Below are 53,074 nucleotides of genomic sequence, written 5' to 3' on the forward strand. Positions count from 1 at the left end.
ACGGCGGTGTCGGCGATCCTCGGCGTGCTGCCGATCGCTTTCGGCCTCGGTCTCGAAATCTTCCATCACGAGACGACAATCAACGCGCCGTCGACGCAATGGTGGATTTCACTGTCCTCGGCGATCGTCTTCGGCCTGTCCTTCGCCACCTTGCTGACTCTGGTGGTGACACCGTCGATGCTGATGGTGTTCACGCGCAGCAAGAACAGCCGCTTCTATGCATTCTTCCGTCGGGTGTTCCGGCGCGGGACGCCAGCCGATGCGACAATGGAGACCTCCGCAGGGCCGGGCTTGCTCGACGAGCCGGCGATTGACTTCCCGAAGGCCGCCGAATAGGTCGCTCCCTTCAGCCCAGGTAGAAAAGGCCGCCGGGAACAACCCAGCGGCCTTTTGCATTGTCCTGTCATGGAATGCCTCAAAGCGGGGAGTTTCTCATGACGCTCAGCACCATTCTCATCATCATTCTGATCCTCATTCTGATCGGCGCGGTGCCGGCATGGCCTCATTCGCGTTCCTGGGGTTATGGTCCCTCCGGCATCGTCGGCGTCATCCTGATCGTGCTGCTGGTGTTGCTGCTGATGGGCAGGATTTGACCCGGAGATTGGTGCGGACGAAAGCTACAGCGCTGCGCGTCCTTTTGGACTCACAGCGCTGTAGCATTTGATCTTTGGCATGGTCCTTTGCGATCGCGACAACTCTCGGCCATGCACCGCGACGTGCGCACCAGCGTGCGCATCCGCCGTGTCGCGGATTTCCTCTATGAGGAGTTGAAGCGCTATTCGGCCGGGGCCGCGTCATGCGCGAATTCGGCGCGGTGAGCGAGCCCGGCCATCAAGAATACGACGACCAGCAGTCCCGACAAAGCGACGAAGATCGGACCGAAGCTTGAATGCTCGGCGATGAAGCCGATTGCCGACGGCGCCACCAGAATGCCGGAATAGCCCATTGTGGTGACGACGCTCATGCCGGTGCCGGACGACATGCCTTCCTGGTTGCCGCCGGCCGAAAACAGGATCGGCACCATATTGGCGATGCCGAAGCCGCAAAAGGCAAAAGCTGAGATGGCGAGCCAGGGCGAGGGCGCCAGACCCGCCACCAGCATGCCGGCAGCGGCGACAAGCGCCGAAACGCGCAGTGTCGTCACGGCGCCGAAACGGTTGCGGACCCCGTCGCCAACGAAGCGCATGACGGCCATGACGCCGGAAAAGGCGGCGTAGGCCAAACCAGCTACGGCGAGGTCGGTGCCGAGTTCCTGTTGCAGGTAAAGCGCTGCCCAGTCGAGCACCGCACCCTCGGAGATCATCGTCATCAGCGCCATCAGCCCGACCAGATAGACCAGCGGATTTCCAGGCAGCGCAAATTTGCGATGCCCGATTACCCCCGAGGATGCTTTGACTGCCTTGTCCTCGGCGATCAGGTAGCGGACTGCCACTGCAACCACGGCGAAAGCGAGAGCCGTCACCACCGTCGCATGGGCGAGATGACCGTAATTCTGGATGGCGAGGCCACCGAAAGCGCCGCCGGCGAAACCGCCAAGACTCCAGAAGCCGTGCGAGGACGACATGATGGCCCGGGACAAGCGCCGTTCCACCGTGACCGCATTGGCGTTCATGGCGACATCCATGCCGCCGATCGAACCGCCGAAGATGAACATGGCGATGGCCGCCAGCGGCACGTTGGGAGCCAGCGCCACAACCAGCAGGCCGAAGCTGCCGATGAGACCGAACCAGCGCAGCACGGTGCGCGACCCATGCCTGGAGATCAGGTGGCCGCACCAGGTCATCGCTGTGACCGCGCCGGCGCCGAACAGCAGGATCAGCAGGCCAAGCGTGAACTTGCTGATATCCAGCCGGGTCAGCACCACCGGGATTTGCGGCGCCCAGGCGCCGGTCAGAAAGCCATTGGCCAGGAAGATGGCCGCCACGGCCCATCGTCCACGAATGGCGGCCTGCATGCGGTTTAGCGTGTCCATAATGTAGAATCCGGTCCGAAAATGGCTTCGCGTGGCAAATTAGATCGATTCAATTTGCAGTCAAGCGCTCGTTCTTGAAAAATGCTTGGGCCAAACGGCTCGCTTGAACCCAGGTTGATGAAGCCGATCTGGTCGGGCTTTGTTCGACCACGATCTTACCCGAAAACCGGTTTCCACTTTTCGGGATCGTCGTCTCAGTGATCCCTGGGGCGTCTTGCCTCGAACTCGGCCTTCTTGGCATTGGAGGCGTCGGTCTGGTTGAGCGCCTGCCATTCGGCATAGGGCATGCCGTAGATGATCTCGCGCGACTGGTCCTTGCTGAGATCGACACCCTCGGCCTCGGCGGCATCGCGATACCAATTGGAGAGGCAGTTGCGGCAGAAGCCGGCGAGGTTCATCAGGTCGATGTTCTGCACGTCCGTGCGTTCGCGCAGATGCGCGACCAGTCGGCGGAAGGCAGCGGCTTCGAAATCGCGTTTCTGCTCGTCGCTGAGTTCGGTCATGTGTTCTTGGCCTCCTTGGGCCTCCTTAGAGCGGCCCGGTGCGCGAGCCGAATCGTTTGACCCGATGTATATCGGGACGGCGATTGATCGCGTCAACGATCGGCGCCAGCCGTTCGGCCCAGGCGACCGCATCCTGCCGATCGGCGATTAGGTCCTGACGGATTTCGATCAGCGCATGGGCAAATCCGTTGACGATGGCATGTCTGAACATTGTGTCGCCGCGCAGCGCGCCGTCGTAGGGCTCATTGTCGCCGACGATGAGGCTTTTGTCCTTCGCAAGCATGTCGATCAGCGGTCGCGCCACCCGGTCGTCGCGATCCCACAAGATGCCAACACGCCAAGGGCGCACGAACCCCTGCATGAACGGGGTGAAGGAATGCACCGAAAGGATAAAGGGAGCGTTTGCGCAAGCCTGCGCCACCGAGGCGATCATCGCGCCGACCGCATCGTGATAGGGTCGATAGAAGCGGTCGAGCCGCCTTTCACGTTCTTTCACAGTAAGTGGATAATTCCCCGAAATGACGGTGCCGTCATAGAGTTGGCGGATCAGTGTCGGATCGTCTTCGCCGCGATTGGGATCGATCAGAAGCCGCGAAAAATTGGCGAGTACCGCCGGCACGCCGAGCAAAGCGGCCAGTTCACGCGTCACCGTCTCGACACCGATGTCGTAAGCGATATGGCGGTCGAATTCCGCCGCCGGCAGGCCGAGGCTGCCATACTCTTCCGGCAGGTCGCGACGGGCGTGATCGGCCAGGAGCACGATGCCTCGCTTGCGATCGCCTTCGACCACGTCGAAAGGCGCGAAAACTGTGGATCGGGTCATCGGCGGGAAATGGTCTGTTCGCTGGCTTCGGGGGAGGATGGTATCCTCATTCCACGAAGGGGACGATTACGCAATGCCGTCGTTTGGCCACGGTTTCTGCGGAAATCTGGCAGAAGGCGACTGACCGTGCGCTAGAGGCCTTTCTAAATCGATTGGAATTGAGCAAAAGGGCGCGTTGACATGCGCCCGGACTTTTCCGAAAAGGGGCGTTGAGAGATGCAAATGTGGTTCTTGAGAGGTTTCAGGATGGGTTCCGCCGGCAGGCCGCGTGTGCGCTATGCCTTCGCCATGCCGTTCCTGACCTTCGCTGTGGGCCTCGCCGCGATGGTTGCTGCCTCGCCGGCGCGCGCCGATTTCCGTGTCTGCAACGCCACGCAGAACCTGGTCGGCGTCGGCATCGGCTATCGCGCCAAGGCCGGCTGGATCACCGAAGGCTGGTGGCACATCGAGGGATCGAGCTGCAAGACGTTGATCGAAGGGCCGCTGTCATCAAGATTTTACTATCTTTATGCAGAAGACGCCGAGCGCGGCGGGCGCTGGGATGGTCCGATCAACATGTGCGTGGCCGAAAAAGAGTTCAAGATCGCCGGCGTTAGCGATTGCGTCGCCCGGGGCTTCCAGCGCGCCGGATTCCAGGAATATGACACGGGCGAGCAGGCAAGCTGGATGGTCCAGCTGACCGATGACCCCGCAACGGGGGGCGTTCCAGCCGCTCCGGGAACAAACAGTCAATGAGACGCAGCCGCAAGGTCAAGATACTCGCCACCATCGGTCCGGCCTCCTCCTCCGAGGACATGCTGAAGAAGCTTTTCGAAGCCGGCGCCGACGTGTTTCGCATCAATATGAGCCACACCGATCATGAATTGATGCGCACACTTGTCGGTCGCATCCGCACCGTCGAGAAAGCGGTCGGCCGGCCGATCGGCATTCTCGCCGACCTGCAGGGACCCAAGCTTCGGGTCGGCAAGTTTGCCAACGGCAAGGAGACGCTGACACTCGGCCAGACCTTCACGCTCGACGACAATCCCGAGCCCGGCAACTCGACCAGGGTCTATCTGCCCCATCCGGAAATCCTGAGATCGGTCGAGGCCGGTCACCGTCTTTTGATCGACGACGGCAAGCTCGAGCTGAAGGCGGTTGAGAGCGACGGACAGGCGATCGTCTGCACCGTCGTCGCCGGCACCAGCATCTCCGACAAGAAGGGCGTCAGCCTGCCCGACACCGACCTGCCGGTCGGCGCGCTGACCGAAAAGGACCGCAGCGATCTCGATGCTGTGCTGGCCACCGGCGTCGACTGGGTGGCGCTGTCGTTCGTGCAGCGGCCGGAGGATCTGGCGGAAGCGCGCAAGATCGCGCGCGGCCGGGCGCTGATCATGGCCAAGATCGAAAAGCCGCAAGCCGTCGCCAGGCTGGCCGAGATCATCGAACTTTCGGACGCACTGATGGTTGCCCGCGGCGATCTCGGCGTCGAAATGCCGCTCGAAGCCGTGCCCGGCATCCAGAAGCAGATCACCCGCGCCGCGCGCCGCGCCGGCAAGCCGGTGGTGATCGCCACGCAGATGCTGGAATCGATGATCACCGCGCCGGTGCCGACCCGCGCCGAAGTGTCGGACGTCTCGATCGCCGTGTTCGAAGGCGCCGACGCCATCATGCTCTCGGCCGAATCCGCGGCCGGCGCCTACCCGGTCGAGGCGGTGGCGATGATGAACCGCATCGCCAGCAAGGTCGAAACCGACCCGACCTATGCCGGCATCATCAATGCGCAGCGCTCGGAGCCGGAAGCGACCGGCGCCGACGCCATTTCGCTTGCCGCCCGCGAAATCGCCGAGACGCTGAAACTGTCGGCGATCATCAGCTATACGGCGTCCGGCACGACCGGCCTGCGCGCCGCGCGCGAGCGGCCGCAGGTGCCGATCGTCGCCCTGTCGCCGATCGTCAACACGGCGCGGCGGCTATCGCTTTTGTGGGGCACGCATTGCGTCGTCTCGCCCGACGCCATCGACCTCGACGACATGGTCGACCGCGCCTGCCGCATCGCTTTGGACGAGGGGTTCGGCAAGCCCGGCGACCGGGTCATCATCACCGCCGGCGTGCCGTTGAGGACGCCCGGCTCCACCAACATGCTGCGCATCGCCTATGTCGGATCGGACGTGCAGGCCCGCCGCTAGGCTTGGCCGTCGCTTCGAATGATTTCGGTTGCTCTAAATTGGCGCGAGTTCGGCTTCCGGGGCTTTGATGTCGGCGCATTTGCCGGCACCGTAGGTGTCGCCGGCAATCCTGGTTTCCACGGCCTTCGCCATTGCCTGAAGGTCCACGTCCCTGCCGGCGACCTTTTCGATCGCGCCGACAACGAGATCGGGTGCTATCCAGTCTGGCTTGTGGCCGAGATTGCGGACCCAGACCAGTTCGGCCCCGGCGATATCGCGGACGAGGCCGACCGAATGGATCGTTGCATAGACCACCTTGTCGCGGTCGCCCGAGATGACCACGGTCGGCGCCTTGATATCGCGGTAGTGCGGTGCGGCATCGAGCGTGTAGCGATAAAGCCCGGCAACATCGGTGGCGTTGGCACGAAAGGCGTTCGGCCGAAGCACCAGCGGGATCGCGACCTCGGCGACATAGAAGTCCGGCACCTTGTTGGGGGCAAAGACGCAGGCGGTGGCGGCATTCATCTGCAGCGTTCCCGACGGATAGGTCAGCGTTTCGGAAAAAAGCCGGCCGACGATCGGAATGGTCGTCAAATTGTAGTACCAAGCGGTCGCGCCGCCCGGCCAGGGATGGGTGGCAGGCGCCATGAACACCAGGCCGAGCGTCTTGTCGGGATGCTCGCGGCCGAAGGCGGTGGTCACCGAGCCGCCGAAGGAATGGCCGGCGATGATGGCTTTCCTGATGCCGAGATGGTCCATCAGCGCTGCGATGGTGCTGGCCTGTGCCGATGGGGTCTCGTTGTTGCCGGGGCCGCGCGCCGACCAGCCTGCACCCGGGCGGTCGAAGAACAGCATCTCGGCACGGCTTTCCAGCAAGGGCCTCAACGGCAGCATCTGATCCCTGAGATTGGCGCTGGCGCCGTGGATAAAGACGATCGGCGGCAGTTCGGCGTTTTCCCCGGCCGGAATGTGAACGTAGTGGATGCGGGCACCGTTTATATCCGCGAAGTCGCCGATCGGCGGATTGCGGCGCTCGATCAGCCATGAACCGGCGCGGGTGACACCTGCAAGGGTGAACACAAGCGCCAGGAGGAAGGCGAGCGCGACGTAGATCGGGTTCATGGAGAGAGGTACGGACCGGAGCGAAATTAGTTCACAGTCTAGCTAAAAAGACTTTCACTCAAGTGGAATTGTCCGCCAACCTCATATCCCTTCGCCGGCAAGTTCTTCGGAAAGCGTGCCGACCTGATCCTGGGCACTGCGCATCATCGGATAGATGCTGAGCACGCGCTGCCAGGCTTCCAGCGCCGACTGCTTGTGGCCGGTTACCGCCATGATCTGCGCCAGGCCGGACAGCGCGCCAAAATGGCGCGGCTCGATCTGCAGCGTGCGGTCGATGTCCGCCATTGATTTCCCAAAGTTATTCATCATGAAATGTACGGTGGCGCGCCGGTTCCAGCCTTCGGCATAGGCCGGTTGCAACGTCACCACCTGGTCGAGGAAGTCGAGCGCCACGTCGAACTTCTTGTCTTCGGCCGCCTTTTGCGACCATTGCATCATCAGGTCGATCGAGGCGCTGCCGGATTGCGACCACTCGTGCGAGATGCGCGCCGCGATGCGCTCGGCGGCTTTTTCATTGCGCTCGCGCTTCAGGTCGACAAACAGCTGGTCGAGCCTTTCCTCCCTGGTCGCGGCAACCGGAGGGGTGACCGGGTCTTCCACCTGAGCCGGAAGCGGGGCGACACCGAAAAGAAAAAGCGCCGCGAAGAATGCAAAATGAATCCGCATGACCGGAATCTAACCCCGGACAGCGGATCGTCAAACTGAATTTAGCGTGAAAGGGCCGGCAGGCCGGTATTAGAGCGCCACGCGTCCTTTTGGACGCGTAAAGGACGCTCCAGCATTTTGAACTCCTCGCATCGTGTTTTCCGAAAATCGATTCCGATTTTTGGGTCGATGCGGTACATCATGCAGGCGCTGAGGCAGGCCGCCCCAACGCGAAAAGGCTCAGCCCTGGCGCGCCTTGTAGCGCGGAGCGGTCTTGTTGATGATGTACACGCGGCCCTTGCGGCGAACCAGCTGGTTGTCGCGGTGACGCGCCTTGAGCGCCTTGAGCGAATTCTTGATCTTCATGGTCTTGCCCGTCGGTCTGCGCCCGCTTGGGCCGAATTATTAAGGCGCGCTCGGAAAGCGCGCCTCTCAACTTGTGCGTGGCTCATAAACGAGGAGCCTTGCCCGTGTCAACCAAGCATGTGGCGGAGTTTGAGTTTCTGCCCTATCGACGGCATTAATGCATGTCGCATAAAAGTGCGCAGCGGTCTTGCGATAACGACATGCATAAAACAACAACCTAAAGCGCGTCGCGTAAGGCCGGTCAAATGCGACGCGCATTAGAGCGGCGCGTCGAATAGCCTCAACGGTAGCGGCTCATTCGCGTAAAATGGCCCATCTTGCGGCCGGGACGCGCATCGGCCTTGCCGTAGAGATGCAGCATCAGATCGGGCTCGGCGAGCAGGGCCGGGACACGCAGGATATCGTCGCCGATCAGGTTTTCCGTGACGCAGTCGAAATGGCGGCCGGGATTTCCCAGCGGTAGACCGGCGACGGCGCGAATGTGCTGCTCAAACTGCGAGACGATGCAGGCGGCTTCCGTCCAGTGGCCGGAATTGTGAACGCGCGGCGCGATCTCATTGGCCAGCAGCGCGCCGTCGGCAAGGACAAAGAACTCGATGCCGATGACGCCGACATAGTCGAGCGCGGCAAGTATCTCTGCTGCCGCCGCTCGCGCTGCAGCGGCGGTTTCGGACCCTATCCTGGCCGGCAGGGTCGAGCTGTGCAGGATGCCGCTGCGGTGGACGTTTTCTGCCGGATCGTAGGCGGCGAGCGAACCGTCCATGCCGCGCGCCGCGATCACCGAAATCTCGCGTTCGAAGGCGACGAAGGATTCGAGGATCAGCGGCACGTTGCCCATCGCCTCGCAGGTGCTGGCAAAGCCGCCTGTTTCCATATTGCGGAATACGCGCTGGCCCTTGCCGTCATAGCCCATGCGTCGCGTCTTCAATATGCCGCTGCCGTCGAACTTTTTCAGCGCCGCCGTCAATTCGTCGTCATTGTCGACGGGGCAGAAATCCGCGGTGGGAATGCCGATGCCGTTGAGGAATTTCTTCTCCGCCACCCGGTCCTGCGCTACTTCCAGCGCGCGCGCCGGCGGGTAGACCGGAACCGTGACGGCAAGCGCGCTGGCGGCCATGACCGGAACGTTCTCGAACTCGTAAGTGACGACGTCGCTGACTGCAGCCAGTTCGGCGAGCGCGGCCGTGTCGTCATAAGCGGCAGTGATCTGCCGGTTGGCGACCTGTGCCGCCGGACAATCCGGCTGCGGCTCCAGCACGACCGTGCGGTAGCCGAGGCGCGCCGCGGCCATCGCCAGCATGCGGCCGAGCTGGCCGCCGCCGATGATGCCGATGGTCGATCCGGCGGCCAGGCTCATGGCGTGTCCGTGGGCTCGGCGGCGACCTTGGCGGTCTGGGCGGCGCGCCAGGCATCGAGCCGGGCGGCGAGCTTTTCGTCGGTCAGCGCCAGCACGGCCGCAGCGAGAAGGGCGGCATTGGTGGCGCCCGCCTTGCCGATGGCCAGCGTGCCGACCGGAATGCCGGCCGGCATCTGCACGATGGAGAGCAGCGAATCCTGCCCGGAAAGCGCCTTCGATTCCACCGGCACGCCAAAAACCGGGAGCGACGTCATCGCCGCCGTCATGCCGGGCAGGTGTGCCGCACCGCCGGCGCCGGCGATGATCACCCGAAAGCCGGCCGCCTTGGCACCCTTGGCGAAGTCATAGAGCCGGTCGGGGGTGCGATGGGCCGAGATGATCAGCCGCTTGTGCGGGATGCCCAGTGCCTCCAGCGTTTCGGCGGCGTGGCGCATCGTCGCCCAGTCGGACTGGCTGCCCATGATGATGGCGACGTCGGCGCGTTGATCGTCCAAGCTTCTGCTCCCGGCGGCAAAGGCGCGCCTTAGCGGAATTCGGGTTCGACGGCAAGGATGTGCTGCCTCTGCGCAAGCGTTCTGGCGTGAGGCGCCATCATTACCTAATCCGGCCAGCGCAAGGCGCCGGCGCTATCCTTGCGGGCCGACTTCATCGCATCCGCCGGACGCTCGGCCACGCTCAACACGGCCCGCAGGCGTTCGGCGACGATTTCCGCCTCGCCGGGATGGAGATTGCACGGGTCGAGAAAGAAGTGACCGCGCTCGACCTCGTGGTTGCGCACGATAATGGGTGGCGAAACGGCCGCCAGCGCCGAGGCAAGGCCGGCGGCGGTGAATCCGCTTTCGGGCGCAACAAACACCTGCAGGCGGTCGAGCGGATTGCCGGTCGGATCGGGAATGACATGCGCGGCGACGCCCGGCAGGCCCTGCAATGCGCCCTTCCACAGATCGAGCGCCGCTTCTTCCCGCTTGCGGATGCCGGCGTGATCGCGCCGCTCCCAGGCCTCCAGTGCGGCCATGGTACCGGCGATGCTTTCCTTGCCGACCTTCATCGCCCGCGCAACGCCACGGTTCTGCAGATAGGCGGCGCGCACGAGATCCTTGCGCCCGGTGACGATGCCGCTTGTCGGTCCCGAGAGGAATTTGTGTCCGCTATAGACGACGATGTCGGCGCCGCGCGTGAGAAAGCCGCGCAAATCGTATTCGGAGGCGGCGTCAACGATCACCGGGACGCCCTTGGCGTGGCAAATCTCGCAGAACTCCTCGAGCGAGAGCATGCCGTATTGAACCGTGTGATGGGCAACGACATAGAGACCTGCCGCGGTGCGATCGCGGATCGCCTCGCGCACATGGTAGTCCTGCGTCACGCTGACCGTACCGGCCGGTACGGTGCTTGCCCCGGCGAGCCGGATCGACTGGTCGATCGGCGCGCCGTAATTGACGATGTGGCCGAGTTGGACGATGACCTCCGACTTGAGGCCCTCGGTGTCGTCCGGCAGCCGCTCGATCGCCAGAAGGTTGGTGCCGGTCATCGTGCCGGCAATGGCCATGGTGATGCCGCTGGCGCAGCACGCGGTGATGAAGCCTGCCTCGCCGCCGGTGAGGCGCGCGACGACCGTGCTTGCGGCGCGCTGCAGATCGTCCATCTCCACCCACTGCGAGGCGATCTCCGACATGGCGGCGATCGCTTCCGGGACGATGATCGAGGCGCCGAGCGCCGTCATCGTGCCGGAGACATTGATGATCGGGCGAAGGCCGAGCCGTTCGCGGATTGTCGTGTTGGAGCCGTTCGCGGAACAGGTTTTCATCTCTGGAGGTCCCATTGGTAGATTTCAGGCGGCGATCTCGACGACCGCCTCGATTTCCACGGTGATGTTGCCCGGCAGGGAGCCGACACCGATCGCCGAACGGGCGTGCCCGCCGATACTATCAAAGACAGCAGCGAAAAGATCGGAACAGCCATTCACCACCTGCGGATGGTCGCTGAAGGTCGGGATCGCGTTGACGAAGCCAAGCAGCTTGACGACGCGCACGATGCGGCCGAGGTCGCCTGCCGCAGCGTGCATGACGGCGAGCAGGTTCAGACCGGTGAGACGGGCATGCTTATAGGCCTCTTCAACCGTGACGTCCTCGCCGACCTTGCCGGTGCAAAGCGTGCCGTCGGCGCGCAATGGCCCTTGGCCGGAGAGGAAGATCAGCCGTCCGCTTTCGGCATGGGTGACGAAGTTGGCGATCGGCGTCGGCGGCTCGGGCAGCGTCAGGCCCAATTCGGCGAGCCGGATGTAAGGCGTCATGAAAAGGCTCCTTGCGACAGCTTTCGCCGTCATGTCAGAAATGCGAGGCACGAAACCGCGCCAGGAAACTGCGGAGACGCTCATTGTCGATGTTCGCGCCCAGAATCTCGGCGGGCGGGCCTGCGGCGCTGACGCCGCCATCTGCCATGAAGATGATGCGGCTCGAGGCATCGCGGGCAAAGGCCATCTCGTGCGTGACCATCACCATCGTCATGCCGTCCTCGGCCAGGCTGCGCACGACCTCGAGCACCTCGCCGACGAGTTCCGGGTCGAGCGCGGAGGTTATCTCGTCAAGGAGCAGGATTTTTGGCTCCATCGCCACCGCGCGGGCGATGCCGACACGCTGCTGCTGGCCGCCGGAAAGCTCGGCCGGCAGGCTGTCGGCCTTGTGGGCAAGTCCGACCCGGCCGAGCCAGTGCTCGGCAATGGCGCGGGCCTCGGTACTGCTCTTGCCGCGCACCTTGCGCAGGCCAAGCATGATGTTGCCGGCCGCCGTCAGATGCGGAAACAGATTGAAACTCTGGAACACCATCCCGGTTTCGGCCCGCATCTTCGCCAGGTCACGCTCGCTGCGGCGCTGGCGTGTTCCCGTGTCGCGGAAGCCGACCTCCTTGCCGTCGATGCGGATGGAGCCGCTGTCGTAGCTCTCCAGGAAGTTGACGCAGCGCAGCAGCGTGGTCTTGCCGCTGCCGGAAGGCCCGATGACAGTCACCACCTCGCCGCGCGTCACCTCCAGGCTGACGGAGCGCAGGACCGCGACGGATCCAAAGGATTTGGAAACCTCGGAGACATCGAGAAGCGCCGGATTGGCGGGCGTGGCGATGGGCATCTTGCTATTCCCGGATGAAGGAGAAACGCCGCTCCAACCGTCGGCTGGCCAGGGAGAGCGCGTAATTGACGGCGAAGTAGATGACCGCGCCGAGGATGTAGAGCGGCATCGCTTCGTAGGTGCGGCCGATGACCTGGTTGATGGCATGCATCAGGTCGGTGATGCCGAGCAGCGAGACCAGCGCGCTGCCCTTCACCGCATCGGTGACGCCATTGATCCATGGCGGCAGGAAACGCCTGAACGCTTGCGGGAAGATGACGTAGGCCAGTCGCTGGCGAAAGGTCAGCCCGATCGCCATCGCCGCTTCGGACTGCCCCTTCGGTATGGAACCGACCGCACCGCGCAGATACTCGATGACCTGCGCCGTCTTGAACAGGGTGAGCGCCAGCACGGCTGCCCAGAAGGATTCCAGATGGAGGCCGACGGCAGGCAGGCCGTAATAGACGAAGAAGATGAGCACCAGGATCGGAATGCCGCGAATGGTATCGCTGAAAATGCGCACTGCCCAGCGCAGCGGAGCTGGGCCATAGACAAGGCCGACGCCCATCATCACGCCGGCGACGAGCGACAACACCACGACCAGCAGCGACACCCATAGCGTCACGGCAAAACCCTGGGCCAGGAAGGGCAAGGCATAGGCGATCTGGCCAAGCATCCTAGTGCGCCGCCCTGAACCGGCGCTCGACAAGCCGAAGTGCAAAAAGAAGCGCGTAGCCGGTCAAGAGATACATTGCCGTCACCACAAGGTAGACCTCGACGATGCGGAAGGTGTTGAAGTTGATCCACTGGGCGCCGTAGGTGAGTTCGGGCACCGAAATGACCGACGCTACGGACGTGTCCTTGAACAGCGACAGGAACGTGTTGGAAAGCGCGGGCAGCGTTATGCGCAGCATCGTCGGCAGGCGCACATGAACCAGCCTTTGCCATGGCGTCAGGCCGATCGCCTTGCCGGCGTCGAGCTGTCCGCGCGGAACCGCTTCGAGCCCCGAGCGGAACACCTCGACCAGATAAGCGCCGCTATAGAGCGACAGCGTGGCGATGAACGAGGTCTGCGCGCTGTAGGCGATGTCAACCACCGTCGGCAGGCCGTAGAAGACGAGATAGACGAGCAGGATCAGCGGCACGTTGCGGATGAACTCGACATAGGCGGCGATGACGGTCCGCACCGCACGCCCGGCCGACACGTACCAGACCGCCAGAAGCAGTCCGATGAGGATGCCGATCGCGATGGAGATCACGGCCAGCTCGAGGCTGAGCAGCAGCCCGCCCCAAAGCTTGTCGAAATGCCGCCAGATCAGGTTGAAGTTCAGGGTATAGCCCATGTGTCCCTGTCATATCGAGGGCTGTCGACGATAAGCCGCGGAAGGGCGCGAGCCCTTCCGCCTGCTTGCATCAGATGACCGGGAAGCCGGGATGGCGCGCCGGCGGCTCCTGTCCAAAATAGTCCTTGAATGCAGCGTCGTAGAGCGCCGTCTCATGGCCGAACATGGCGGTGGTGAAGGTCGTGTTGACGAAGGTCAGCCAGTCTAGGTCGCCTTGCCGAAGTGCGGCGCCGTAAAGCATCGAAAACCAGCTCTTGCCGGCATCGAAGTATTTGTCCGGATTACGCGAGGCGAGCCAGCGAACCGTCGACAGATCGACGGCGGCAGCGTCGACGCGTTTCGATTCCAGTGCCTGCAGCACGTTGGCCTGCGTGTCTATCTGCATCACCTGCGACTCCGGCAGGACGATGTGCACATTTGCCTCGGCATCGACATTCTGCAGGATGGAAACCCGCGTCGCCGAACCGCCGGCAAGCAGCTTGTCGAAGGTCTTGTTTTCGGCGTTCGGAAGGGTCAGCAAGGCGATGCCTTCGACGTAATAGGGCCGGGAGAAGTGGATCAGCTGCGAGCGCTGGGCGGTCATGGTCATGAACTGGATCGAAATGTCGACCTTGCTGGTGGTCACGTTCGGAATGCGCTGGGCCGGATCCTGCATGACGAACTCGACCTTGGTCGTATCGTCGAAAAGTCCCTTGGCAAGAATGCGTCCCATGGTGATGTCCATGCCGACCAGTTCGCCGGCATCGTTTTCAAAGTGCCAGGGCGCGTTGGTGCTGCCGGTGCCGACGATCACCTTGCCGCGATCGAGAACGGTGCGCAGCAGGCTGTCCGGTGCCGCCTGCGCCGCCGCCTTCTGAACATCGACTGTTGTCGCTGCGCCCACCACTCCGGCCGTTGCAAGCCCGGCCAGTTTCAGAAAATCACGTCTTTTGGATGTGTCGTTCACGGCGACCTCCTTCTCGTGTTGTGTTCCCCTTTGCCGATACATGCATCGGTAATCTGCTGGATTGTCTCTTACAAAAGACACATGTATCCTGTACGAGACAGATACTAACACCAGGAATCAGCAATGCAAGATGGCAATGGCTTGGCAGTTCGGCCAGACGCCGGTCCGGACGAAGACAGGATTGCGGGCTCCCGCGAGAAGGGTCTCAACCGCGTGCTCCATATCCTGGAGTTTCTCCATGCGAACCAGCGAGCGATCGGGATTGGCGATCTCGCCAAGGGAGTGAATGCGCCGCGCTCGACGATCTACACGCTTGTGCGCTCGCTCGTGGATGCGGGCCTGCTGGAAATGGCCGGCGACGGCAATCGCGTCTATTTCGGGAAGAAGCTTTATCTCTACGGAATGGACTATGTGCGCGGCAACGACCTGCTCAGGAGAGGGCGTCAAGAAGTCGACAATCTTTCGCGCGAGACAGGCGAGACCTCCGAATTGTGCATGCTGCAAAGCGGCCGCTACACGATTGTCCATTCAAGCCCGGGCACCAGGCCGTTCCGGATCAGTTCGGCCACGGGTCTGCAGATACCGCTTCCCTGGACCGCTTCCGGGCGGTTGCTTCTCGCCGGTTTCGAACGGGATGTGATCGAAGACATGGTGTCCGAAGACGATCTCGTCCTGCCGGATGGCCGCAGATTGCTGCTGGACGACTTCATAGAAGATATCGCTACGGCCGGGGCTACCGGCTACTGTGTGACCTCCGGTCTTGTCGACGCCTATACAAAGTGCCTTGCCGCGCCGGTCTTTTCAGCTGCCGGCAAGGTCGAGGCGACGATATGCCTGGTGGTTCCCATCGACACTTCCGAGGAAAAGACCGGCGATCTCATCGCCCTGCTGCGCGAACGCGCCGCGAGGCTTTCGATCACGGGATGAGCAGGATTTGTCGCGACCGCAAGTGGGATTCGCTCACGCGATGATGTCGGGGATGATCCGGTCTTCCAGCGCCATCAGCCGGTCTTTCAGGAAGAGCTTTTTCTTCTTCATGCGCTGGATCTGCAGAGGGTCGCAGCCCATGGCGATCATCGCGTTGATCGCCGCGTCGAAATCGGCGTGTTCTTGCTTCAGCCGAGAATATTCGAGGCGGATATCGGCCTGTTCCTGTTCGGACATTATTTACCGTCTGCACGTCTGCGGCGCCCAAAAATGGGCCTGATTGGGCAAGGCCGGAGGTATCTTGCACCGGCGCGCAGCCAATACCACATTTCGTATTGTCGTGGAATGCTACCACGCAGCATTCGACATCGGTGCCCGATAGTGGCACACTGTCATTATGCCGTCACAGAAGCGAAATTGCGGTGGGACGCGCCTTGACGGCTGCAATCGAGGAAACCATGAAAGGGAGAACCAATCATGTCTCTTGCATCCCATCTTGATGAGCTGCAGCGGAAACACGGCGACATCGAACGCGAAATCGATGATGCGATGAACCATCCATCGGTCGACGACCTCGAAATCGTGAATCTCAAGCGGCGCAAGCTGGCGCTCAAGGACGAGATTGAGAAATTGAAGGCGAAACCGAAACCCACCACGCACTGACGCTCATCTACGGCGCTGCGCGTCCTTTGGACGCGCAAAGGGCGCTGTCGTGCTTCTGATTTTGGCGCATGATCCTTTCCGAAATCCTTTCGGTTTCGGGGTCATGCGGGGATAGTGCGCGTTTTGCCCGACCATCTTCTCCGGTGGCAACCAATGCCGCCGGAGCGTTTCCTTGTTTGTCCGGCGGTTCGATTTGACAGGTTTGCCTGCCTGTCGCCATTGACAAGCCATCTTTGCTCCTCCACCTCATGCCGGGACCTTCTATAGCGCCGCGCCTCCTTTCGGACGCGCAAGGGACGCTCTATTTTGATTTTTGCGCAGATTGTTTCCGGAAACCGATTCCGGAATTCGGCGCTAACAAAGGGCAGCCGGCCATGACCGGATATTTTTCTTCACCCTTCTCGCGCCGCACGTCTGTCGGTGTCGACGTCGGCGGCGTGATGGTCGGCGGGGGCGCCCCTGTCGTCGTTCAGTCGATGACCAACACCGACACCGCCGATGTCGACCAGACCGTCGCTCAAGTTGCGGCGCTGCATCGCGCCGGCTCCGAGATCGTGCGCATCACCGTCGACCGCGACGAGAGTGCCGCCGCCGTGCCCGCCATCCGCGAGCGGCTCGAACGGCTCGGCATCAATGTGCCGCTGGTCGGCGATTTCCACTATATCGGCCACAAGCTGCTCGGCGACCACCCGGCTTGCGCCGAGGCGCTGGCCAAATACCGCATCAATCCCGGCAATGTCGGATTCAAGGACAAGAAGGACCGGCAGTTCGCAGCTATCGTCGAGATGGCGATCCGGCACGACAAGCCGGTGCGCATCGGCGTCAATTGGGGGTCGCTCGACCAGGAGCTTTTGACCAGGCTGATGGACGACAACCAGCGCCAGGGCTTTCCGCTGACCGCGCAGGAGGTAACGCGCGAGGCGATCGTGCAGTCGGCGATCCTTTCGGCCGGCATGGCCGAGGAGATCGGCCTTGGCCGCGAGAAGATCATCCTGTCGGCCAAGGTCAGCGGCGTGCAGGATCTGATCGCGGTCTACACCGAGCTTGCCACCCGCTCCAACCACGCGCTGCATCTCGGCCTCACAGAGGCCGGCATGGGTTCGAAAGGCATCGTCGCCTCGTCCGCGGCGATGGGCATTCTTCTCCAGCAAGGCATCGGCGACACGATCCGCATCTCGCTGACGCCGGAGCCGAACGGCGACCGCACCCGCGAGGTGCAAGTGTCGCAGGAACTCCTGCAGACCATGGGGTTTCGGCAGTTCGTGCCGATCGTCGCCGCCTGCCCCGGCTGCGGCCGCACCACCTCTACCGTGTTCCAGGAACTCGCGCAGGACATCCAGGCGGATCTGCGCAAGAACATGCCGGTGTGGCGTGAAAAATACCCCGGCGTCGAAAACCTCAAAGTCGCGGTGATGGGCTGCATCGTCAACGGTCCGGGTGAATCCAAGCATGCCGATATCGGCATTTCGCTGCCCGGCACCGGCGAGACGCCGACGGCGCCGGTATTCGTCGACGGCAGGAAGGCGGCGACGCTGCGCGGCCCTTCGATCGCCGCCGACTTCGAGAAAATGGTCGCCGACTATATCGAGCAGCGGTTTGGGCAACCTGGCAAGGCTGCGGCGGAGTAGGTCGATGCGGCGCTTCCCCTGGGTGACGCCGATTTTGCTTGGTGTTTTACTTGGTGGGCTGGGCTGGGCGACAGCCGTCCACGCCGATCCGCCGCGCCCTGCCAAGCAGCGGCTGCTCGACCGGGTTTGCAACCTCATCGAGGCGCATGCCGATCAAAACGGCCTGCCCAAGGATTTCTTTGCCCGGCTGATCTGGAAGGAAAGCCGCTTCGATCCCAATGCGGTCAGTCCGGTCGGCGCCGAAGGCATTGCCCAGTTCATGCCGGGCACCGCCAAGATACGCGGCCTCGCCAATTCCTTCGATATCGAGCAGGCCATTCCGGCCTCGGCAAAATATCTCGCCGAGATGAAAACCGGCTTTGGCAATCTGGGCCTGGCCGCCGCCGCCTACAATGCCGGCGAAAGCCGGGTGTCGCGCTGGCTGAGTTCCGGCGGCTTCCTGCCGATGGAGACCGAAAACTACGTTTTGGACATCATGGGCGAGCCGGCCGACAGGTTCACCGACACCGCCTATGCCGGCAGCATCCAGCCGCTCGACAAGAAAGCGAGCTTCGCGGTCGCCTGCCGCAGGCTGCCGGTCATCAAGTTCCAAACCGTGGCCATGGCGTCGATCAACGTCAAGCCGTGGGGCGTGCAGGTGGCCGGCAATTTCCGCCGCGCCGCGGCGCTCAATCAATGGACTGGCGTGAAGCGCCGGTTTCCGGCCTTGCTTAAGGGCCATGATCCGGTGGTCAGCCGGGTGCGCTCGCCGATCGGCAGGCGCGGCATCTATGCTGTCCGCATCGGCGCCGACTCCAAAGCCAAGGCCGACAACATCTGCCGGAAACTGCAAAGCGTCGGCGGTGCATGCATTGTGGTGCGGAATCGGTGATGGGTGCCGACTGATTTTCCCGACAAACCATCGAAGCTGCGCTTTTATTCCACGAATTCTGCTGGTCCACCGCTTCAGCTATAGGCTTACATGACCGACCGTCTCTACAGCGATCCAGATCTCGTCCAGTTCTACGACATCGAGAACGAAGGCGGTGTGGATTTCGATTATTGCGTCGGCTTCGCCAAAGATGCCGGCTCGGTTCTCGATCTCGGCTGCGGCACAGGGCAATTGGCTGCCGCGCTCGCCGATCGGCGCAGCGTGACCGGCGTCGATCCGGCGCCGGCGATGCTCGATATCGCGCGCCGCAGAGCCGGCGGCCAGAGGGTCGACTGGGTCGAGGCCGATGCGCGCAACGTCCGGCTCGGACGACGCTTCGATCTGGTGCTTTTGACCGGGCACGCCTTCCAGGTGTTCCTCACGCCAGAAGATCGAGAGGCGGTGCTTGCCACGATCGCCGCTCATCTGGCGCCCGATGGACGCTTCATCTTCGACACGCGAAATCCAGTCGCGCAGGAATGGCTCGAGTGGACGCCGGAACGGTCGCAACGCGAACTCAGTCATCCCGAATTGGGCACGGTAAGAGCGTGGAACGATTTTCGCCGCGATCCCGCTACCGGTGTCGTCACTTACTCGACCCATTACGAATTACCCGGCAGCGGACGGGTGCTCAGCGCCGAATCGAAAATCGCCTTCCCGACAAAGGAAAGCCTTGCGCCGATGCTGGACCAGACCGGGCTGGTCGTCGAAGCATGGCTCGGCAACTGGCGTGGCGAGCCATACGCTCCGGCATCGCCCGAAATCATCCCGATCGGTCGGCTGCGCTAGCCCGGACGTTGCTTCGCCTGGAGCGTTTTCCCGTTCCTTGACGTGACCGATTGAGCGTGCGGATAAGCCAAAGACACCACCGCCCAATTGCGGCGCTGCGCTGACGACGTGCCCACCGATGCACGTCGTGAGCATCTCGCAGGTTTACGTGTTCTGAACTCATGGCACCTCCTCGCCAGCCTTTGCATGCTGAAGAGGAAAACATATTATGGTTCGCATCTGCTGATAATCGGTGATAGTTTCCGTTCATCTGTGACGAATTGGAATAGATATCATCGACCGGCAAGAGACGATGGGTGTGTACCTGGCAGTTGTCGAGGAAGGCGACTTCTCGGCAGCGGCACGCCGGCTGCGGATGACACCTTCGGCCGTCAGCAAAATCATCGGTCGGCTTGAGTCCCGCCTTGGCGTGCGCTTGCTGCAGCGCTCGACGCGGCGCATCAGCTTGACGGTGGAAGGCAGCACCTATGCCGAAAGCGCTCGCCGCATCCTGAACGACATCAAAGAGGCTGAAATCGCAGTTCAACCCGGAGCAGAACCGCGCGGCCGGCTGCGCGTCAGTCTTCCGAGCGCCTTCGGCCATCGCTTGATCGTGCCGATGTTGCCGGCCTTCATCGATCGCTACCCGGCCGTCGAGCTCGAGCTGATGTTCACAGATGCGATTGTCGACCTGTTGGCTGAGGAAACCGACGTCGCCGTGCGCGTTGCCGCACACAGCGATTCGAGGCTGGTGGTGCGGCGCCTGGCGCCGAATCGCCGTGTCATTTGCGCATCACCTCGATATCTCGAAAGACATGGCATGCCGACAACGCCAGACGACCTTCAAGGTCATATCTGTCTTGGCGTCACAGCACGCGGCGGTCTCAATATCTGGGAGTTCGATGGCCCGGACGGTCTGCAAAGCATGCGTATCCGCAGCCCGATAGAGGCCAACAGCACCGAAGCGCTACGCCGGCTGGCGCTCGCCGGTATAGGCATCATCCGCATGTCGGAGATATTGGTCGGGCCGGATATCAAGGCAGGCAGACTGACCGCGCTGCTCACCGGATACAATCATCCTGACGGAGCGCCAATCTGCGCTGTCTATCCGCCTGGCCGAATTCTGTCGCCGCGCGTGCGCGTGTTCGTGGATTTCCTGGCCGAACAGTTCGCCAACCCTCCTTGGCTGCACGGCGCGCCATAGGGCGGGAGTACAGCTTGGAACAGCGTCAGCTGTTGCGGGCCGCCACGAATTCCGCTGCCTGCTTCAGAAGCACGGCGTCTTCGCCATAGGGACAAAGCAAGGCGTGGGCCTGGTCGACGAGGCCTTGAAGCTGGTCCCGCGCCCAGTTGGCGCCGTGCAGCGCCACCAGCGTCGCCTTGCCGGCGGCTGCGTCCTTGCCGGTCGCCTTGCCCATCTGGCGCGCATCCGCCGTCAGATCGAGCAGGTCGTCGGCAAGTTGAAAGGCAAGCCCGATCGCCGAGCCGAATTCCGCCAGTCTTTCACTGTCGGCCGCCGGCGCGCCGGCAACAATTGCGCCCGCCTCGCAGGCGAAGCGGATCAACGCGCCGGTCTTCATCGCCTGAAGCCGGATGATGCCGGCTTCCTCCGGCCGGTTACGCTCGGCTTCGAGATCGAGCATCTGGCCGCCGACCATGCCGCCGGCTCCGGCGGCGCGGGCCAGCGCCAGCACCAGCGCCGCCCGCCGTTCGGCAGGCAGCATTGTCGCTTCGTCGGCAATGATGTCGAAGGCGAGCGCCAGCAACGCGTCGCCGGCGAGGATGGCGGTCGCCTCGTCGAAGGCCTTGTGAACGGTCGGCTGGCCTCGGCGCAGATCGTCGTCGTCCATGGCCGGCAGATCGTCATGGATCAGCGAATAGCAATGCACGCATTCGAGCGCCGCCGCCACGCGCAGCGCCGCCTCGCCGTCGGCGGAAAACAGCGCGGCGCTTTCCATGACCAGGAACGGGCGCAGGCGCTTGCCGCCATTCAGCACGCCGTGGCGCATCGCCTCCATCAGACGCTGCGGCCGCGCGATCTCGCCTGAAAGCGGGCGGTCGTCGAGCAACCGCCTGAGCAGCGCCTCGATCGGCCCTGTGCGTGCGAGAAGCGCTGCCTCGAACGGTATTTGATCGTCTTTCGCCATGCCGGGGACGGGTAGCCGACACTCAGACGTTGCGCAAGAAGCCAAGCGCCATTATGCCGGGGGCAGGGAGCAGCATGGATTGAGCGGCTTGGCGGAACCGATCGTCGATCACGAAACCGAAGGGCTGGACATGGTGAGGCCGAAACGCGGCAATCGCATCGGTCTCAAACGCTGGCCTCGGCACTGGGTCCGGCGCGGTATCACCATCGCCGTGGTGCTGGCGCTGATGCCGCTGGTGTTGACCATTCTGTACCTGCCGCCGTTCGTGCATCCGGTATCGACCCTGATGCTGAAGGATCTGGCGACGTTTTCCGGCTATGACCGGCGCTGGGTCTCGATCGACGATGTGGCGCCGGCGTTGGCGCATTCGGTCATCATGTCGGAGGACGGGCAGTTCTGTTTCCATCGCGGCATCGACCTTGGCGAGTTGAGGGGCGTCGTCGACGACGCGCTGGCCGGCGAGATGACGCGCGGCGCCTCGACCATCACCATGCAGAGCGTCAAGAACCTCTATCTGTGGTCGCGGCCGCTGGGCTCGGTGCGGAAAGTCGTCGAGCTGCCGCTGGCTGTCTATGTCGACATGGTGATGTCGAAACGGCGCATCATGGAAATCTATCTCAATATCGCCGAATGGGGGCCGGGCATCTATGGCATCGAGGCCGCCGCCCAGCATCATTTCGGGGTTTCGGCAAAACGATTGTCGCGTCGCCAGGCGGCGCTGCTTGCCGTCACCCTGCCGAACCCGATCGCCCGCAACCCGGCGAAGCCCGGGCCGGGGCTGAGACGGCTGGCCTCGCTGATCGAGCGGCGCGCCGGTCGGTCCGGCGCCTATGTCGGCTGTCTGCGATAGCTTAAAAAAATTCGCGACGGCGCTGGCCAAAACGGCGCAGGGCGTGTATAGGCACCCGACTTTCTCAGATTCCGGCCCTGACGCGGCCCTTTCACGAGGGCAGCCGGGGCATTTTGACCATGTAGTGGAGCATATCCATGGCCGTACCGAAACGAAAAACCTCCCCGTCGAAGCGCGGCATGCGCCGCTCGGCCGATGCGCTGAAGGCCCCGACCTATGTCGAGGACAAGAATTCCGGCGAGATGCGCCGCCCGCACCATATCGACCTGAAGACCGGCATGTATCGCGGTCGCCAGGTTCTGGAGCCGAAGGAAAGCTGAGAACGCTTTCGACGGTTTGGGACTATCGAAGGACCGGCCATCGCGCCGGTCTTTCTGCGTTTTGCGCAGATGATCGCCCCTCGAATTGTTGTCAAATACGCCAGCAACCGTACCGGATGCAGCCGTACCGGCTGGTACTGTTATTACGCACGGTCTTTGTCCGTGTTCGCGGTCGCGTGCGAAAATTCTTGACGGCGAACGCCGAGCGCATACTAGAGAAGGCTGTCCAACCGGAGCCTTCTGATGTTCGGTGCCATCCCGCTGCTGATCGTACCCTTCGTCCTCTATAATCTTGGGCTTCTGGGCATATTCGGCGGCGGAGACGATCCCTGGGCAATCCAAATTTTTTCGATCCGCATGATGTCGGGCGGAGTGTTCTCGATGACGCTCGGCGATCTGATCGTGCTGATCGGGCTGCTTCTCTTCTTCGTCGAAATCTTGAAATCGACGCGCACGACGAGCGCCTCGATCATGGACCACCTGTTGTCGACCTTCGTCTTCGTGGCGTTCCTGGTCGAGTTCCTGCTGGTGAAGGGCGCGGCGCACTCGGTTTTCTTCATTTTGATGGTCATCGCACTGGTCGATGTCCTGGCCGGCTTCTCAGTATCGATGCGAGCAGCCAGCCGCGACATAACCATGAGCTAATGCATGTCGCGCAAAGCATGCCTCGGGCTTGAACGAGGGTGCGCAGCGGTTTTGCTGTAACGACATGCATAAAGGCGGTGAAGCAGCCGCCTCGTGCCGACGGCAGGACACGCCGGACCGCTATTTTTTCTTGGCGCGTGTCGGCTTCTTCACCGGAGCAGCCGGCGCATTGGCGAGGTCTTCCGCTTCCTTGGCAAGGCGGAGCGCCCTCAGCTTGTTGGTCTTTATCTGGCGGGCATCGCTCTCGGCGACATATTCCGCCATCGCCTTCTGACGAACCGTAGCTGCCTCTTCCTGCTTCTTGAAACGCAAATCGGCCCGCGCGCGGGCAGTATCCTTAGAGTTCTCAACCAAGGGCTTTTCCAATCCCGTAAATTATAGCTTTCAACGGCTTTAATAGCAGAGCCGCCCTGCGATGGGGGAAATAAGTTGGTCAGGCGCCGGCATCGCACCCGGCGCCCGCCGCCTTTCGGGCGACAACCGCCTCGTATCCGGCCTGCAACGTCGCACGCACGGTGGCATCCGGCGGCGTGTCGGAAGGCGTGCCCAGATGTTCGTGGCGCAGTTCGTCCATGAACTTTTCCCACATCGGCGGGCCGCCCTTTTCCAGAAGCTCGGCGCGGATCGAGAGCTCCTCGCTGACCGGCAGCCAGACGCGACCCCAGGCGCCGAGATGCGCCAGGATCGGCACCAGCGTTATCGCCATTTCGGTCAGGCTGTAGATCGCCTTCTGCTTGTGGGTGGGATCGTCGGCCCTGGTCAGCATGCCGAGTTCCATCAGCCGCTTCAGCCGATCGGCGAGGATGTTGGAAGCGATGCGTTCCAATGACCCGTTGAGCAGGTCGCGAAAGTGGCGTTTGCCGCCGAAAATCATGTCGCGGAGGATGATCAGGCTCCACCGGTCGCCGAACACTTCAAGCGACAGGTTGATCGGGCACCCAGACCGATGATCGTTGCTCATGCGAATCTCCGATAGAAACCGGTTGCATTATCATAGCAGTTTTATTATCGTGCAACTGATTGCGAAATGCAATCGGTTTTGCAGAGAGGAGACGGCGACCATGACCAAGGCAGCGGAACCCGAAATCGTGTCGCAGACGTTTGGCGATCCCGCGCATCCGCCGATGCTGCTGATTATGGGCGCGATGGCTTCGATGCTCTGGTGGCCTGAGGCGTTCTGCCGGAAACTGGCCGGCAAGGGCCTGTTCGTGATCCGCTATGACAATCGCGATACCGGCCGTTCGACCAAATATGCGCCGGGCGAACCGCCTTACACTTTCGACGACATGGTGGACGACGCCATTCGCGTCCTCGACAATCATGGCATCGCGAAAGCGCATGTCATCGGCATGTCGATGGGCGGCATGATCGCGCAACTCGTGGCGTTGAAATATCCGTCGCGGATCCTCTCGCTAACGGCGATCAGCACTTCGCCAATCGGGATCGACACGTCGCATCTGCCAGGGACGAGCGAAGCCTATATGAAGCATTCGGCCGAAGGCGCCAAGGTCGACTGGTCGGACCGAGCCCAGGTGGTCGACTACATCGTCAAGGACGCACATGCGATCGCCGGCACCGCGCATCCCTTCGACCAGAAGCGGACGAGGGCCTTCGTCGAACAGGACTACGACCGGTCCGGCGGTTTTCTAAGCGCGACCAATCATTTCATGCTTGAGAGCGGTGAAGATCGGGGCAGCGAGGATTGCAAGGGTCGCCTGAACGACTTGAAGGTTCCGCTCCTCGTCATCCACGGCACCGCCGATCCGATCTTTCCGGTCGAGCATGGCGCCGCTCTGGCCGAAGCAGTTGCCGGCGCGAGGCTTGTCCGCATTGAAGGCGGCGGCCACGAACTCCATCCCGACGATTGGGCCGCGATCGTTGATGCCATCGTCACCCATAGCCAAGCCAGGTAAGCGCGGAGCCGGACCTTGACACACCATACAACCTGCGGGTGGAATGCGCGCGAGCGCCCCAGCCTGAGCCAAAGACCAGCAGAATCGGGAGGATATGATGAAACTCTACTGCGGCATCGGTCCGAATTCCTACCGCGTCCGCATCTTCATGGCTGAGAAAGGCATCGACGTTCCGCGGGTTGATGTCGATCTGACAAAAGGCGAGCACAAAACCCCGCAATTCCTTGAGCTCAACTCACTCGGCCAGATTCCCGTGCTCGTGCTCGATGACGGGACGGTGATCACCGAAAGCATCGCCATCTGCCGCTATCTGGAGGCGCTTCATCCAACGCCGGCACTATTCGGCTCGGACGCGGTCAGCCAAGGCAAGGTCGAGATGTGGAACCGCCGCGCCGAGATCGAGATCTTCGGAACGATCGGCAGTATTGCGCTGCATTCCGATCCCATGTTTGCGGAGCGACTTGTGCAGTTCCCGGCTTTCGCCGAAACCCAGCGCGAAGCCGTTCCGGCAAAGTGGGCGTGGCTTGATTGCGAGATCGCCGATGGCCGCCCGTTCATCGCGGGCGACCAGTATTCCGTCGCCGACATCACCGCCGCCGTCGCAGCGTGGCTTGGCGCCTTCTTCGGAGCCGACATCCCGGACTCGCTCGTCAATGTCCATCATTGGCTCGACCGCGTTCAGAAACGTCCAAGCTGGAACGCTTAGGCCGGTGTCAGACATTGTTTCAATGAGATGTGCGGCTCAGCGCCAGCACCTGGATCCAGAGAAGCTTCGCCATGCCTGTCTACTGGCAAAGATGCGACGGCGCACCTCAGCTTCCGGGCGAGCCAAGCTGCTCGACTTCCCAGAACTGGTCGAGCCAGATGTTGAGCTTCAGGAAACCGGCACTGCTGACCGTATAGACGCGCCTTGTCCCTTCCGGCTTGGCGTTGACCAGCCCGGCGTCGAGCAGCACTTTCAGATGCTGCGAAACCGCCGGGCGCGAGACCGGCAACCCGGCGGCCAGTTCGTTGACGGTCTTCGGGCCGCGCCGAAGCTCTTCCAAGAGATAGCGCCGGTTGGGATCGGCAATCGCCATGAAGGCGTCGGAAAACATCATGCCTTATTTGTGGGGCAAAGTTTTCCAAATCTCAACCGTTGGTTTCAGGCTTTCTGCGCGGATCGAGCCGCAACGCTTCCGGGGTGATCGAGCGCTCGGCCGGTTGCGTCTTGAAGGCGTCGCGGTCTTCGATTGGCACCGGTGCGCGCCGGCTGATGCGCAGCAGCGTATAGCCTGCCAGACAAAGATGCGCGAGGGCCGTTGCAAGGAACAGGCTTTCCGGACGCATCCAGCCCATCAGGCCGGCGGCCAGCAGCGGCCCGATCATCGTGCCGAAACCATAGAGCAGCAGCAGGCCGCCGGACACTTTAACGAAATCCTCCGCCCGGGCGTGGTCGTTGGCATGGGCCACGGCGATCGAATAGAGCGTGTAGGCAAAGGCCCCGTAGGCGGCGGTGCAGACGATGACGAAGACGCCGGAGCGCGGCTCGAACAGGAACAGCGCGATGGCGAACAGCGCCGCGCCGAAGGCCAGGCCCGCCAGCACGAAGCGGCGGTCGGTCTTGTCGGAGAGACGCCCGGCCGGAAGTTGCATGGCGGCGCCGGCGACGACCACCAGGCTCATCATCAGCGCGATCTCCGCCGTGGAAATGCCGATGCGGGCGCCATAGACGGCGCCAAGCGTGCCCCAGGCGCCGTTAGCGACGCCGATCAGAACGCAGGCGATCGCCGACACCGGCGAATTGACATAGAGCCCCTTGACGTCGAGCGAGACGTCCTGCAGCGGCTTGGGATGCGAAGCCGTCGACACTGCGGTCGGAATGAGCGACAGGCAGAACAGGATACCGGTGATCATGAACAGCGAGGCCGACTTCACATCACCGCCGGCAACGATCATCTGGCCGCCCATGATCGAGGCATAGGTGACCATCATGTAAAGGCCGAAGACGGCGCCGCGGTTCTCGTTGGTGGACTTCTCGTTGAGCCAGCTTTCGATGATCATGAAGGCGCCGGCCATGGTGAAGCCGGTGAAGGCGCGCAGCAGGATCCAGATATATTCGTCGATGATCAGGCCGGTGAGCAGTGCGACGATGGCTCCCGATGCCGCAAAGGCGCCAAAAGCGCGTACGTGACCGGCGCGGCGCACCAGGCGCGGCGCAAAGAAGCAGCCGGTGACGAAGCCGCCGGCCCAGGCCGTGCCCATCAGGCCGAGCGATGCGGTCGAGAAACCCTCCAACTGGCCGCGCAGCGGCAACAACAGCCCGTGCAGTCCGGTTGCCGCCAGCAGGAAAGCGGTGCCGCGAAGCAGCGAAAGGATCGGTCGGTAGCTTGCGAACATTTAGCTGATCCGGCTGGAATTTGGGGAGGGTCTGAAGACAGTCGCATTCGAGCTTTTCGCGGCGGGCGCTTCGGCTCTGGAAACTATCCGCGGCGAAACAGCGCCTCGGCCGCTGATTTGGTGGTGCTCTTGGTCTTGAGCTCGGCTTCGAGCCGGGCGATCTCATCGCGCAAGATGCCGATCCGCTCGGACAGTTCATCGACGGAAAGCAGCGACAGATCCTGCCCGATCTCATGCGGGCGCGCTTTCTTTTTGGGTTCGTCGTCGAAGATCGCCATCGTCGCTCCTCGCTCATGCGTCAAAATTAAACGGCTACAGCGTCCTTGGCGCGTCCAATCGCACGCCCGGCGCTGCAGTGGCCATTTGCCTGATTTGGCAATCAGCATACATAGGGCAGGGGCATGGATGCAAACAGTCGGCAATAAAACCGGCAAGTCGGAAAGAACTGGCGAAGCGAGACGGGAAAAATTCATGGCGAGTGGACAGGACAAGATTCCGGCGAAGATGACGGCCATCGCGATCTCGGAACCCGGCGGACCGCGGGTTCTGAAACCGGAAACGCGCGACGTGCCCGTGCCCGGACCTGGCGAAATCCTGATCCGGGTGCGCGCCGCCGGTATCAACCGGCCGGATGTGCAGCAACGCAAGGGCGTCTACCCGCCGCCGCCTGGTGCGTCGGACCTGCCGGGCCTCGAAGCGGCAGGCGAAGTTGCAGCTCTTGGCGACGAGATATCGCGCTGGCGCGTCGGCGACCGGGTCTGCGCGCTGACGCCCGGCGGCGGCTATGCCGAATACGTCAAGGTGCATGCCGGCAGCGTGCTGCCGCTGCCCGCCGGCTTTACCCACACCGAAGCGGCGGCGGTACCGGAAAACTACTTCACCGTCTGGCATAATGTCTTCGAACGCGGCGCCCTGAAGAGCGGCGAGACGCTGCTCGTGCATGGCGGCTCGTCCGGGATCGGCACCACGGCGATCCAGCTCGCCTCGGCCTTCGGCGCCCATGTCATTACCACTGCCGGCAGCCAGGAGAAGTGTGACGCCTGTCTGAAGCTCGGCGCCGACCGGGCGATCAACTACCGCGAGGAGGACTTCGTCGCGGCGGTCAAGGACGCGACCGGCGGCAAGGGCGCCAACGTCATCCTCGACATGGTCGGCGGCGACTATGTGGCGCGAAACTACGAGGCCGCGGCGGTGGAAGGTCGCATCATCCAGATCGCCACGCAGAGCGGGGCGGTGGCAAGCACCGACTTCTCGAAGATGATGGCCAAGCGGCTCACCCACACCGGCTCGATGCTGCGGCCGCGCACCGTCGAATTCAAGGCGGCGATCGCCGCAGCGCTGGAGGCGCAGGTGTGGCCGCTGCTCGGCACCCGCAAGGTAGCACCGGTCATGGACATGATCTTTCCGCTCAGGGAGGCGTGGCGGGCGCATGAGCGGATGGAGGACGGCGACCACATCGGCAAGATCGTGCTCGATGTCGGCTGACGGGCGGCAAGCAAGCTGAACAAAACCTTAATTGCGCAATGCAACAAACGCATTGCCGCCATGCAAAAGCGTCTGTTCAACTTTTCATCAGCGGTGCCTATTTGAGCGGCATCGAAACGATGGAGGACTACCATGAACCCGATCCGTGCTTTCCGTAACTGGCGCATGTACAATGAAACCGTGCGCGAACTGAACCGCTTGAACGCCCGCGAGCTCAACGACCTCGGCATCAACCGTGGTGACATCGAGAGGATCGCCCGCAAGACGCTTTGATCCGCCAAGCAAGAGGCAGGCGGATTTGCCGCCGCCGGTTCCGAGCCCGCTGGACGAGTCCGGCGGGTTTTGTCGTTTTGAAGTCCGAGGCAACAGCAGCGGCTGCTATGATGGCCACTATCCAGATCCGAATACAACTCGACCGCAATCTGCGGTTGACTCCAGTTTCAGCGTGGGCATTTTGATCGCGCGGGACTAGGTCAGAGGGTGGGAGCGCTGATCCGGGCCAGTAGCGTGCTGACTCTGAAACAGGCTTGCGCCCATGTTCGACGATCTGACGGACAAGATCTACGAGGCGGCTTTCGTGCCGGAGCTTTGGGGGGAGACGCTCGGATCTGCCGGCAGTATTTCTGGTTCGGCCACTGGCGCCATCTTCCTGTTCAGCGCCGATTCTCCGGTCCGCGGCAGATTGAGTGACGTTTCTTCGGGCAACGCCATCCGATCCTTGTTTGACGAATTTGTCGCCAGCGACGCCTGGAAATTCTCTGACGCCACCCAGCGTATGTGCAGCATGCAGCCGGCGAGCTTCGTTCAGGTCGAAGATTTCCTGACAGTCGAAGAGGTCGAAAACGATCCTGTGCGGGTAAAACTGAGAGCGGCCGGTATCGGCGCGCACGTTTGTTCGGCAGTTGCGATGCCGAGCGGCGAACTCGTCACTTTCGTCTTTCAACGGTGGATGAAGGATGGCACCTACGATCGGGCGTCGGTCGATCGGCTGGACCAGCTTCGCCCGCATTTCGCGCGGGCCGGCATGGTCTCGGCGCGATTGGGGTTGGAACAGGCCAGGGCGACCGTCTCGGCACTCGAGACCATCGGGCTGCCGGCCGCGGTCATGGCTGCATCGGGACGCGTGCTGACGGCCAACAGCCTGCTGGAAGAAATGACCGAGATGTTTCTGCCAACCGCCTATGGCGGCATGGCGATCGCCAATTCCTCCGCCAATGCGCTTTTCCAGTGGGCCATTCTCGAGAACCGCAACGATTTCGCGATCCGATCCATTCCTGTTGCTGCGAACGAAAGCCGGCCGGCTCTGGTCATCCATCTTTTGCCGCTGCGCCGCGCCGCACATGATATTTTCTCCGGCGCGGACATCCTGGTTGCGGCGACGGCGGTAAGCGCCAGTTCCGTCGTGCCTTCACCAACCCTCCTCGCGGGCCTGTTCGACCTGACGCCCTCCGAGGCTCGTCTGGCCGCCGTGCTTTCGCGGGGACGACCCTTGAAAGATGCGGCATCCGACTTGAAGATCACCGTGAAGACCAGCCGGACCTATCTTGAGCGGATTTTCGCCAAGACCGGGACACGCCAGCAAAGTCAGCTGGTCGCCTTGCTCAAGAGCACAGAACCGCTCAATCGCAGATGACGATCGGCCTAAAGCGCGTCGCGTTCGACCGGCCTCATGCGACGCGCTTAAGGTTGTTGTTTTTATGCATGTCGTTATCGCAAAATCACTGCACACTTTTGCGCGACATGCATTAAATCGGTGGAAAGGCCGTCTATTTGTCGCTTCAATGGCTAAGCGCGGCAAAACCAATCGCTATCAAGGCGCCTCCCAGCACGATGTCCATGTGCTTGCGGAAACGGTTGTAGAATTCGCGCATGGCTGGCTGGGAAATAGCCAGCCCGACAAGGCCAAACCAGGCGATTGCAATGGCAAAAACCAGCGCTGCCAGGGATATCTGGATTGCCCCGCGCGTATTCAAGCTCAGCGCAGAGGATGCAAAAAACAATGCGGTGGCCGGATTTGCCGCCGCCGTGACAAACCCCAGCCGGAAGTACCGAAGGATTGGAACCGGCTTCGGCTCGTCGGCGCCGATCGTGATCGACAGCGCCCGCCGCATCGAATTCCAGCCGATGAAGACCAGCATTGCGTCGTAAAGGCTGGCGGCTATCTGGTGCGCAATGCCCCCCGGCGGCAGCGCGGCAACGCCCGTCGCGACGACCATCGCCAGCGAACTCGCGCCCAGGGCAATGCCGGCGGCGGCCGAAAGTGCTGTGGCACGCGAAGCGGTTAGCCCGGCCTGCGCGACGACAGCAAAATTGGCGCCCGGCAGCATTGCCAGAAGCGCATAGGAAATGGCGAACGGAAACAACCCCGCCGCGACAGCGTGCCCGGTTTCCAACATCGATCAGCCCACATCGGCGGGGCTTGCTCTCCCAAAGCAGGTCGCCGCTACCGAAGCGAAATTTGGATGAAACATGTTCCCACTAACAGTCGGCAAATGCCGACAGAAGGACGTTTTGTTGTCGGGCTAGCGGCCGCGGCCGCTGAGCGGCTCACCGAAGGCGCGATGCTGAAGCCGACAAGGCTGCCTTGACAGGTTCGATATCTCCCGCCATCTCGCGACTACCTTCCAAAAACGTTGCGGAACGGCAACGGAGCGGCTATATAAACCGCGATTTTCCCATTTTGGTGGCTCTAAAACCACCGCCCGCGCGGGAACGCGGGCGAACGAGAAGGATATTTGCAATGGCCAATACGCTGCTGATGCCCAAGGCGACCGCCGTCTGGCTGGTCGACAACACCGCGCTGTCCTTCGAGCAGATCGCGCAGTTCTGCGGACTGCATCCGCTCGAGGTCAAGGCGATCGCCGACGGCGAATCGGCGCAAGGCATCAAGGGCATGGACCCGATCATGACCGGCCAGCTGAGCCGCGACGAGATCGCACGCGCCGAGAAGGATCCGAACCATCGGCTGAAGCTGTCAGACCCCAAGGTGCGGGTGCCGGAATCCAAGCGCAAGGGTCCGCGCTACACGCCGCTGTCGAAGCGCCAGGACCGGCCCAACGCCATCCTCTGGCTGGTGCGCAACCATCCCGAGTTGAAGGACGCGCAGATCGCGCGCCTCGTCGGCACCACCAAGTCGACGATCGACCAGATCCGCGACAGGAAGCACTGGAATTCAGCCAACCTGCAGCCGATGGATCCGGTGACGCTGGGGCTCGCCTCGCAGATCGACCTCGACATGGAAGTCAACCGCGCCTCGCGTGGCCGCGAACAGGCACAGCCGGCCGGCGACACGCTGCTGCCGGCGGCATTGACCGAGCGCCTCGTGCCGGTGCCGGAGAAGCCAAGGGACGAGGATGCGGAACTCGACGCCAACGCCGTCTTCGCCAAGCTCTCGGCGCTGAAGTCGAAGGACGAGGACAAGGACGACGAGGAGGGCTGAGGCGCCTCTTCCTTCTCCCCTTGTGGGAGAAGGTGGATCGGCGCGCAGCGCTGAGACGGAAGAGGGGTGTTGGAAGAAATGAGGCGTCGGCGTTCCCTGGAACAGCCCTCATCCGGCCGCTTCGCGGCCACCTTCTCCCACAAGGGGAGAAGGAAGAGGCGCCGCGCCTAGGTTCGCGCGGCCCGGTCCGGCGCCATGCCGTAGTCCTCGCTGCGCTCCACCGCACGGTAAAAATCGGCGAGCTGCTTGCCACGCTCCGGCTTGAAGACGCGGCCGGCTATGACCACTGAAGCAATGCGGTCGATGCGGAAAGCGCGAAAGTCGTCGCGCATCTCGCACCAGGCGACCAGCGTCCACACCTTGCCCCAGAACCACAGGCCCAATGGCCTGATGTCGCGCACGGTGCTGCGGCCTGCTTCGTCGGAGTAGTCGATGGTCAGCACCTGGCGTTTTTCCACCGCGCGCTCGATCAGGTCGATTGCTTCGCGGGCGGCGTCGCTCACCACCCACATCGGCGTGTGGATCTCGGTGCGGGCGATGCGGTCCTTTTCGGCATCGGGCAGCACGGCGCCGATCTTGACCAGCGCCTCGTCGGCGGCCCGCGCCATGGCAGCGCCGCCAAATGCGCGCACCATGCGGGCGCCGGCGACCAGCGCGACGATCTCGTCACGCGTGAACATCAGCGGCGGAAGGTCGAAACCCTCCCTCATCATGTAGCCGACGCCGGCCTCGCCGTCGATCGGCACGCCCGTCGACTGCAGGTCGGCGATGTCGCGGTAGATGGTTCGCTCGGAAACTTCGAGCCACGTGCCCAGCTTCTGGGCGGTGACCAGACGGCCACCGCGCAGATGCTGCACGATCTGAAAGAGCCTGTCGGCGCGGCGCATCGTACGGTCCCTCGATGTTGTTTTTAGCCTGTCGTTGTCCCCAAACCGGTTTCAACTTTCGGGCGATGCATTATGGCTCAAGCCCTTCGCGCTTGCGCTGCGCGGCGACGAATGCCGCGCCGAAGGACAACTTCCCTGTTGTCGGCGTCTTTGCATCCAGCACCCGCCAGAACGGCGCGATGTCGCTCAGCGTCATGCCGCGTTCCAGATCCTCGTTGGCGGCCTCGGCGACAGTGCGCAGATGATAGCCGATGGTGACCGGACATGTCACTTCGGCGCCGTGCTCAATGGCGAGCGCGGTGCGCAACGCGCGGACATCCATGGCCACGCCCTTTGGAATGGAGCGGATGAAATCATCGACCTGCCGTGCCGTCGGCATCAGCATCGGCTGGCCCTCGACGACGTCGCCAACAGTCCGCGGCGTCGGCTTGATACCGTTGATGCCCGGCGTGTTCAGCCTGTCGTTCCAGCTCTTTACCATGCGTCACCTAGACGAAGAGCCCGAAGCTGTTACAGGGATGAAGGCCATGTCTGTCTCCTGGTACTTTCGAATTATTGCACGCCGCTCCTGACACCATACTGTCAGGAGGCTTCAGCATATTCCCCTTCTGCATACTCCTTGGCGAACAGCGTGCGCATCTCAGCGAGATCGCTGCTTCTCTGGGGATAGAGCGTCTTCAAATAGGCAAGAGCGAAGGTGCCGGGAGCCGAACCCGGCGCGGACACGATGCGACCGTCGGCGACGGCATAGGGCACGTCCTGATAGTTCTGGGCGCCCGGATAGCCCGGTTCCTTTTCGTTGATCCAGTCACGACCATTGCTGGTGTGTTTGGCGTTGCCGAACAGGCCGGCACGCGCTAGTGCCAGCGTGCCAGCGCAGATGCCGCCGACCACACCGCCGCGCGCTGCGACGGCTGTCAGCAGTGCGGAGACGTCAGGCGGAGCATCGACCCACTGGTCGGAGCCGATGACCGCGACGGCGTCAAGATCGGTGTTTTCATCAACCGCGGTGGAGCGGTCCGGCGTCAGCATAAATCCGCTGGCCGAAGTCACCGGTTTGCCGTTCGGCGCCAGCGAAACCGCGCGTGCGCCGAACCATTCGACCGCCGAAGCCGCCAGCAGCCCGTATTCCCAGTCGGCGAAGCGATCGATGAAAAGAACGCCCATAGTTTTCTGTTCGGACATTTGCTGCTCCGTCTTTCGGTCCGCCGGACCTGTTTATCTGGGCGCGTGGCGTCCGCATGCAACCGCTGCTGCGAAAAAATCGCCTCAATGGCCGCGGCGGTGGCGGCAATCATAGTTATCCGGCCAACCGATGTCCTTGCGGATGCTCTGCGGCAACCCGTTCATGAAACGCCGGGTGCGGATCTCGTTGCGCATCGTCCGGATCTTGCCGACATAGTGCTGAACGCTACGCAGAATGGTAAAACCGTTCATGGCTAGTCTCCTCTCTTTCGATGGAGACACTATCGCACAGCCCTCCTGACAGCAGTCTGTCAGGAGGCTGAGCGGTCTTTGGTGAGCGTGCCAGGTTTTGCCGGTTCTGATCCGTTTGCTCGAGTGAAGCAGGCTTTCTGGTCGCCGGGATCAAGTCTTTCATCTGCCAACGACGGACCGTCGGAATCCGCAGCAGCGACAGGGCCGGGGTTCTGATATCTAAAGAGAAAAATTTTCCAGAGATCAGGGAGATGACAATGAGCCTGCAACTGACAGGAATTCACCATCTGACCGCAATCACGGCCAATGCACCCGGAAACCTTCGTTTCTACACCAGGACCCTGGGCCTGCGACTGGTCAAGAAGACGGTCAATCAGGACGACACGTCGGCCTATCACCTTTTTTATGCCGACGCCGAGGCGACGCCTGGCACCGATCTTACCTTCTTCGATTGGCCGGTCGGACGCGAGCGGCGCGGCACCAACAGCATCGTGCGGACCAGCCTGAGGGTCGCCAGCCCTGAAAGCCTTGTCTGGTGGAAGCAGCACCTGCCCGGCGACCCCCTCGCGACGGAAGAGATCGGCGCGACGGGAGAGATCGGCGATATCGGCGGCTACCCGTCGCTGGACTTCGAAGACCCGGAAGGCCAGCGCCTGCGTCTCGTCAGCGATGGCGGCAAGGGCGACAGTCATCCCTGGGCTCGAAGCCCGATCCCCATCGAGCACCAGATACGCGGGCTCGGGCCTGTCGTCGTCAGCGTTCCCGACATCACCAATACTGAAACCCTGCTGACCAGGGTGATGAACATGCGCAAGGCGAGAAACTATGCCTCGCCGGATGGTCAGGGCCAGGTTCACGTCTTCGAGATGGGAGAAGGCGGCCCGGCGGCGGAGATTCATGTCGCCGTGCAGCCGGGCCTTGCGCCGGCACGGCAGGGCGCCGGTGCGGTCCACCACGTCGCATTCAGGGCGCCGGACCAGGAGATTTTGCATCAATGGACGGCGCGGCTGGCCGAATTCCGCCTGCCGTCAAGCGGCGAGGTCGAGCGATACTACTTCCGTTCGCTCTACTTCCGTGAGCCGAACGGCATATTGTTCGAGATTGCGACAGACGGCCCGGGATTTACGGCCGACGAGCCGCTGGAAACGCTGGGCGAAAGGCTGGCCTTGCCACCGTTCCTCGAACCGAAACGGGCTGCGATCGAGGCCGGTCTCAAGCCGCTGGCATAGTGCTCCCGTGAGCGAACGAAAGGAGCACTTTAAGAGCCGACCGTGATGTTGGAGGGCGCGCGTCCTTTGGAGGCGCATAGGATGCTCCAGCAGAATGACTCTACGCATCGTGCTCTTCGAAAATCGATTTCGATTTGCGGGCCGATGCGCTAGTCAAAAGCGGCATGTCGAAACTCCTCGCGCTCGTTATCATTGCCATGATGGTCATCCAGCTGATCAAGCCGCTCGGCTGGCCGGGGCTGAAGCGGCGCAGCGATTTCTGGAAGCTGGCGGTATTGGCGATGGCGGCGATTTCGATAACAGCGGCGCTGGGGCATTGGACGTAGGGCTGGGACGTAGCGCTGGCGGGCCGCTATGCGAGGCGTGGTTCGTTGGCCAGCACCAAATCGACCAGATGTTCCGCCCAGGCCCGGTAGCCGGCTTCCGAGGCATGAAATCCGTCGGATGCAAAACCGGCTTCGGCATTGGTGATCGGCAGGCGCGGCGCCGGCACAGCCCCGCGTTCGAGGCAAAGGCGCTCGCCCATCCGGTTCATCTCGGCGGCGCGGATTTCCAGGAGCTTTCCGAGCAGCGGCGGCATTGCCGGTGCGCGGGTGAATTCCAGCACCGGCGACCACACCACGCGCGCCTCCGGCCATTTGGCGCGCAGCGCGTAGAGCAGGCCGCCAAAATCGCGCTTGAAGCGTGGCACCGAGTGAAAGTTCTTGGTGTCGTTGGTGCCGACGGCGAGCACGATATGCGTCCACGGATCGGCCGACAGATTGGGCAGCACATGATCGCGGATCTGGCCTGAGGTCGCCGAGTTGAAGCCGGCTGCCCGCCAGCGCACCGCGCGGCCGGTGCGTTTCGAGATCAGCTCGGCCAGTTGCGCGGCCAGCCCGTATTCGGAATTGCCGATGCCGACCGAGGCGGCGGAAGAATCGCCAAGCATCAGCAGCGAGATCGCCGGCACCTGGCCCGAAATCTCGTGCATGACCGGACCTTGTGCCGGCAGCATGCGGCTGGTGCGACGGCGCACGCCGAGCCCCTGCCAGACATAGACCGGAAAGGCGAGCCAGGTGAGGAGGGCAAGAAAGCGCTGCATCAAAAGCCAGTTGATGGGGGCAAGCGACGTTCGGGCTCAACGCAAGCCGACACCGGAATCGCATTTTCATGGAGCATTTTGGAGCAGATGGAACCCGGACACATGGCCCGGGTTCGGACGAAGTTAAAAAGACCGGTCAGGCGGCCTGTTCCAGCTCCGGCTGCCATTTGCCAAGCGCTGCCAGGTGGTTCATGTGGGCGCGGTGGGCGAAGGCTGCCTGGGCAGCGGCGACGTTGGCCGCCTTGCCGCTCCATGCTTTCTGTGGCGCCGCCTGCAAGGCGCGGCCATAGGAGAAGGTCAGCTTCCATGGATGCGGGCCGATGGCGTTGATGGCGTTGAGGTTGGCGGTCGCCTCCTCATCCGATTGCCCACCGGAGAGAAAGGCGATGCCGCCAATCGCTGCCGGCACCGTTTCGCGGAACAGTTTTATGGTCTTTTCGGCGACTTCCTCGGGGCTGCTGGTGCTGCCGGACTTCTTGCCGGCGAGAACCATGTTCGGCTTCAGAATGGTGCCTTCAAGGACGACGCGGGCGGCGTAGAGCTCGGTGTAGAGTTTCGCCAGCGTTGCCTTGCTGATCTCGTAGCAGGTGCCGATGTCGTGGGCGCCGTCCATCAGCACCTCCGGCTCGACGATTGGCACGATGCCGGCCTCCTGACAGAGCGCCGCATAGCGGGCGAGCGCATGGGCGTTCGAGCCGATCGACGTGGCGGAGGGCACGTCCCTGGCGACGTCGATGTCGATCACCGCACGCCATTTGGCGAAACGGGCGCCGAGCTTGTAATAGTCGGCGAGCCGCTCGCGCAGGCCGTCGAGGCCTTCGGTGATGGTGTCGCCGGGGTACCCGGCCAGCGGCTTGGCGCCGGCATCGACCTTGATGCCTGGAATGGCGCCGGTCGCCTTGATGATGTCGACCAGCGGCGTGCCATCGGCGGCTTTCTGGCGAATGGTCTCGTCATAGAGGATGACGCCGGAGATGTATCTGGTCATTGCCTCCCTGGCGCGGAACATCATCTCGCGATAGTCGCGGCGGCTGTCGGCGGTCGATTCGACGCCGATGACGTCGAAGCGCTTCTTGATGGTGCCGGAACTCTCGTCGGCGGCCAAAAGACCCTTGCCGTCGGCCACCATCGCAGCGGCAATGTCCTCGAGTCGTTCGCTCATTGTGCATCCTCCTGAACCGGTTGTTCCAAACAGTGTGAAAATCCGGGCTAGCAGACCACTAGAGCAAAGCAGGTTCAAGTCGAACCATTCCAAGCGGAAAGCTCGAATCGATTGAAACGCGCAAACGCCCCTGTTCGCCTGTTGCCCAGGGCCTCAGCGCTTCAGCACGTCGACACCGGGCAACGGCTTGCCCTCCATCCATTCCAGGAAGGCGCCGCCGGCGGTCGAGACATAGGTGAAGTCGTCGGCGACGCCGGCATGGTTGAGGGCGGCCACCGTGTCGCCGCCACCTGCCACCGAGATCAATTTGCCGGCCTTGGTGCGGGCCGCGGCGTGCCTGGCCGCCGCCACCGTCGCCCAGTCGAACGGCTCGATCTCGAAGGCGCCGAGCGGGCCGTTCCAGACCAGCGTCGCGGCGCGGTCGATCCAGTCGGCAACGGTCTTCACGGTCTTTTCGCCGACATCGAGGATCATGGCGTCGGCCGGCACCTCTGATATGGCGACGGTTTCGCTGGCGGCGCCCGCCTTGAATTCCCTGGCGACGACACCGTCGACCGGCAGGATGACGGCGCAGCCGGCTTCGGCCGCCTCGATCATGATCTGCTTGGCGGTGTTGGCGAGATCATGCTCGCACAGCGATTTTCCGACGGCGGTGCCGCGCGCGGCGAGGAAGGTGTTGGCCATGCCGCCGCCGATGACCAGCGCGTCGACCTTCTTCACCAGATTCATCAGGAGGTCGATCTTGCTCGAGACCTTGGCGCCGCCGACGATGGCGACGACAGGGCGGATGGGATTGCCGAGGCCCTTTTCCAGCGCGTCGAGCTCGGCTTGCATGGTACGGCCGGCGAAGGCCGGCAGCAGCTGCGCAAGCCCTTCCGTCGACGAATGGGCGCGGTGGGCGGCGGAAAAGGCGTCGTTGACGAAGATGTCGCCGTTGGCGGCGAGTTTTTCGGTGAAGGCCGGGTCGTTCTTCTCCTCGGCCTTGTAGAAGCGGGTGTTTTCGAGCAGCAGCACGTCGCCGTTGTTCATGGCGGCGACGGCGCTCGCGGCCTTGTCGCCGATGCAATCGGCCGCGAAGCCGACAGGGCGGCCAAGCACCTCCGCGGCCGCCCTGGCGATCGGCTCAAGCGAGAATTCGGGCGAAGGTCCATCCTTGGGCCGGCCGAAATGGGCAAGCAGGATGACCTTGGCGCCCTTGCCGGAAAGCTCGGCGATGGTCGGCGCGATGCGCTCGATGCGGGTGGCGTCGGTGACCTTGCCGTCGGCGACAGGAACGTTGAGGTCGACGCGCACCAGCACGCGCTTGCCGTCGATATTGCCGATGTCGTCCAGTGTCTTAAAGCCGGCCATGCTGTTCCCTTTCGCGAAAAATCGCGGGGACCTTACCCCGCATCAACGACGATGCAAGACCTGCATCGGCGTTCACGGAAAATATGATCCACGCCTCGGTCGCAAGCAGTCAGCCCTCGCCGGTTGTTTTTTCCATCACTGGCTGTGGAGCCGGTTCCGCGTCGTCCGGCGCCTCGGCACCCGGCTTTTTGGTCCGCTTGCGCCAATTGCGCACAAAGCCAACGATGCGGTCGGCGATCTCGCCGGCACTCAGGAACACCGGCACCCGCGCCACCGGCGCGGTCGGCTCGAGGGAAAGACCGAGACCGGTGATCCTGCCCTTGTCGTCGACATCGCGGACGATCAGCTCGATCGGACCAATCAGCACGCGGTCGGCATATTCGGCATGGCCGCCGAGCCGCTCCGTCACCAGGTCGCCGACGGTCAGCTTGCGTTCCTCCTCGGTCAGGCCCGGCGCGTAAGCGGCTTCCAGTTCTGCGGCGGAGCGTGCCGGATCGACGGCGAAGGCGCCGAAGAAGTCGGCATCCTCGGGATCGACCACGGCGCGGCTGGCGAACAGCTTGTCGAGCAGGGCCGGATAGCGATCCGGCACGAAGATGTAGACATGGTCGCCGGCGGCGAGCCTGCCCATGTCCTGGAAGCGCATCGAGCGGCCGTCGCGCAGCACCAGCGACGGCCGCGCCCAGCGCGGAATGCGCTCGCCGCGCGCCACCGGGCTGCCTGGTGCCACGCGGTAGGCGAGCAGTTCGTGATGGGCGGAGCCAGGCAGTTCGAGCTCGACCTTGTCCAACGGACCCAGCCGGGCGGGCACGATCAGACCGAGCCGGCGCGCCAGCGGTCCGACGGTCCATCCCTGGATGACCAGCGATACCAACACCACGATGAAGGCGGTGTTGAAGATGAGGCGGCCATTCTCAAGACCGCCAAGCAGTGGCGTGATGGCGAGCAGGATCGACACGGCGCCACGCAGACCCACCCATGAGACGAAGGCGACTTCCGGGCGCGGCAGACGAAACGGCATCAGGCAAAGCCAGACGGCGATCGGCCGCGCCACGAATATCAGGAACAGGCCCAGCAGCACCGCCGGCAGCAGGATCGCCGGAAATTGCGAGGGCGTCGCGAACAGGCCGAGGATCAGGAACATGATGATCTGCGCCAGCCACGACACGCCGTCCTGGAAGCGCTTGAGGATGGTGACGGCGCGGATGTCGGAATTGCCGGCAATGAGGCCGGCGAGATAGACCGCCAGAAAGCCGGAGCCGCCAATGGCGCCGGCGGCGGCGAACACCATCAGCGACAGCGTCAGCACGAAGATCGGCAGCAGCCCGTGGTCGAGATTGAGCCGGTCGACGAGGCGAACGATGGCGAGGCCGCCGAAAATGCCGACGACGGCGCCAAGCCCCATGTTGAGAAGGAAGCCGAGGACAAGGTCGGTAACCAGCACCCTGGCCTCGGGGCTGGCGTTGGCGGCGATGATCTCGACCAGGCTTATGGTCAGGAAGATGGCGATCGGGTCATTGGTGCCGGACTCCACCTCGAGCGTCGAGCGTACGCGTTCGCGCAAATTGATCTCGCCGGCGCGCAACAGGAAGAACACCGCTGCCGCGTCGGTCGAGGCGACAGCGGCCCCGAGCAGGAAGGATTCCAGCCAGTTGAGATCGAGCAGATAATGGGCGACCGCGCCGAACAGGCCAGTGGTCAAAAGGACGCCGACGGTCGCCAGCGACAGCGCCGGTCCGGCCGCCTGGCGCAACGCGTTGAGCGGTGTGCCGAAACCGGAATCGAACAGGATCACCGCCAGCGCCAGTGAGCCGGCAAAATAAGCCAGCCGCGCATTGTCGAACTGGATGCCGAGGCCGTCGGTTCCAGTGGCCAGGCCAATGCAGAGAAACAGCAGCAAGAGAGGGGCGCCGAAGCGGAAGGCGATCAGGCTCGAAAACGCGGCGGCAACGACGAGAGCGGCGCCGACCAACGTCACGAGATAGATCGCATGCTCCATCCGCCAATTGCCCCTCGAATTCGTGTCCCTCTCGCTTTACGGGAGAGTGAGGCGAAGACATGACCGGTGCAAGGCGTGAGGGTGGTTTTTTGCGCTATGCCGCTGATTTTCGAGTGTTTTGGCGCTCAAGGCGCGGGTCTTGCCAAACAAACCCTTAGAGCGTCGTTGCGCATTCAAAAGGGCGCTGCGCGCTGTCATGAAAACGCCCGGACAGGCCGGGCGTTTCAAGTCGCAAGAAGATGGTTCTGCGGTCAGGCGATGGTCTTGCCGAAGGCGACTGATGTGTCGGCCATGCGGTTGGAAAAGCCCCATTCATTGTCGTACCAGGACAGCACCGAAACGAAGTTGCCGTCCATGACCTTGGTCTGGTCGAGCGCCATGATCGAGGAATGCGGGTCGTGGTTGAAGTCGATCGACACGTTCGGATGACGGGTGACGGCGAGAACGCCCTTCAGCTTGCCGTTGGAGGCGGCGATCACCGCCTCGTTGATTTCCTGTACCGTGGTCGAACGCTTGGCGATGAACTTGAAATCGACGACCGAGACGTTCGGGGTCGGCACGCGGATGGAGATGCCGTCGAGCTTGCCCTTGAGGTCGGGCAGCACAAGGCCGATCGCCTTGGCCGCGCCGGTCGAGGTCGGGATCTGCGACAGCGCTGCGGCGCGGGCGCGGTAGAGATCCTTGTGCATGATGTCCAATGTTGGCTGGTCGCCGGTGTAGGAGTGGATCGTCGTCATCATGCCCTTCTCGATGCCGACGGCCTCATGCAGCACGGCTGCCAGCGGCGCCAGGCAGTTGGTGGTGCAGGAGGCGTTCGAGATGACGATGTGGTCCTTGGTCAGCTTGTCGTGGTTGATGCCATAGACGACGGTGAGGTCGGCGCCCTCGGCAGGCGCCGAGACGAGGACGCGCTTGGCGCCGGCGGTCAGATGCGCAGCGGCCTTGTCGCGGGCGGTGAAGATGCCGGTGCATTCGAGCGCGATGTCGATGCCGAGTTCCTTCCATGGCAGCTGCGTCGGGTCCTTGATCGCGGTGACCTTGAATTTTTCGCTGCCGACGGTGATCTGGTCACCGTCGACCGTCACTTCATGCGGGAAGCGGCCATGCACGCTGTCGTAGCGCAGCAGATGCGCATTGGTCTCGACCGGGCCGAGGTCGTTGACGGCGACGACATCGATGTCCTTGCGGCCGGATTCGTGGATGGCGCGCAGGATGTTGCGGCCGATGCGGCCGAATCCGTTGATGGCAACTCTGACGGTCATTTTTCTCTCCCTGGGAGTTGGAGGCCGAAGATCAAGTCCGCAGCTTCATAACGGCGGGCTGGCAAAGAATCCAGCCGTCGATGGGTTGGATTTAAGTCCATTAGGTCGCGGCTGCCGGCGAAACCGCCATGTGCGGCTTCGCTGGAGACCAGCATATTTACTCGCCGTGCAGGCGGGCTTCCGCCGCCTTCACCGTTGCTTCGGCGGTGATGCCGAAATGCGGATAGAGCTGTTCAATCGTGCCAGAGGCGCCGAAGCCGGTCATGCCGATGAAAATGCCGTCGGTGCCGATGAAATGATCCCAGCCCTGGCGGATGCCGGCTTCGATGGCGATCTTGATCGGCGCGTTGCCGATCGTCTTGTTCCGGTAATCGGCACTTTGCTTGTCGAACAATTCGAAGCAGGGCACAGAGACGACGCGGGTCGGATGGCCGTGCTTCTCCAATGCCTCGCGCGCCGCCAGCGCAATCTCGACCTCGGAGCCCGAAGCGAAGATCGTCACCGCCGCATCGCCACTGGCAGCGGCAAGCTCATAGGCGCCCTGGCGACAAAGGTTTTCCGCAACGAAGTCGTTGCGCACCGCCGCCAGGTTCTGCCGGGTCAGCGCCAGCGTCGAAGGCGTCTTTTCCTGTTCGATCGCCAACTGCCAGCATTCCGCGGTCTCGACCGCGTCGGCCGGGCGGAAGACATTGTGGTTCGGAATGGCGCGAAGTGCGGCCAGATGCTCGACCGGCTGATGGGTGGGGCCGTCTTCGCCGAGACCGATGGAATCGTGGGTCATGACGAAGATCGAGCGGATGCCCATCAGCGAGGCGAGCCGCATCGACGGACGGGCATAGTCGGAAAAGCACATGAACGTGCCGCCATAGGCGATGAGGCCGCCATGCAGCGTCAGTCCGTTGAGCGCGGCGGCCATGCCGTGCTCACGGATGCCGTAGTGAACGTAGCGCTGGCCGTAATCGTCCGAGGTGATGTTCTTGGTCTGGCTGGTCTTGGTGTTGTTGGAGCCGGTCAGGTCGGCCGAGCCGCCGATGGTTTCCGGCACGGCGCCGTTGATGATTTCGAGCGCCATTTCCGACGATTTGCGGGTGGCGACCTTCGGTTTGTCCGCAGAGAGCTTCTTCTTGTAGTCGGTGATGACGGAGTCGAAATTCGCCGGCAGCGTGCCACTGATGCGGCGCTCGAATTCGCTGCGCAATTGCGTGTCGGCACTGGCAAGGCGGCCTTCCCAGTCGGTGCGTGCCTTGATGCCGGTCTTGCCGGCGTCGCGCCAGGCATCGAGGATATCGGCAGGAAGCTCGAAAGGCGGATAATCCCAGCCGAAGAATTTTCTGGCGCCGGCGATTTCCTCGGAGCCGAGCGGCGAACCGTGCGCCTTGTTGGTGCCGGCCTTGGTCGGCGCGCCGAAGCCGATCGTCGTCTTGCAGGCGATCATCGTCGGTTTGTCGGAATGGCGCGCCGCCTCGATCGCATAGGCGATCGCTTCCGGATCCTGGCCGTCGATGTGGCTGGCGTTCCAGCCGGACGCCTGGAAGCGGGCGACCTGATCGGTGTTGTCGGCCAGCGACACCGGGCCGTCGATCGAGATGTTGTTGTTGTCCCAAAAGACGATCAGCTTGTTCAGCTTGAGATGTCCGGCAAGCGCGATGGCTTCCTGGGAAACGCCCTCCATCAGGCAGCCGTCACCGGCCAGCACATAGGTGTAGTGGTCAACGAGGTCGTTGCCGAAGGCGGCATTCATGATGCGCTCGCCGAGCGCGAAACCGACCGAATTGGCAAGTCCCTGGCCGAGCGGGCCGGTCGTCGTCTCGATGCCGGCGGCATGGCCATATTCGGGATGGCCCGCCGTCCTCGATCCCACCTGGCGGAAATGCTTGATCTGGTCGAGGGTGATGTCCTCGTAGCCGGTCAGATAAAGCAGCGAATAAAGCAGCATCGAACCGTGGCCGGCCGACAGGATGAAGCGGTCGCGATCGGGCCAATGCGGGTTCTTCGCATCGTATTTCAGGAAACGCGTGAACAGCACCGTGGCGATGTCGGCGCAGCCCATGGGCAGGCCGGGGTGGCCGGATTGGGCCTTCTCGACGGCGTCCATGGAAAGAAAACGGATCGCATTGGCCATCCGGTCATGTTGTTCACGCGAGGTCATGCTTCCTCCAGTGTCGGGGTTCGGGGCCTTGGGAGAGCCCTGGAAAGGGGTGCGCGACACATAGCAGGCGCGGCTTTTTAGTCAACAAACCGGCGCGTTTTTGCCGATCTTGTTGGTCAGTAAGCCGGCGCTTTTGCCGGACTTGCGATGGCGCCAGAAGGGCTTTGGTGGCCTAAATTAGCGTTAGCAGGGGACAGTCGCGAGAGCTTTATTGACGTTGGCTTCACACGGCGCGTAATGTTTCAGACATAACGCGTTCTGAACGTGGATGATTCGGTGATGGGCAGGGCGCAGGACGAAAGCCATGACCGGGGAAACGACACTCAAGGAAGTCATCGCCAGGCTGGGTAAGGCCATCGAGGGGCTGGAAAACGCCGTCGCGGCCAAGCTCGAGCACGAGCGCGACTATACGGAAGCCGAGGCGGAGGTGCAGCGCATGAACGCCGACCGCTCGCGGCTGGCGCAGGAACTCGACAATTCCGAAGCGCGCGCCGAACGGCTGGAAGACGCCAACAAGGAAGTGTCGCGTCGGCTGGTGACCGCCATGGAAACCATCCGCGCCGTGTTGGATAGATAGGGGCTGGCCCAATGGCACAAGTCACGGTTTCCATCGATGGCAAGCAGTATCGCATGGCTTGCGACGAAGGCCAGGAAGAGCATCTGATCGACCTTGCCGAGCGCTTCGACCGCTATGTCTCGCATCTGAAAGACTCATTCGGCGAAATCGGCGACCAGCGGCTGACGGTGATGGCCGGCATCATGGTCATGGACGAGCTTTCGGAACTGCAAAAACGCGTCAAGGGCATGGAAAGCGAAGTGCTGACGCTGCGCAAGACGCGTGACGACGCGCTGACCAAGGCCGACAAGAACGATTCCGTACTGACCCAGGCGCTTGGCGCGCTCGCCCAGCGCATGGAAGATCTGGCGACGACGCTGGCGGTGAACAAGGCCTAGATTTCCACTGCTGTCGCGCCCAGCGCCCTATTGCGCCGGCATCAATGGGCGCGAAATGCTGCTGTTTACGACAAAAGGCGAAAAAGTTTTCGTCGCCCGCGCCGCTACCGGTGCAACAGGCGTATGAAGGATGACGCCGCAGTGGTAAAAAGGCGGAAGCAGGGCCGGTGGATGGTCAATGCCGGCTGCAATCACAGGGTAGGGACGCATCATGAGCCTTCGTATCAACGACACCGCGCCGGATTTCACGGCCGAAACCACGCAAGGGACGATCAACTTCCACGAATGGATCGGTGACGGCTGGGCAGTGCTTTTCAGCCATCCGAAGAATTTCACGCCGGTCTGCACGACCGAGCTCGGCACGATGGCCGGGCTGGAAGGCGAGTTCAAGAAGCGCAACGTCAAGATCATCGGGATTTCCGTCGATCCGGTCGAAAGCCATGGCAAATGGCAGGACGACATCAAGAAGGCGACCGGCCAATCGGTGAACTACCCGCTGATCGGCGACAAGGACCTCAAGGTCGCCAAGCTTTACGAGATGCTGCCGGCGGGCGCCGGCGAAACCTCGGAAGGTCGCACGCCCGCCGACAACGCTACGGTGCGTTCAGTTTATGTCATCGGCCCCGACAAGAAGATCAAGCTGGTTCTCACCTATCCGATGACGACCGGCCGTAACTTCGATGAGATCCTGCGTGCGATCGATTCCATACAGTTGACCGCCAAGCACCAGGTGGCGACGCCGGCGAACTGGAAGCAGGGCGAGGACGTCATCATCACCGCCGCTGTTTCGAACGAGGATGCGGTCAGGCGTTTCGGCGCCTTCGAGACGATCCTGCCGTATCTGCGGAAGACCAAGCAGCCCTCCGCCTGAGCGAGCGGCACGGAAGGATTTTCGGCTATTTTGCCTCGGCGAAGCATGCGGCGCTTGACGGCGTGGCGCTGGCGAATGACCATGCTCTTCTTTTACCCCGGCAGGGAAAACCATTCCTGCCGGGTGGGAGTTGAGGGAGCCGGGATTGGACGCATCATCGGCCAAGCTGCAGGTGGCAGGCTTTTACGACAAGCCGAGCGGGTCCATCCAGTATGTCGTTGCCGACCCGCAGACGCGACGATGCGCAATCATTGATCCGGTCCTGGATTTCGACGAGAAGTCCGGCGCCACTGCCACGAAAAATGCCGACGCCCTGCTCGACTTCATTAAAGATCAACGGCTGGTTGTTGAATGGATCCTCGACACCCACCCGCATGCCGACCATTTCTCGGCGGCACCCTATCTCAGCACGAAGACAGGAGCGCCGACGGCGATCGGCGAGAAGGTCGTCGACGTCCAGAAACTGTGGAAGGCAATCTACAACTGGCCGGGGTTTCCTGCCGACGGATCCCAGTGGAACAGGCTGTTTGCCGACGGCGAGACCTTTTCGGTCGGCGGCGTTCCGGCAAAGGTGCTTTTTTCGCCGGGCCACACGCTGGCCTCGATCACCTATGTGATCGGCGACGCCGCTTTCATCCACGATACGCTGTTCATGCCGGACAGCGGCACGGCGAGAGCGGACTTTCCCGGCGGCAGTGCCGCGCAACTCTGGCGCTCGATCCAAAATATCCTCGCGCTGCCGGACGAGACACGTCTGTTCGTCGGTCATGACTACCAGGCGGAGGGGCGCGAGCCCTTGTGGGAGAGCACGGTCGCGGAACAAAAATCCAAGAACACCCATGTTGCCGCCTGCAGGACGGAGGCCGATTTCGTAGCGTTGCGCGAGGCGCGCGACAGGACGATGCCGATGCCGAGGCTGATCCTGCACGCGCTGCAGGTCAACATGAATGGCGGGCGCCTGCCGGAACCGGAATCCAACGGCCGCCGCTATTTGAAATTTCCGTTGGATTGCCTTTGAGGGGCGCGGGTCCAACTTTTGCAAACTCGGCGCCGCCCCTCATCGCCCTGCCGGATGAGGGGCAGCGCAGAGGCCAGCCAGTCTAGCTTCAGGGTTTTGTTCGGCGGACTAAATGTTCATACGTGATTTGCCAAGGGTCGCTCTCGGAAGATCTTTCCTCGCCGATCCAATGGAAGCTGCTGGCGGTGATCTCGGTGAAACGCCATCGAGTTTTCAGACCGCGCGAATCAGTGCCGAGTTGGACAATGTCCTTACCCTCGGCCCGCCCGATCTGGAGTGAGTGATCTCGGTTGAGCGGGTCGTTCCATATGATGTGCCAGCCATCGATCCCAGGATCGAAGATGCGCAAAGTCGTGCCATACATCGTGGACGGCGCAGGGCGCTTGGGCCTGATCCAGACGTCCTGAATCGCGCGGCCTTCGAGCACCCAGCCAAAATGGCATTCTCCATCCCATTTCTGGATTGTGCCATCATCGCGGTAGTGGACCGTGTCCATTTCCCAGCTTCCAATTAGCCATCCATACAGGTTCATGTCTTTCGCTCGGCCGGCTGGAGGACCTTCGGATCCGAGAGCGGTGAGAAACGGAGAAATCGTCATCGTCATACTGCCTTTGATTTCCAAACAGGCGAGCTCAACTGCCCAGCGCAACCCTGGAGGCCCATTGTCGCGCCCGCTTGCCGCAAGCGCCACCTTGTGAAATTTCACGACGGAAGCCCGTGTCGGCGCCGGAACATTGCCGCCATAATTTGCAGCGTTGCGGTTTCCAGGGCTTGGGGAAAATTGCTATAATGCCGCTATGAGCCAGCCAGGCTGATCGACGGATCGGGCGTTCGCGAAGGCCGCGGAACCGGCAACCCCAGCTTGAATATGACACCAAAGGACAGTCCCCCGGCAGTCGGTGGACCATAAAAAAGGCGGCGCCCGTTAACAGGCGCCGCCGCGATTTTTTTACGCCGGAGGTTTTTAACCGCCCGCAGCGCCGCGAAGGTGCCCACCGCCGGCATAAGGCGCTTTGCTTCGGCCATTACCGCGTCCAGCACCATATCGAAGGCGCGCACCTCGATCTGGCGCACGCGCTCGCGGCTGATGTCGAACTCGGCCGACAGCTCTTCCAGCGTCAGCGGCTCCTCGGCCAGGCGGCGCGCCTCGAAGATGCGCCGCTCGCGCTCGTTGAGCACGGCAAGAGCGCCGGACAGCATGCCGCGCCGGTTCTCCAGTTCGTCCTGCTCGATCAGCGCCTCTTCCTGGCTTTCGTGGTCATCTACCAGCCAGTCCTGCCACTCACCGGACTCGCCTTCGCTCGCCCGGATCGGCGCGTTGAGCGAGGCGTCGCCCGACAGGCGGCGGTTCATCGACACCACTTCCGCTTCCGACACGTTGAGGCGGGTGGCGATCTCGGCGATCTGCTCGGGCTTCAAGTCGCCGTCGTCGAGCGCCTGGATCTTGCCCTTCACCTTGCGCAGGTTGAAGAACAGCCGCTTCTGGTTGGCGGTGGTGCCCATCTTGACCAGGCTCCACGAGCGCAGGATGTATTCCTGGATCGAGGCCTTGATCCACCACATGGCGTAGGTGGCGAGCCGGAAGCCGCGCTCCGGTTCGAATTTCTTGACGGCCTGCATCAGGCCGACATTGCCTTCCGAGATCACTTCGCCGATCGGCAGGCCGTAGCCGCGATAGCCCATGGCGATCTTGGCGACGAGCCGAAGGTGGCTGGTGACGAGCTTGTGCGCAGCCGTGGTGTCCTCGTGCTCAGCGTAACGCTTGGCGAGCATGTACTCTTCCTGCGGCTGAAGCATCGGAAAGCGACGGATTTCTTCCAGGTAGCGGCTGAGGCCGCCTTCACCGGAAACGATACTGGGTAGTGACTGGGCCATGATAGCGCCCCTCTCTCTTGGAGTGGTGCCCCCTAACGCGGCGGGCATAAATCACGAACGCCAAAAGGCTCGTTCGCGACAGCGGATGTATACAGGAACAAAACCAGAAAGGACAGCATTTGGTTCAACACGAAACAGTGTGTCACGCCAAAGTGAACAACGCGGGTCAGGTTTTTGCCGATCTGGTTTTGAATGGATGAAGCCGGTTCAGAGTCTGCGGAAGCCGTCCACGAGTTCCTCCATGTCGCTCGGTAGCGGCGCCTCGAACCTCATCGGTAAATGGGTAGTCGGATGCCGAAATTCAAGCAGGCGGGCATGTAATGCCTGTCGCGGAAAGGCCTTCACCTGGCCTTTCAGCGGCTCGGGCAGCCGGTTCGCCTTGGTGCGAAAGGCCTGGCCGTAATCGGGATCGCCGACGACCGGATGGCCGATATGAGCCATGTGGACGCGGATCTGATGGGTGCGGCCGGTCTCGAGCCGGCATTCGACCAGGCTCGCCGTGGCAAACTCCTTTTGCTGCTCGCCAAAGCGCTCGACCACCGTGAAATGGGTGACGGCGTGGCGGGCATCGTCGCGGCCCTGTGGCACCACGGCACGGCGCACGCGGTCGGCGGCGCGACCGAGTGGCTCGTCGACCGTGCCTGTCGGTCTCATCGGAATGCCCCAGACCAGCGCCAGATAGGCGCGTTTGAGATCGCCGGTCAGGCCATGGTCGGCAAAGGCCTCCGACAATGATTTGTGGGCGCGGTCGGTCTTGGCCACGACCATGACGCCGCTGGTTTCCTTGTCCAGGCGGTGGACGATGCCCGGCCGCCGCACACCGCCGATGCCGGAAAGACTGTCGCCGCAATGGTGGATCAGCGCATTGACCAGCGTGCCGGTCCAGTTGCCGGCGCCGGGATGGACGACCAGCCCCGGCGGCTTGTCGATGACGATCAATTCATTGTCTTCATAGAGGACGTCGAGCGGGATGTTCTCGCCTTGCGGCTCCGCCGGCTCCGGCTCCGGCATGTCGACCGATACGCGTTCACCGGCTGCCATCTTGCGTTTGGTCTCGTTGACCGGCTGGCCGCCGACCTTGACGGCGCCCTGCCGGATCAGCATCTGCACCCGGCTGCGCGACATGTCCGGGCCGAGCTTGCCCGCCAGCCATTGGTCGAGCCGCTGGCCGGCCGCATCGGGGCCTGCTTCCAGCACGGCCGATCCGTCTGGCGATCTCCCGTTTGGCGATCCGCCCGTCAATCCATCCTCTATCAATATCGGGGTCTCTTCGTTATGAGCGCTCATCGAAAATCGTTCCGGAATGTTTGCCATGGCTGCTGCCGATGAAGACGAGGAAAAGCCGCTCGACCCCGAAGTCGAAAAGGTGCGCAAGAAGCTCGTCCGCTTCGTCGCCATCAATCTCGGCCTGCTGTTCCTCGCCCTTATGGTGGTGATTGCAGCCCTTGTCTACAAAACGCGCACCGCGCCACCGGCAGCCCCATCCCTTGCCGGCGACATCCAGGTGCCATCAGGCGAGCCGCTGACCGGCGACATCGTGATGCCGGTCGGCGCCAGGGTCATCAGCCAGTCGCTTTCCGGCAACCGCGTCTCCATCGATGCGGAGCTCGCCGACGGCAGCCGCGCCATTTTTGTCTACGACATCACTGAGCGCCGCATCATCGGCCGCTTTTCGATCCGCAATAAATGACTGGTTTCGCTGAAAATCGCCGCGTCGCCAGCGTTGCGCTTGTCGTCGCCAATTACGACGAGGCGATCGCCTGGTATGTCGACAAGCTGGGCTTTTTGCTCACAGAGGACGTCGATCTCGGCGACGGCAAGCGCTGGGTCACGGTGGCGCCGGCGAACGGACAAGGCGCGCAGCTGCTGCTGGCCGAAGCGTCGGATGATGCGCAAAGGGATAGCATCGGCAACCAGACCGGCGGACGCGTCTTTTTGTTTCTCGAAACCGACGATTTTGTCCGCGACCATGCGGCAATGCTCAAAAAGGGCGTTGAATTCCGCGAGGCGCCCCGCCGCGAGGCCTATGGCACGGTGGCGGTTTTCGCCGATCTCCATGGAAATCTCTGGGACCTGATCCAGCCAAAACGATAGGCCTGCAACGGATATTTTCCCGGTACCATTGACTACCAGAAGCCCAGTTGCTTTTTCCCGGCCGTCAGCCTATATCGCCGGTTCTTGAACGCGCCCATCGTCTAGCGGTCAGGACACCGCCCTCTCACGGCGGGAACAGGGGTTCGATTCCCCTTGGGCGTACCAAGGATTTCATCGACTTAGCGCTCTTGCGGTCTTTTACATCGAACATTGGTCGATAAACGACCATGTACGGCCGCGAATGATGGCGGACCTTAAGGTCTGGAGGCGCTGGACGCAACCGTGGGCATAGGCCCCGCGCGGGCGATAAATGCCTGGAACCCTACTCGGAAGAATCCGAGACTTTGACCGGACACGGCTATTTGAAAGACTGACTTTCACTTTTTTGTTGCATCTTTTGCAGCTAGTGTGTATTTATACACATGAAAAGTGCAGACGTGATCAAAGCCCTGGAGGCTGATGGTTGGTATGAAGTTGCTCGAAGGGGCAGCCATGCACAATTCAAACACAAGAAGAAAGCCGGCAGAGTCACGGTTCCGCACCCCAAAAGGGATATTCCTTTGGGAACCTTGCGGAGCATTGAACGTCAATCCGGTCTGAAGCTGAGGTAGATACAATGAAGCAGTATATCGGATTGATCCATAAGGATACCGACAGCGACTTCGGTGTGTCCTTTCCCGATTTTCCCGGCGTTGTCACCGCCGGCACCGATCTGGACGACGCTCGTGCTATGGCTGAGCAGGCCCTTGCCTTTCACATCGAAGGGCTTGTCGAAGATGGCGAAGCCATTCCAGAACCCTCCAGCTTGGAAGGCGTCATGGCCGACGCCGATAATCGAGACGGCGTCGCAATCTTGGTTGCGGTGAAGACCGAGGCCAAGAAAGCTGTCCGCGTGAACATCACGCTCGCTGAAGATGTTCTAAGCCAAATTGACGCCTTTGCTGAGGCGCACGGTTATACCCGGTCCGGCTTTATCGCGAAGGCGGCTCAAAGAATCATCGAGCTTGAGGGCGGCCGAAAGGCTCGCAGCGCTTAGCTACCGTTTGCGCTACCCAGGCCTTCCAATGCAAGTGTCCCTATGGCCTGGCTTCTGGCGCATCGTCGCCGGTTGATTTAGCATCTCCTGATAATCCTCGTGACAGGCACAAGGCAGCACAACCGCGAGCGGCACCGGGACGAGGTGAACACGACGACGACATCCGGCTGCCAGGGAGAGGGCCAATGCAGAAATTGCAATCGCAGGGTGTCCATCATATCACGCTGGTCGGTGCCGGGCGTCAGACCTCCATCGACTTCTGGGAAGGCGT

General features: G+C 62.5%; 63 protein-coding genes, 1 tRNA gene and 3 pseudogenes (1 of these 67 cut by a window edge). 32 read left to right on the top strand and 35 right to left on the bottom strand.

The window, feature by feature from the left end; all coding sequences use genetic code 11:
• The 3 genes and pseudogenes from AC0L18_RS25195 to AC0L18_RS25205 all read left to right on the top strand — a co-directional run.
• Positions 1-336: pseudogene (locus tag AC0L18_RS25195) on the top strand (AcrB/AcrD/AcrF family protein); the annotation flags it as partial.
• Between the two features lie 98 nt (positions 337-434).
• Positions 435-593 carry a DUF3309 family protein gene (locus tag AC0L18_RS25200; protein WP_091593346.1) on the top strand — a complete coding sequence of 53 codons (159 nt, stop codon included), beginning with the start codon at positions 435-437 and terminating at the stop codon, positions 591-593.
• 108 nt (positions 594-701) lie between these two features.
• Positions 702-818, top strand: a pseudogene (locus AC0L18_RS25205) (LysR family transcriptional regulator); the annotation flags it as partial.
• Here the strand turns inward: AC0L18_RS25205 and AC0L18_RS25210 are convergent.
• From AC0L18_RS25210 to AC0L18_RS25220, 3 genes are all read right to left on the bottom strand, one after another.
• Entirely contained in the window at positions 776-1,972 is a 1,197-nt protein-coding gene (locus AC0L18_RS25210) for an MFS transporter (protein ID WP_473494653.1), read from the bottom strand. The pseudogene AC0L18_RS25205 and the gene AC0L18_RS25210 sit on opposite strands and share 43 nt — an antisense overlap.
• Before the next feature lie 194 nt (positions 1,973-2,166).
• Positions 2,167-2,475 carry a DUF1244 domain-containing protein gene (locus tag AC0L18_RS25215; protein ID WP_023797020.1) on the bottom strand — a complete coding sequence of 103 codons (309 nt, stop codon included), beginning with the start codon at positions 2,473-2,475 and terminating at the stop codon, positions 2,167-2,169.
• Positions 2,476-2,500: 25 nt separating this feature from the next.
• Entirely contained in the window at positions 2,501-3,298 is a 798-nt protein-coding gene (locus AC0L18_RS25220) for an N-formylglutamate amidohydrolase (RefSeq protein ID WP_473494654.1), read from the bottom strand.
• A gap of 246 nt (positions 3,299-3,544) precedes the next feature.
• Between AC0L18_RS25220 and AC0L18_RS25225 the strand changes: the two genes are divergently transcribed.
• Both AC0L18_RS25225 and pyk read left to right on the top strand, forming a co-directional pair.
• Entirely contained in the window at positions 3,545-4,033 is a 489-nt protein-coding gene (locus tag AC0L18_RS25225) for a DUF1036 domain-containing protein (protein WP_023797022.1), read from the top strand.
• Positions 4,030-5,466 (top strand): pyruvate kinase, encoded by a 1,437-nt coding sequence (gene pyk, locus AC0L18_RS25230; protein WP_023797023.1) that lies wholly within the window; start codon positions 4,030-4,032, stop codon positions 5,464-5,466. The genes AC0L18_RS25225 and pyk overlap by 4 nt, the downstream gene beginning before the upstream one ends.
• 33 nt (positions 5,467-5,499) lie before the next feature.
• On the opposite strand, the gene AC0L18_RS25235 is transcribed toward pyk, so the two are convergent.
• The 11 genes from AC0L18_RS25235 to AC0L18_RS25285 form a co-directional block, all read right to left on the bottom strand.
• Positions 5,500-6,567, bottom strand: a complete 1,068-nt coding sequence (locus tag AC0L18_RS25235) for an alpha/beta fold hydrolase (RefSeq protein WP_473494655.1) — start codon at positions 6,565-6,567, stop codon at positions 5,500-5,502.
• A gap of 81 nt (positions 6,568-6,648) precedes the next feature.
• Positions 6,649-7,233, bottom strand: a complete 585-nt coding sequence (locus tag AC0L18_RS25240; RefSeq protein WP_473494656.1) for a tetratricopeptide repeat protein — start codon at positions 7,231-7,233, stop codon at positions 6,649-6,651.
• A 219-nt stretch (positions 7,234-7,452) separates the two neighbouring features.
• Positions 7,453-7,578, bottom strand: coding sequence for a type B 50S ribosomal protein L36 (ykgO, locus tag AC0L18_RS25245; protein WP_006327841.1), 126 nt, complete (start codon positions 7,576-7,578; stop codon positions 7,453-7,455).
• 280 nt (positions 7,579-7,858) lie between these two features.
• A complete protein-coding gene (locus tag AC0L18_RS25250; protein ID WP_473494657.1) occupies positions 7,859-8,935 on the bottom strand; it encodes a 5-(carboxyamino)imidazole ribonucleotide synthase in 1,077 nt (358 codons plus the stop codon).
• Entirely contained in the window at positions 8,932-9,429 is a 498-nt protein-coding gene (gene purE / locus AC0L18_RS25255) for a 5-(carboxyamino)imidazole ribonucleotide mutase (protein ID WP_473494658.1), read from the bottom strand. The genes AC0L18_RS25250 and purE overlap by 4 nt, the downstream gene beginning before the upstream one ends.
• 104 nt (positions 9,430-9,533) lie before the next feature.
• A complete protein-coding gene (locus AC0L18_RS25260) occupies positions 9,534-10,739 on the bottom strand; it encodes an aminotransferase class V-fold PLP-dependent enzyme (RefSeq protein ID WP_473494660.1) in 1,206 nt (401 codons plus the stop codon).
• Positions 10,740-10,763: 24 nt separating this feature from the next.
• Positions 10,764-11,225, bottom strand: coding sequence for a RidA family protein (locus tag AC0L18_RS25265; RefSeq protein ID WP_128245992.1), 462 nt, complete (start codon positions 11,223-11,225; stop codon positions 10,764-10,766).
• 34 nt (positions 11,226-11,259) lie between these two features.
• Positions 11,260-12,054: an amino acid ABC transporter ATP-binding protein gene (locus tag AC0L18_RS25270; protein WP_473494661.1), complete on the bottom strand. Its 795-nt coding sequence runs from the start codon at positions 12,052-12,054 to the stop codon at positions 11,260-11,262.
• Between the two features lie 4 nt (positions 12,055-12,058).
• A complete protein-coding gene (locus tag AC0L18_RS25275) occupies positions 12,059-12,709 on the bottom strand; it encodes an amino acid ABC transporter permease (RefSeq protein ID WP_077380470.1) in 651 nt (216 codons plus the stop codon).
• A gap of 1 nt (position 12,710) precedes the next feature.
• Complete coding sequence (locus tag AC0L18_RS25280; RefSeq protein WP_023797032.1) at positions 12,711-13,376, bottom strand: amino acid ABC transporter permease; 666 nt, start codon at positions 13,374-13,376, stop codon at positions 12,711-12,713.
• A gap of 70 nt (positions 13,377-13,446) precedes the next feature.
• Entirely contained in the window at positions 13,447-14,322 is an 876-nt protein-coding gene (locus AC0L18_RS25285) for a transporter substrate-binding domain-containing protein (protein ID WP_473494662.1), read from the bottom strand.
• A gap of 123 nt (positions 14,323-14,445) precedes the next feature.
• On the opposite strand from AC0L18_RS25285, the gene AC0L18_RS25290 reads away from it, so the two are divergent.
• Positions 14,446-15,249, top strand: coding sequence for an IclR family transcriptional regulator (locus tag AC0L18_RS25290; RefSeq protein ID WP_473494664.1), 804 nt, complete (start codon positions 14,446-14,448; stop codon positions 15,247-15,249).
• A gap of 33 nt (positions 15,250-15,282) precedes the next feature.
• Here the strand turns inward: AC0L18_RS25290 and AC0L18_RS25295 are convergent, their stop codons facing one another.
• Positions 15,283-15,486, bottom strand: a complete 204-nt coding sequence (locus tag AC0L18_RS25295; protein ID WP_023797035.1) for a YdcH family protein — start codon at positions 15,484-15,486, stop codon at positions 15,283-15,285.
• Between the two features lie 240 nt (positions 15,487-15,726).
• Between AC0L18_RS25295 and AC0L18_RS25300 the strand changes: the two genes are divergently transcribed.
• The 5 genes from AC0L18_RS25300 (at position 15,727) to AC0L18_RS25320 (ending at position 20,422) form a co-directional block, all read left to right on the top strand.
• Positions 15,727-15,912 (top strand): YdcH family protein, encoded by a 186-nt coding sequence (locus tag AC0L18_RS25300; protein ID WP_023797036.1) that lies wholly within the window; start codon positions 15,727-15,729, stop codon positions 15,910-15,912.
• Positions 15,913-16,286: 374 nt separating this feature from the next.
• Positions 16,287-17,540 (top strand): flavodoxin-dependent (E)-4-hydroxy-3-methylbut-2-enyl-diphosphate synthase, encoded by a 1,254-nt coding sequence (gene ispG / locus AC0L18_RS25305; RefSeq protein WP_473494665.1) that lies wholly within the window; start codon positions 16,287-16,289, stop codon positions 17,538-17,540.
• A 4-nt stretch (positions 17,541-17,544) separates the two neighbouring features.
• Positions 17,545-18,411: a lytic transglycosylase domain-containing protein gene (locus AC0L18_RS25310; protein WP_473494667.1), complete on the top strand. Its 867-nt coding sequence runs from the start codon at positions 17,545-17,547 to the stop codon at positions 18,409-18,411.
• A gap of 90 nt (positions 18,412-18,501) precedes the next feature.
• Entirely contained in the window at positions 18,502-19,239 is a 738-nt protein-coding gene (locus tag AC0L18_RS25315) for a class I SAM-dependent methyltransferase (RefSeq protein ID WP_473494668.1), read from the top strand.
• Between the two features lie 292 nt (positions 19,240-19,531).
• Positions 19,532-20,422 carry a LysR family transcriptional regulator gene (locus AC0L18_RS25320; RefSeq protein ID WP_473494670.1) on the top strand — a complete coding sequence of 297 codons (891 nt, stop codon included), beginning with the start codon at positions 19,532-19,534 and terminating at the stop codon, positions 20,420-20,422.
• Between the two features lie 25 nt (positions 20,423-20,447).
• Here the strand turns inward: AC0L18_RS25320 and AC0L18_RS25325 are convergent, their stop codons facing one another.
• Complete coding sequence (locus tag AC0L18_RS25325) at positions 20,448-21,365, bottom strand: polyprenyl synthetase family protein (protein WP_473494672.1); 918 nt, start codon at positions 21,363-21,365, stop codon at positions 20,448-20,450.
• A gap of 79 nt (positions 21,366-21,444) precedes the next feature.
• Between AC0L18_RS25325 and AC0L18_RS25330 the strand changes: the two genes are divergently transcribed.
• The 3 genes from AC0L18_RS25330 to AC0L18_RS25340 all read left to right on the top strand — a co-directional run bounded on the left by AC0L18_RS25330 (position 21,445) and on the right by AC0L18_RS25340 (position 23,180).
• Positions 21,445-22,215, top strand: a complete 771-nt coding sequence (locus AC0L18_RS25330) for a biosynthetic peptidoglycan transglycosylase (protein ID WP_473494673.1) — start codon at positions 21,445-21,447, stop codon at positions 22,213-22,215.
• Between the two features lie 137 nt (positions 22,216-22,352).
• Entirely contained in the window at positions 22,353-22,535 is a 183-nt protein-coding gene (rpmF, locus tag AC0L18_RS25335) for a 50S ribosomal protein L32 (protein ID WP_006203806.1), read from the top strand.
• A 243-nt stretch (positions 22,536-22,778) separates the two neighbouring features.
• The gene (locus AC0L18_RS25340) at positions 22,779-23,180 is read left to right on the top strand and encodes a hypothetical protein (protein WP_473494675.1); all 402 of its coding nucleotides are present in this window, start codon (positions 22,779-22,781) and stop codon (positions 23,178-23,180) included.
• A gap of 120 nt (positions 23,181-23,300) precedes the next feature.
• Here the strand turns inward: AC0L18_RS25340 and AC0L18_RS25345 are convergent, their stop codons facing one another.
• Together AC0L18_RS25345 and AC0L18_RS25350 are read right to left on the bottom strand one after the other, a co-directional pair.
• Complete coding sequence (locus tag AC0L18_RS25345; RefSeq protein ID WP_023797044.1) at positions 23,301-23,534, bottom strand: hypothetical protein; 234 nt, start codon at positions 23,532-23,534, stop codon at positions 23,301-23,303.
• Positions 23,535-23,613: 79 nt separating this feature from the next.
• Positions 23,614-24,141, bottom strand: coding sequence for a winged helix-turn-helix transcriptional regulator (locus AC0L18_RS25350; RefSeq protein ID WP_473494676.1), 528 nt, complete (start codon positions 24,139-24,141; stop codon positions 23,614-23,616).
• A 100-nt stretch (positions 24,142-24,241) separates the two neighbouring features.
• Between AC0L18_RS25350 and AC0L18_RS25355 the strand changes: the two genes are divergently transcribed.
• Both AC0L18_RS25355 and AC0L18_RS25360 read left to right on the top strand, forming a co-directional pair.
• A complete protein-coding gene (locus AC0L18_RS25355) occupies positions 24,242-25,093 on the top strand; it encodes an alpha/beta fold hydrolase (protein WP_473494677.1) in 852 nt (283 codons plus the stop codon).
• 97 nt (positions 25,094-25,190) lie between these two features.
• A complete protein-coding gene (locus AC0L18_RS25360; protein ID WP_473494678.1) occupies positions 25,191-25,799 on the top strand; it encodes a glutathione S-transferase family protein in 609 nt (202 codons plus the stop codon).
• 106 nt (positions 25,800-25,905) lie between these two features.
• Here the strand turns inward: AC0L18_RS25360 and AC0L18_RS25365 are convergent, their stop codons facing one another.
• The 3 genes from AC0L18_RS25365 to AC0L18_RS25375 all read right to left on the bottom strand — a co-directional run bounded on the left by AC0L18_RS25365 (position 25,906) and on the right by AC0L18_RS25375 (position 27,750).
• Positions 25,906-26,193, bottom strand: a complete 288-nt coding sequence (locus AC0L18_RS25365; protein ID WP_254019480.1) for an ArsR/SmtB family transcription factor — start codon at positions 26,191-26,193, stop codon at positions 25,906-25,908.
• A gap of 31 nt (positions 26,194-26,224) precedes the next feature.
• A complete protein-coding gene (locus AC0L18_RS25370) occupies positions 26,225-27,472 on the bottom strand; it encodes an MFS transporter (RefSeq protein WP_023797051.1) in 1,248 nt (415 codons plus the stop codon).
• 83 nt (positions 27,473-27,555) lie between these two features.
• The gene (locus tag AC0L18_RS25375) at positions 27,556-27,750 is read right to left on the bottom strand and encodes a DUF1192 domain-containing protein (RefSeq protein WP_023797052.1); all 195 of its coding nucleotides are present in this window, start codon (positions 27,748-27,750) and stop codon (positions 27,556-27,558) included.
• Positions 27,751-27,943: 193 nt separating this feature from the next.
• Here AC0L18_RS25375 and AC0L18_RS25380 point away from each other — a divergent pair, with 193 nt between their 5' ends.
• The 3 genes from AC0L18_RS25380 to AC0L18_RS25390 all read left to right on the top strand — a co-directional run bounded on the left by AC0L18_RS25380 (position 27,944) and on the right by AC0L18_RS25390 (position 30,590).
• Positions 27,944-28,957 carry an NAD(P)H-quinone oxidoreductase gene (locus AC0L18_RS25380; protein ID WP_473494679.1) on the top strand — a complete coding sequence of 338 codons (1,014 nt, stop codon included), beginning with the start codon at positions 27,944-27,946 and terminating at the stop codon, positions 28,955-28,957.
• A gap of 132 nt (positions 28,958-29,089) precedes the next feature.
• A complete protein-coding gene (locus AC0L18_RS25385) occupies positions 29,090-29,230 on the top strand; it encodes a DUF1127 domain-containing protein (protein ID WP_023797054.1) in 141 nt (46 codons plus the stop codon).
• 262 nt (positions 29,231-29,492) lie between these two features.
• Complete coding sequence (locus AC0L18_RS25390; RefSeq protein ID WP_473494680.1) at positions 29,493-30,590, top strand: helix-turn-helix transcriptional regulator; 1,098 nt, start codon at positions 29,493-29,495, stop codon at positions 30,588-30,590.
• A 145-nt stretch (positions 30,591-30,735) separates the two neighbouring features.
• Here the strand turns inward: AC0L18_RS25390 and AC0L18_RS25395 are convergent, their stop codons facing one another.
• On the bottom strand, positions 30,736-31,353 hold the full coding sequence (locus tag AC0L18_RS25395) for a LysE family transporter (RefSeq protein WP_473494681.1): 618 nt from the start codon (positions 31,351-31,353) through the stop codon (positions 30,736-30,738).
• A 344-nt stretch (positions 31,354-31,697) separates the two neighbouring features.
• On the opposite strand from AC0L18_RS25395, the gene AC0L18_RS25400 reads away from it, so the two are divergent.
• Positions 31,698-32,396: a DUF1013 domain-containing protein gene (locus AC0L18_RS25400; RefSeq protein ID WP_473494682.1), complete on the top strand. Its 699-nt coding sequence runs from the start codon at positions 31,698-31,700 to the stop codon at positions 32,394-32,396.
• A 167-nt stretch (positions 32,397-32,563) separates the two neighbouring features.
• Here the strand turns inward: AC0L18_RS25400 and AC0L18_RS25405 are convergent, their stop codons facing one another.
• The 4 genes from AC0L18_RS25405 to AC0L18_RS25420 form a co-directional block, all read right to left on the bottom strand.
• Positions 32,564-33,283, bottom strand: coding sequence for a helix-turn-helix transcriptional regulator (locus tag AC0L18_RS25405; RefSeq protein WP_023797058.1), 720 nt, complete (start codon positions 33,281-33,283; stop codon positions 32,564-32,566).
• A 70-nt stretch (positions 33,284-33,353) separates the two neighbouring features.
• Complete coding sequence (locus tag AC0L18_RS25410) at positions 33,354-33,764, bottom strand: hypothetical protein (RefSeq protein ID WP_473494684.1); 411 nt, start codon at positions 33,762-33,764, stop codon at positions 33,354-33,356.
• Positions 33,765-33,865: 101 nt separating this feature from the next.
• Positions 33,866-34,468, bottom strand: a complete 603-nt coding sequence (locus tag AC0L18_RS25415; protein ID WP_473494685.1) for a DJ-1/PfpI family protein — start codon at positions 34,466-34,468, stop codon at positions 33,866-33,868.
• Positions 34,469-34,552: 84 nt separating this feature from the next.
• Positions 34,553-34,720, bottom strand: a complete 168-nt coding sequence (locus tag AC0L18_RS25420) for a hypothetical protein (protein WP_023797061.1) — start codon at positions 34,718-34,720, stop codon at positions 34,553-34,555.
• Between the two features lie 257 nt (positions 34,721-34,977).
• Between AC0L18_RS25420 and AC0L18_RS25425 the strand changes: the two genes are divergently transcribed.
• Both AC0L18_RS25425 and AC0L18_RS25430 read left to right on the top strand, forming a co-directional pair.
• On the top strand, positions 34,978-35,949 hold the full coding sequence (locus AC0L18_RS25425; RefSeq protein WP_473494686.1) for a ring-cleaving dioxygenase: 972 nt from the start codon (positions 34,978-34,980) through the stop codon (positions 35,947-35,949).
• Between the two features lie 164 nt (positions 35,950-36,113).
• Positions 36,114-36,275 (top strand): hypothetical protein, encoded by a 162-nt coding sequence (locus AC0L18_RS25430; RefSeq protein ID WP_077380491.1) that lies wholly within the window; start codon positions 36,114-36,116, stop codon positions 36,273-36,275.
• 26 nt (positions 36,276-36,301) lie between these two features.
• On the opposite strand, the gene AC0L18_RS25435 is transcribed toward AC0L18_RS25430, so the two are convergent.
• The 6 genes from AC0L18_RS25435 to tkt form a co-directional block, all read right to left on the bottom strand.
• Entirely contained in the window at positions 36,302-37,033 is a 732-nt protein-coding gene (locus tag AC0L18_RS25435; RefSeq protein ID WP_473494687.1) for an SGNH/GDSL hydrolase family protein, read from the bottom strand.
• Between the two features lie 136 nt (positions 37,034-37,169).
• Entirely contained in the window at positions 37,170-38,195 is a 1,026-nt protein-coding gene (locus AC0L18_RS25440) for a class I fructose-bisphosphate aldolase (RefSeq protein ID WP_473494689.1), read from the bottom strand.
• 153 nt (positions 38,196-38,348) lie between these two features.
• Positions 38,349-39,545 carry a phosphoglycerate kinase gene (locus AC0L18_RS25445; RefSeq protein ID WP_473494690.1) on the bottom strand — a complete coding sequence of 399 codons (1,197 nt, stop codon included), beginning with the start codon at positions 39,543-39,545 and terminating at the stop codon, positions 38,349-38,351.
• Positions 39,546-39,654: 109 nt separating this feature from the next.
• Entirely contained in the window at positions 39,655-41,544 is a 1,890-nt protein-coding gene (locus AC0L18_RS25450; protein WP_473494691.1) for a potassium/proton antiporter, read from the bottom strand.
• A 251-nt stretch (positions 41,545-41,795) separates the two neighbouring features.
• Positions 41,796-42,806, bottom strand: coding sequence for a type I glyceraldehyde-3-phosphate dehydrogenase (gene gap / locus AC0L18_RS25455; protein ID WP_473494693.1), 1,011 nt, complete (start codon positions 42,804-42,806; stop codon positions 41,796-41,798).
• A gap of 157 nt (positions 42,807-42,963) precedes the next feature.
• Positions 42,964-44,955 (bottom strand): transketolase, encoded by a 1,992-nt coding sequence (tkt, locus tag AC0L18_RS25460; RefSeq protein WP_473494694.1) that lies wholly within the window; start codon positions 44,953-44,955, stop codon positions 42,964-42,966.
• 304 nt (positions 44,956-45,259) lie between these two features.
• Here tkt and AC0L18_RS25465 point away from each other — a divergent pair, with 304 nt between their 5' ends.
• The 4 genes from AC0L18_RS25465 (at position 45,260) to AC0L18_RS25480 (ending at position 47,798) form a co-directional block, all read left to right on the top strand.
• Positions 45,260-45,532 (top strand): DUF4164 domain-containing protein, encoded by a 273-nt coding sequence (locus AC0L18_RS25465; protein ID WP_023797069.1) that lies wholly within the window; start codon positions 45,260-45,262, stop codon positions 45,530-45,532.
• A gap of 11 nt (positions 45,533-45,543) precedes the next feature.
• The gene (locus AC0L18_RS25470) at positions 45,544-45,909 is read left to right on the top strand and encodes a cell division protein ZapA (protein ID WP_023797070.1); all 366 of its coding nucleotides are present in this window, start codon (positions 45,544-45,546) and stop codon (positions 45,907-45,909) included.
• A 211-nt stretch (positions 45,910-46,120) separates the two neighbouring features.
• Entirely contained in the window at positions 46,121-46,780 is a 660-nt protein-coding gene (locus tag AC0L18_RS25475; RefSeq protein ID WP_473494695.1) for a peroxiredoxin, read from the top strand.
• A gap of 145 nt (positions 46,781-46,925) precedes the next feature.
• On the top strand, positions 46,926-47,798 hold the full coding sequence (locus AC0L18_RS25480; RefSeq protein WP_473494696.1) for an MBL fold metallo-hydrolase: 873 nt from the start codon (positions 46,926-46,928) through the stop codon (positions 47,796-47,798).
• A gap of 88 nt (positions 47,799-47,886) precedes the next feature.
• Here the strand turns inward: AC0L18_RS25480 and AC0L18_RS25485 are convergent, their stop codons facing one another.
• The 3 genes and pseudogenes from AC0L18_RS25485 to AC0L18_RS25495 all read right to left on the bottom strand — a co-directional run bounded on the left by AC0L18_RS25485 (position 47,887) and on the right by AC0L18_RS25495 (position 50,960).
• A complete protein-coding gene (locus AC0L18_RS25485) occupies positions 47,887-48,504 on the bottom strand; it encodes a hypothetical protein (protein WP_473494697.1) in 618 nt (205 codons plus the stop codon).
• 272 nt (positions 48,505-48,776) lie between these two features.
• A pseudogene (rpoH, locus tag AC0L18_RS25490) lies at positions 48,777-49,673 on the bottom strand (RNA polymerase sigma factor RpoH); the annotation flags it as partial.
• Between the two features lie 207 nt (positions 49,674-49,880).
• Positions 49,881-50,960: an RluA family pseudouridine synthase gene (locus AC0L18_RS25495; RefSeq protein WP_473494698.1), complete on the bottom strand. Its 1,080-nt coding sequence runs from the start codon at positions 50,958-50,960 to the stop codon at positions 49,881-49,883.
• A gap of 25 nt (positions 50,961-50,985) precedes the next feature.
• On the opposite strand from AC0L18_RS25495, the gene AC0L18_RS25500 reads away from it, so the two are divergent.
• The 6 genes from AC0L18_RS25500 to AC0L18_RS25525 form a co-directional block, all read left to right on the top strand.
• Positions 50,986-51,363: a fimbrial protein gene (locus tag AC0L18_RS25500; RefSeq protein WP_091593269.1), complete on the top strand. Its 378-nt coding sequence runs from the start codon at positions 50,986-50,988 to the stop codon at positions 51,361-51,363.
• A complete protein-coding gene (locus AC0L18_RS25505; protein WP_473494699.1) occupies positions 51,360-51,767 on the top strand; it encodes a VOC family protein in 408 nt (135 codons plus the stop codon). The genes AC0L18_RS25500 and AC0L18_RS25505 overlap by 4 nt, the downstream gene beginning before the upstream one ends.
• Positions 51,768-51,857: 90 nt before the next feature.
• Positions 51,858-51,932, top strand: a tRNA-Glu gene (locus AC0L18_RS25510).
• 257 nt (positions 51,933-52,189) lie between these two features.
• Positions 52,190-52,378 (top strand): type II toxin-antitoxin system HicA family toxin, encoded by a 189-nt coding sequence (locus AC0L18_RS25515; protein WP_473494700.1) that lies wholly within the window; start codon positions 52,190-52,192, stop codon positions 52,376-52,378.
• Between the two features lie 5 nt (positions 52,379-52,383).
• The gene (locus AC0L18_RS25520; protein ID WP_473494701.1) at positions 52,384-52,803 is read left to right on the top strand and encodes a type II toxin-antitoxin system HicB family antitoxin; all 420 of its coding nucleotides are present in this window, start codon (positions 52,384-52,386) and stop codon (positions 52,801-52,803) included.
• Positions 52,804-52,988: 185 nt separating this feature from the next.
• On the top strand, positions 52,989-53,074 hold the 5' end (the start) of the coding sequence (locus AC0L18_RS25525) for a VOC family protein (protein ID WP_091593265.1). The gene runs 496 nt beyond the window's last position; only the first 86 of its 582 coding nucleotides appear in the window; its start codon is at positions 52,989-52,991; the stop codon falls past the right edge of the window.

The sequence above is a fragment of the Mesorhizobium sp. WSM4819 genome (genome assembly GCF_055811215.1).

What these genes read in the sequence shown, in the direction of transcription:
- AC0L18_RS25200 (WP_091593346.1), top strand. Translation starts at nt 435, where the DNA reads ATGACGCTCAGCACCATTCTCATCATCATTCTGATCCTCATTCTGATC.
- AC0L18_RS25210 (WP_473494653.1), bottom strand. Translation starts at nt 1,972, where the DNA reads ATGGACACGCTAAACCGCATGCAGGCCGCCATTCGTGGACGATGGGCC.
- AC0L18_RS25215 (WP_023797020.1), bottom strand. Translation starts at nt 2,475, where the DNA reads ATGACCGAACTCAGCGACGAGCAGAAACGCGATTTCGAAGCCGCTGCC.
- AC0L18_RS25220 (WP_473494654.1), bottom strand. Translation starts at nt 3,298, where the DNA reads ATGACCCGATCCACAGTTTTCGCGCCTTTCGACGTGGTCGAAGGCGAT.
- AC0L18_RS25225 (WP_023797022.1), top strand. Translation starts at nt 3,545, where the DNA reads ATGGGTTCCGCCGGCAGGCCGCGTGTGCGCTATGCCTTCGCCATGCCG.
- pyk (WP_023797023.1), top strand. Translation starts at nt 4,030, where the DNA reads ATGAGACGCAGCCGCAAGGTCAAGATACTCGCCACCATCGGTCCGGCC.
- AC0L18_RS25235 (WP_473494655.1), bottom strand. Translation starts at nt 6,567, where the DNA reads ATGAACCCGATCTACGTCGCGCTCGCCTTCCTCCTGGCGCTTGTGTTC.
- AC0L18_RS25240 (WP_473494656.1), bottom strand. Translation starts at nt 7,233, where the DNA reads ATGCGGATTCATTTTGCATTCTTCGCGGCGCTTTTTCTTTTCGGTGTC.
- ykgO (WP_006327841.1), bottom strand. Translation starts at nt 7,578, where the DNA reads ATGAAGATCAAGAATTCGCTCAAGGCGCTCAAGGCGCGTCACCGCGAC.
- AC0L18_RS25250 (WP_473494657.1), bottom strand. Translation starts at nt 8,935, where the DNA reads ATGAGCCTGGCCGCCGGATCGACCATCGGCATCATCGGCGGCGGCCAG.
- AC0L18_RS25260 (WP_473494660.1), bottom strand. Translation starts at nt 10,739, where the DNA reads ATGAAAACCTGTTCCGCGAACGGCTCCAACACGACAATCCGCGAACGG.
- AC0L18_RS25265 (WP_128245992.1), bottom strand. Translation starts at nt 11,225, where the DNA reads ATGACGCCTTACATCCGGCTCGCCGAATTGGGCCTGACGCTGCCCGAG.
- AC0L18_RS25270 (WP_473494661.1), bottom strand. Translation starts at nt 12,054, where the DNA reads ATGCCCATCGCCACGCCCGCCAATCCGGCGCTTCTCGATGTCTCCGAG.
- AC0L18_RS25275 (WP_077380470.1), bottom strand. Translation starts at nt 12,709, where the DNA reads ATGCTTGGCCAGATCGCCTATGCCTTGCCCTTCCTGGCCCAGGGTTTT.
- AC0L18_RS25280 (WP_023797032.1), bottom strand. Translation starts at nt 13,376, where the DNA reads ATGGGCTATACCCTGAACTTCAACCTGATCTGGCGGCATTTCGACAAG.
- AC0L18_RS25290 (WP_473494664.1), top strand. Translation starts at nt 14,446, where the DNA reads ATGCAAGATGGCAATGGCTTGGCAGTTCGGCCAGACGCCGGTCCGGAC.
- AC0L18_RS25295 (WP_023797035.1), bottom strand. Translation starts at nt 15,486, where the DNA reads ATGTCCGAACAGGAACAGGCCGATATCCGCCTCGAATATTCTCGGCTG.
- AC0L18_RS25300 (WP_023797036.1), top strand. Translation starts at nt 15,727, where the DNA reads ATGTCTCTTGCATCCCATCTTGATGAGCTGCAGCGGAAACACGGCGAC.
- ispG (WP_473494665.1), top strand. Translation starts at nt 16,287, where the DNA reads ATGACCGGATATTTTTCTTCACCCTTCTCGCGCCGCACGTCTGTCGGT.
- AC0L18_RS25310 (WP_473494667.1), top strand. Translation starts at nt 17,545, where the DNA reads ATGCGGCGCTTCCCCTGGGTGACGCCGATTTTGCTTGGTGTTTTACTT.
- AC0L18_RS25315 (WP_473494668.1), top strand. Translation starts at nt 18,502, where the DNA reads ATGACCGACCGTCTCTACAGCGATCCAGATCTCGTCCAGTTCTACGAC.
- AC0L18_RS25320 (WP_473494670.1), top strand. Translation starts at nt 19,532, where the DNA reads ATGGGTGTGTACCTGGCAGTTGTCGAGGAAGGCGACTTCTCGGCAGCG.
- AC0L18_RS25325 (WP_473494672.1), bottom strand. Translation starts at nt 21,365, where the DNA reads ATGGCGAAAGACGATCAAATACCGTTCGAGGCAGCGCTTCTCGCACGC.
- rpmF (WP_006203806.1), top strand. Translation starts at nt 22,353, where the DNA reads ATGGCCGTACCGAAACGAAAAACCTCCCCGTCGAAGCGCGGCATGCGC.
- AC0L18_RS25340 (WP_473494675.1), top strand. Translation starts at nt 22,779, where the DNA reads ATGTTCGGTGCCATCCCGCTGCTGATCGTACCCTTCGTCCTCTATAAT.
- AC0L18_RS25350 (WP_473494676.1), bottom strand. Translation starts at nt 24,141, where the DNA reads ATGAGCAACGATCATCGGTCTGGGTGCCCGATCAACCTGTCGCTTGAA.
- AC0L18_RS25355 (WP_473494677.1), top strand. Translation starts at nt 24,242, where the DNA reads ATGACCAAGGCAGCGGAACCCGAAATCGTGTCGCAGACGTTTGGCGAT.
- AC0L18_RS25360 (WP_473494678.1), top strand. Translation starts at nt 25,191, where the DNA reads ATGAAACTCTACTGCGGCATCGGTCCGAATTCCTACCGCGTCCGCATC.
- AC0L18_RS25365 (WP_254019480.1), bottom strand. Translation starts at nt 26,193, where the DNA reads ATGATGTTTTCCGACGCCTTCATGGCGATTGCCGATCCCAACCGGCGC.
- AC0L18_RS25370 (WP_023797051.1), bottom strand. Translation starts at nt 27,472, where the DNA reads ATGTTCGCAAGCTACCGACCGATCCTTTCGCTGCTTCGCGGCACCGCT.
- AC0L18_RS25375 (WP_023797052.1), bottom strand. Translation starts at nt 27,750, where the DNA reads ATGGCGATCTTCGACGACGAACCCAAAAAGAAAGCGCGCCCGCATGAG.
- AC0L18_RS25380 (WP_473494679.1), top strand. Translation starts at nt 27,944, where the DNA reads ATGGCGAGTGGACAGGACAAGATTCCGGCGAAGATGACGGCCATCGCG.
- AC0L18_RS25385 (WP_023797054.1), top strand. Translation starts at nt 29,090, where the DNA reads ATGAACCCGATCCGTGCTTTCCGTAACTGGCGCATGTACAATGAAACC.
- AC0L18_RS25390 (WP_473494680.1), top strand. Translation starts at nt 29,493, where the DNA reads ATGTTCGACGATCTGACGGACAAGATCTACGAGGCGGCTTTCGTGCCG.
- AC0L18_RS25395 (WP_473494681.1), bottom strand. Translation starts at nt 31,353, where the DNA reads ATGTTGGAAACCGGGCACGCTGTCGCGGCGGGGTTGTTTCCGTTCGCC.
- AC0L18_RS25400 (WP_473494682.1), top strand. Translation starts at nt 31,698, where the DNA reads ATGGCCAATACGCTGCTGATGCCCAAGGCGACCGCCGTCTGGCTGGTC.
- AC0L18_RS25405 (WP_023797058.1), bottom strand. Translation starts at nt 33,283, where the DNA reads ATGCGCCGCGCCGACAGGCTCTTTCAGATCGTGCAGCATCTGCGCGGT.
- AC0L18_RS25410 (WP_473494684.1), bottom strand. Translation starts at nt 33,764, where the DNA reads ATGGTAAAGAGCTGGAACGACAGGCTGAACACGCCGGGCATCAACGGT.
- AC0L18_RS25415 (WP_473494685.1), bottom strand. Translation starts at nt 34,468, where the DNA reads ATGTCCGAACAGAAAACTATGGGCGTTCTTTTCATCGATCGCTTCGCC.
- AC0L18_RS25420 (WP_023797061.1), bottom strand. Translation starts at nt 34,720, where the DNA reads ATGAACGGTTTTACCATTCTGCGTAGCGTTCAGCACTATGTCGGCAAG.
- AC0L18_RS25425 (WP_473494686.1), top strand. Translation starts at nt 34,978, where the DNA reads ATGAGCCTGCAACTGACAGGAATTCACCATCTGACCGCAATCACGGCC.
- AC0L18_RS25430 (WP_077380491.1), top strand. Translation starts at nt 36,114, where the DNA reads ATGTCGAAACTCCTCGCGCTCGTTATCATTGCCATGATGGTCATCCAG.
- AC0L18_RS25435 (WP_473494687.1), bottom strand. Translation starts at nt 37,033, where the DNA reads ATGCAGCGCTTTCTTGCCCTCCTCACCTGGCTCGCCTTTCCGGTCTAT.
- AC0L18_RS25440 (WP_473494689.1), bottom strand. Translation starts at nt 38,195, where the DNA reads ATGAGCGAACGACTCGAGGACATTGCCGCTGCGATGGTGGCCGACGGC.
- AC0L18_RS25445 (WP_473494690.1), bottom strand. Translation starts at nt 39,545, where the DNA reads ATGGCCGGCTTTAAGACACTGGACGACATCGGCAATATCGACGGCAAG.
- AC0L18_RS25450 (WP_473494691.1), bottom strand. Translation starts at nt 41,544, where the DNA reads ATGGAGCATGCGATCTATCTCGTGACGTTGGTCGGCGCCGCTCTCGTC.
- gap (WP_473494693.1), bottom strand. Translation starts at nt 42,806, where the DNA reads ATGACCGTCAGAGTTGCCATCAACGGATTCGGCCGCATCGGCCGCAAC.
- tkt (WP_473494694.1), bottom strand. Translation starts at nt 44,955, where the DNA reads ATGACCTCGCGTGAACAACATGACCGGATGGCCAATGCGATCCGTTTT.
- AC0L18_RS25465 (WP_023797069.1), top strand. Translation starts at nt 45,260, where the DNA reads ATGACCGGGGAAACGACACTCAAGGAAGTCATCGCCAGGCTGGGTAAG.
- AC0L18_RS25470 (WP_023797070.1), top strand. Translation starts at nt 45,544, where the DNA reads ATGGCACAAGTCACGGTTTCCATCGATGGCAAGCAGTATCGCATGGCT.
- AC0L18_RS25475 (WP_473494695.1), top strand. Translation starts at nt 46,121, where the DNA reads ATGAGCCTTCGTATCAACGACACCGCGCCGGATTTCACGGCCGAAACC.
- AC0L18_RS25495 (WP_473494698.1), bottom strand. Translation starts at nt 50,960, where the DNA reads ATGAGCGCTCATAACGAAGAGACCCCGATATTGATAGAGGATGGATTG.
- AC0L18_RS25500 (WP_091593269.1), top strand. Translation starts at nt 50,986, where the DNA reads ATGGCTGCTGCCGATGAAGACGAGGAAAAGCCGCTCGACCCCGAAGTC.
- AC0L18_RS25505 (WP_473494699.1), top strand. Translation starts at nt 51,360, where the DNA reads ATGACTGGTTTCGCTGAAAATCGCCGCGTCGCCAGCGTTGCGCTTGTC.
- AC0L18_RS25515 (WP_473494700.1), top strand. Translation starts at nt 52,190, where the DNA reads ATGAAAAGTGCAGACGTGATCAAAGCCCTGGAGGCTGATGGTTGGTAT.
- AC0L18_RS25520 (WP_473494701.1), top strand. Translation starts at nt 52,384, where the DNA reads ATGAAGCAGTATATCGGATTGATCCATAAGGATACCGACAGCGACTTC.